The organism is Aquirufa sp. A-Brett2-15D (assembly GCF_054558735.1).
This window is the reverse complement of the sequence record NZ_JBSKFT010000002.1, coordinates 287564-345234: the sequence shown is the minus strand read 5'-3', so window position 1 is coordinate 345234 and position 57671 is coordinate 287564. Positions and strand designations below refer to the sequence as shown.

59 protein-coding genes (2 of these 59 running past the window's edge) are annotated in these 57671 nt (G+C 39.4%); 33 read left to right on the top strand and 26 right to left on the bottom strand.

Annotated elements, in window-relative coordinates; genetic code table 11:
• The 6 genes in view from ACST14_RS06725 to ACST14_RS06700 are tightly spaced (at most 56 nt apart) and all read right to left on the bottom strand, a layout consistent with a single transcriptional unit that may run on beyond the window.
• Positions 1-624 carry the 5' end (the start) of a DUF5686 and carboxypeptidase-like regulatory domain-containing protein gene (locus ACST14_RS06725; RefSeq protein ID WP_459461875.1) on the bottom strand. 1896 nt of this gene lie to the left of the window's left edge, so only the first 624 of its 2520 coding nucleotides appear in the window; it begins with the start codon at positions 622-624; the stop codon falls past the left edge of the window.
• A 56-nt stretch (positions 625-680) separates the two neighbouring features.
• A complete protein-coding gene (rdgB, locus tag ACST14_RS06720; RefSeq protein ID WP_459461872.1) occupies positions 681-1280 on the bottom strand; it encodes an RdgB/HAM1 family non-canonical purine NTP pyrophosphatase in 600 nt (199 codons plus the stop codon).
• The gene (locus ACST14_RS06715; RefSeq protein ID WP_459461870.1) at positions 1280-2158 is read right to left on the bottom strand and encodes an FKBP-type peptidyl-prolyl cis-trans isomerase; all 879 of its coding nucleotides are present in this window, start codon (positions 2156-2158) and stop codon (positions 1280-1282) included. Before ACST14_RS06715 ends, rdgB begins: the two co-directional genes overlap by 1 nt.
• Before the next feature lies 1 nt (position 2159).
• Positions 2160-3005, bottom strand: a complete 846-nt coding sequence (locus ACST14_RS06710; RefSeq protein WP_459461868.1) for an FKBP-type peptidyl-prolyl cis-trans isomerase — start codon at positions 3003-3005, stop codon at positions 2160-2162.
• A gap of 4 nt (positions 3006-3009) precedes the next feature.
• Positions 3010-3849, bottom strand: coding sequence for an FKBP-type peptidyl-prolyl cis-trans isomerase (locus ACST14_RS06705; RefSeq protein ID WP_459461866.1), 840 nt, complete (start codon positions 3847-3849; stop codon positions 3010-3012).
• A gap of 10 nt (positions 3850-3859) precedes the next feature.
• On the bottom strand, positions 3860-4888 hold the full coding sequence (locus ACST14_RS06700) for a DHH family phosphoesterase (RefSeq protein ID WP_459461864.1): 1029 nt from the start codon (positions 4886-4888) through the stop codon (positions 3860-3862).
• A 70-nt stretch (positions 4889-4958) separates the two neighbouring features.
• Here ACST14_RS06700 and ndk point away from each other — a divergent pair, with 70 nt between their 5' ends.
• On the top strand, positions 4959-5369 hold the full coding sequence (gene ndk, locus ACST14_RS06695; RefSeq protein ID WP_459461862.1) for a nucleoside-diphosphate kinase: 411 nt from the start codon (positions 4959-4961) through the stop codon (positions 5367-5369).
• Positions 5370-5373: 4 nt separating this feature from the next.
• Here the strand turns inward: ndk and ACST14_RS06690 are convergent, their stop codons facing one another.
• A complete protein-coding gene (locus ACST14_RS06690; RefSeq protein WP_459461860.1) occupies positions 5374-6987 on the bottom strand; it encodes an ArnT family glycosyltransferase in 1614 nt (537 codons plus the stop codon).
• Positions 6965-7582, bottom strand: coding sequence for a phosphatase PAP2 family protein (locus tag ACST14_RS06685; RefSeq protein WP_459461858.1), 618 nt, complete (start codon positions 7580-7582; stop codon positions 6965-6967). Before ACST14_RS06685 ends, ACST14_RS06690 begins: the two co-directional genes overlap by 23 nt.
• 88 nt (positions 7583-7670) lie before the next feature.
• On the opposite strand from ACST14_RS06685, the gene ACST14_RS06680 reads away from it, so the two are divergent.
• From ACST14_RS06680 to ftsA, 17 genes are all read left to right on the top strand, one after another.
• Complete coding sequence (locus ACST14_RS06680) at positions 7671-8207, top strand: YceD family protein (RefSeq protein WP_459461856.1); 537 nt, start codon at positions 7671-7673, stop codon at positions 8205-8207.
• Positions 8208-8221: 14 nt separating this feature from the next.
• Positions 8222-8413, top strand: coding sequence for a 50S ribosomal protein L32 (gene rpmF / locus ACST14_RS06675; RefSeq protein ID WP_130895023.1), 192 nt, complete (start codon positions 8222-8224; stop codon positions 8411-8413).
• A gap of 126 nt (positions 8414-8539) precedes the next feature.
• Positions 8540-9484 carry a phosphate acyltransferase PlsX gene (plsX, locus tag ACST14_RS06670; RefSeq protein ID WP_459461854.1) on the top strand — a complete coding sequence of 315 codons (945 nt, stop codon included), beginning with the start codon at positions 8540-8542 and terminating at the stop codon, positions 9482-9484.
• A 5-nt stretch (positions 9485-9489) separates the two neighbouring features.
• A complete protein-coding gene (locus ACST14_RS06665; protein WP_459461852.1) occupies positions 9490-10491 on the top strand; it encodes a beta-ketoacyl-ACP synthase III in 1002 nt (333 codons plus the stop codon).
• 6 nt (positions 10492-10497) lie between these two features.
• Positions 10498-11061: an elongation factor P gene (gene efp / locus ACST14_RS06660; protein WP_459461850.1), complete on the top strand. Its 564-nt coding sequence runs from the start codon at positions 10498-10500 to the stop codon at positions 11059-11061.
• A gap of 35 nt (positions 11062-11096) precedes the next feature.
• The gene (gene accB / locus ACST14_RS06655; RefSeq protein WP_459461848.1) at positions 11097-11543 is read left to right on the top strand and encodes an acetyl-CoA carboxylase biotin carboxyl carrier protein; all 447 of its coding nucleotides are present in this window, start codon (positions 11097-11099) and stop codon (positions 11541-11543) included.
• A gap of 3 nt (positions 11544-11546) precedes the next feature.
• The gene (gene accC, locus ACST14_RS06650; protein WP_459461846.1) at positions 11547-12890 is read left to right on the top strand and encodes an acetyl-CoA carboxylase biotin carboxylase subunit; all 1344 of its coding nucleotides are present in this window, start codon (positions 11547-11549) and stop codon (positions 12888-12890) included.
• Positions 12891-13113: 223 nt separating this feature from the next.
• Positions 13114-13557 carry a 50S ribosomal protein L13 gene (gene rplM / locus ACST14_RS06645; protein WP_459461844.1) on the top strand — a complete coding sequence of 148 codons (444 nt, stop codon included), beginning with the start codon at positions 13114-13116 and terminating at the stop codon, positions 13555-13557.
• A gap of 14 nt (positions 13558-13571) precedes the next feature.
• Positions 13572-13961 (top strand): 30S ribosomal protein S9, encoded by a 390-nt coding sequence (rpsI, locus tag ACST14_RS06640; RefSeq protein WP_459461841.1) that lies wholly within the window; start codon positions 13572-13574, stop codon positions 13959-13961.
• Positions 13962-14039: 78 nt separating this feature from the next.
• Positions 14040-14849 carry a 30S ribosomal protein S2 gene (gene rpsB, locus ACST14_RS06635; RefSeq protein WP_459461839.1) on the top strand — a complete coding sequence of 270 codons (810 nt, stop codon included), beginning with the start codon at positions 14040-14042 and terminating at the stop codon, positions 14847-14849.
• An 11-nt stretch (positions 14850-14860) separates the two neighbouring features.
• Positions 14861-15694, top strand: coding sequence for a translation elongation factor Ts (gene tsf / locus ACST14_RS06630; RefSeq protein ID WP_459461837.1), 834 nt, complete (start codon positions 14861-14863; stop codon positions 15692-15694).
• Between the two features lie 149 nt (positions 15695-15843).
• The gene (murD, locus tag ACST14_RS06625) at positions 15844-17172 is read left to right on the top strand and encodes a UDP-N-acetylmuramoyl-L-alanine--D-glutamate ligase (RefSeq protein ID WP_459461835.1); all 1329 of its coding nucleotides are present in this window, start codon (positions 15844-15846) and stop codon (positions 17170-17172) included.
• Positions 17165-18337, top strand: coding sequence for an FtsW/RodA/SpoVE family cell cycle protein (locus ACST14_RS06620; RefSeq protein WP_459461833.1), 1173 nt, complete (start codon positions 17165-17167; stop codon positions 18335-18337). Before murD ends, ACST14_RS06620 begins: the two co-directional genes overlap by 8 nt.
• On the top strand, positions 18337-19419 hold the full coding sequence (murG, locus tag ACST14_RS06615; protein WP_459461831.1) for an undecaprenyldiphospho-muramoylpentapeptide beta-N-acetylglucosaminyltransferase: 1083 nt from the start codon (positions 18337-18339) through the stop codon (positions 19417-19419). The genes ACST14_RS06620 and murG overlap by 1 nt, the downstream gene beginning before the upstream one ends.
• A complete protein-coding gene (gene murC, locus ACST14_RS06610; protein WP_459461829.1) occupies positions 19416-20792 on the top strand; it encodes a UDP-N-acetylmuramate--L-alanine ligase in 1377 nt (458 codons plus the stop codon). The genes murG and murC overlap by 4 nt, the downstream gene beginning before the upstream one ends.
• A gap of 14 nt (positions 20793-20806) precedes the next feature.
• Positions 20807-21580: a cell division protein FtsQ/DivIB gene (locus tag ACST14_RS06605; protein WP_459461827.1), complete on the top strand. Its 774-nt coding sequence runs from the start codon at positions 20807-20809 to the stop codon at positions 21578-21580.
• A 45-nt stretch (positions 21581-21625) separates the two neighbouring features.
• Positions 21626-22972, top strand: coding sequence for a cell division protein FtsA (gene ftsA / locus ACST14_RS06600; RefSeq protein ID WP_459461824.1), 1347 nt, complete (start codon positions 21626-21628; stop codon positions 22970-22972).
• Between the two features lies 1 nt (position 22973).
• On the opposite strand, the gene lpcA is transcribed toward ftsA, so the two are convergent.
• The 5 genes from lpcA to prmC are packed head-to-tail and all read right to left on the bottom strand — an operon-like array spanning position 22974 to position 26239.
• A complete protein-coding gene (gene lpcA, locus ACST14_RS06595) occupies positions 22974-23546 on the bottom strand; it encodes a D-sedoheptulose 7-phosphate isomerase (RefSeq protein ID WP_459461822.1) in 573 nt (190 codons plus the stop codon).
• A 13-nt stretch (positions 23547-23559) separates the two neighbouring features.
• Entirely contained in the window at positions 23560-24306 is a 747-nt protein-coding gene (locus tag ACST14_RS06590; protein ID WP_459461820.1) for a TPM domain-containing protein, read from the bottom strand.
• 9 nt (positions 24307-24315) lie between these two features.
• Positions 24316-24738, bottom strand: coding sequence for a TPM domain-containing protein (locus ACST14_RS06585; RefSeq protein WP_459461818.1), 423 nt, complete (start codon positions 24736-24738; stop codon positions 24316-24318).
• A 2-nt stretch (positions 24739-24740) separates the two neighbouring features.
• The gene (locus ACST14_RS06580; RefSeq protein ID WP_459461816.1) at positions 24741-25343 is read right to left on the bottom strand and encodes a LemA family protein; all 603 of its coding nucleotides are present in this window, start codon (positions 25341-25343) and stop codon (positions 24741-24743) included.
• A 50-nt stretch (positions 25344-25393) separates the two neighbouring features.
• Positions 25394-26239, bottom strand: coding sequence for a peptide chain release factor N(5)-glutamine methyltransferase (gene prmC / locus ACST14_RS06575; protein WP_459461814.1), 846 nt, complete (start codon positions 26237-26239; stop codon positions 25394-25396).
• Positions 26240-26288: 49 nt separating this feature from the next.
• Here prmC and ACST14_RS06570 point away from each other — a divergent pair, with 49 nt between their 5' ends.
• Positions 26289-27296, top strand: a complete 1008-nt coding sequence (locus tag ACST14_RS06570; RefSeq protein ID WP_459461812.1) for an SMP-30/gluconolactonase/LRE family protein — start codon at positions 26289-26291, stop codon at positions 27294-27296.
• Positions 27297-27352: 56 nt separating this feature from the next.
• Here the strand turns inward: ACST14_RS06570 and ACST14_RS06565 are convergent, their stop codons facing one another.
• Positions 27353-28060, bottom strand: a complete 708-nt coding sequence (locus ACST14_RS06565) for a 3-keto-disaccharide hydrolase (RefSeq protein ID WP_459461810.1) — start codon at positions 28058-28060, stop codon at positions 27353-27355.
• Between the two features lie 112 nt (positions 28061-28172).
• On the opposite strand from ACST14_RS06565, the gene rimO reads away from it, so the two are divergent.
• Complete coding sequence (gene rimO / locus ACST14_RS06560; RefSeq protein ID WP_459461808.1) at positions 28173-29495, top strand: 30S ribosomal protein S12 methylthiotransferase RimO; 1323 nt, start codon at positions 28173-28175, stop codon at positions 29493-29495.
• Here rimO and ACST14_RS06555 read toward each other — a convergent pair.
• Together ACST14_RS06555 and rpmB are read right to left on the bottom strand one after the other, a co-directional pair.
• A complete protein-coding gene (locus tag ACST14_RS06555) occupies positions 29485-30195 on the bottom strand; it encodes a HesA/MoeB/ThiF family protein (RefSeq protein ID WP_459461805.1) in 711 nt (236 codons plus the stop codon). The genes rimO and ACST14_RS06555 overlap by 11 nt on opposite strands.
• 70 nt (positions 30196-30265) lie before the next feature.
• The gene (gene rpmB, locus ACST14_RS06550) at positions 30266-30505 is read right to left on the bottom strand and encodes a 50S ribosomal protein L28 (protein WP_459461803.1); all 240 of its coding nucleotides are present in this window, start codon (positions 30503-30505) and stop codon (positions 30266-30268) included.
• A 130-nt stretch (positions 30506-30635) separates the two neighbouring features.
• On the opposite strand from rpmB, the gene ACST14_RS06545 reads away from it, so the two are divergent.
• Together ACST14_RS06545 and ACST14_RS06540 are read left to right on the top strand one after the other, a co-directional pair.
• Positions 30636-31754, top strand: a complete 1119-nt coding sequence (locus ACST14_RS06545; RefSeq protein WP_459461801.1) for an endonuclease/exonuclease/phosphatase family protein — start codon at positions 30636-30638, stop codon at positions 31752-31754.
• Entirely contained in the window at positions 31744-33060 is a 1317-nt protein-coding gene (locus ACST14_RS06540) for an APC family permease (RefSeq protein WP_459461799.1), read from the top strand. Before ACST14_RS06545 ends, ACST14_RS06540 begins: the two co-directional genes overlap by 11 nt.
• Positions 33061-33300: 240 nt before the next feature.
• Here the strand turns inward: ACST14_RS06540 and ACST14_RS06535 are convergent, their stop codons facing one another.
• Both ACST14_RS06535 and ACST14_RS06530 read right to left on the bottom strand, forming a co-directional pair.
• Positions 33301-34548, bottom strand: a complete 1248-nt coding sequence (locus ACST14_RS06535) for a D-alanyl-D-alanine carboxypeptidase (RefSeq protein ID WP_459461797.1) — start codon at positions 34546-34548, stop codon at positions 33301-33303.
• A gap of 29 nt (positions 34549-34577) precedes the next feature.
• The gene (locus tag ACST14_RS06530) at positions 34578-35015 is read right to left on the bottom strand and encodes an NUDIX domain-containing protein (RefSeq protein WP_459461795.1); all 438 of its coding nucleotides are present in this window, start codon (positions 35013-35015) and stop codon (positions 34578-34580) included.
• A gap of 72 nt (positions 35016-35087) precedes the next feature.
• Here ACST14_RS06530 and ACST14_RS06525 point away from each other — a divergent pair, with 72 nt between their 5' ends.
• From ACST14_RS06525 to ACST14_RS06495, 7 genes are all read left to right on the top strand, one after another.
• Entirely contained in the window at positions 35088-36182 is a 1095-nt protein-coding gene (locus ACST14_RS06525) for a Nif3-like dinuclear metal center hexameric protein (protein ID WP_459461793.1), read from the top strand.
• A gap of 40 nt (positions 36183-36222) precedes the next feature.
• Positions 36223-37038: a zinc ribbon domain-containing protein gene (locus ACST14_RS06520; RefSeq protein WP_459461791.1), complete on the top strand. Its 816-nt coding sequence runs from the start codon at positions 36223-36225 to the stop codon at positions 37036-37038.
• A gap of 248 nt (positions 37039-37286) precedes the next feature.
• Positions 37287-37550, top strand: a complete 264-nt coding sequence (locus ACST14_RS06515; RefSeq protein WP_459461789.1) for a hypothetical protein — start codon at positions 37287-37289, stop codon at positions 37548-37550.
• 112 nt (positions 37551-37662) lie between these two features.
• Positions 37663-38373 carry a hypothetical protein gene (locus ACST14_RS06510; protein ID WP_459461787.1) on the top strand — a complete coding sequence of 237 codons (711 nt, stop codon included), beginning with the start codon at positions 37663-37665 and terminating at the stop codon, positions 38371-38373.
• Positions 38373-39029 carry a hypothetical protein gene (locus ACST14_RS06505; RefSeq protein ID WP_459461785.1) on the top strand — a complete coding sequence of 219 codons (657 nt, stop codon included), beginning with the start codon at positions 38373-38375 and terminating at the stop codon, positions 39027-39029. Before ACST14_RS06510 ends, ACST14_RS06505 begins: the two co-directional genes overlap by 1 nt.
• A 57-nt stretch (positions 39030-39086) precedes the next feature.
• Positions 39087-39986 carry an HNH endonuclease gene (locus tag ACST14_RS06500; RefSeq protein ID WP_459461783.1) on the top strand — a complete coding sequence of 300 codons (900 nt, stop codon included), beginning with the start codon at positions 39087-39089 and terminating at the stop codon, positions 39984-39986.
• A 55-nt stretch (positions 39987-40041) separates the two neighbouring features.
• Positions 40042-40809, top strand: a complete 768-nt coding sequence (locus ACST14_RS06495; RefSeq protein ID WP_459461781.1) for a DUF7663 domain-containing protein — start codon at positions 40042-40044, stop codon at positions 40807-40809.
• 266 nt (positions 40810-41075) lie between these two features.
• Here the strand turns inward: ACST14_RS06495 and ACST14_RS06490 are convergent, their stop codons facing one another.
• The 7 genes from ACST14_RS06490 to ACST14_RS06460 form a co-directional block, all read right to left on the bottom strand.
• Positions 41076-44210 (bottom strand): UvrD-helicase domain-containing protein, encoded by a 3135-nt coding sequence (locus ACST14_RS06490; RefSeq protein WP_459461778.1) that lies wholly within the window; start codon positions 44208-44210, stop codon positions 41076-41078.
• On the bottom strand, positions 44203-46950 hold the full coding sequence (locus tag ACST14_RS06485; RefSeq protein ID WP_459461776.1) for a PD-(D/E)XK nuclease family protein: 2748 nt from the start codon (positions 46948-46950) through the stop codon (positions 44203-44205). Before ACST14_RS06485 ends, ACST14_RS06490 begins: the two co-directional genes overlap by 8 nt.
• A 175-nt stretch (positions 46951-47125) precedes the next feature.
• On the bottom strand, positions 47126-47392 hold the full coding sequence (locus ACST14_RS06480; protein WP_459461774.1) for a hypothetical protein: 267 nt from the start codon (positions 47390-47392) through the stop codon (positions 47126-47128).
• An 8-nt stretch (positions 47393-47400) separates the two neighbouring features.
• The gene (locus tag ACST14_RS06475; RefSeq protein WP_459461772.1) at positions 47401-47805 is read right to left on the bottom strand and encodes a hypothetical protein; all 405 of its coding nucleotides are present in this window, start codon (positions 47803-47805) and stop codon (positions 47401-47403) included.
• Between the two features lie 113 nt (positions 47806-47918).
• Complete coding sequence (locus ACST14_RS06470; RefSeq protein ID WP_459461771.1) at positions 47919-49049, bottom strand: hypothetical protein; 1131 nt, start codon at positions 49047-49049, stop codon at positions 47919-47921.
• A gap of 2 nt (positions 49050-49051) precedes the next feature.
• Positions 49052-49504, bottom strand: coding sequence for an NUDIX domain-containing protein (locus ACST14_RS06465; protein ID WP_459461769.1), 453 nt, complete (start codon positions 49502-49504; stop codon positions 49052-49054).
• A complete protein-coding gene (locus tag ACST14_RS06460) occupies positions 49482-50210 on the bottom strand; it encodes a class I SAM-dependent methyltransferase (RefSeq protein ID WP_459461767.1) in 729 nt (242 codons plus the stop codon). The genes ACST14_RS06465 and ACST14_RS06460 overlap by 23 nt, the downstream gene beginning before the upstream one ends.
• Positions 50211-50448: 238 nt before the next feature.
• On the opposite strand from ACST14_RS06460, the gene ACST14_RS06455 reads away from it, so the two are divergent.
• Genes ACST14_RS06455 through ACST14_RS06445 form a run of 3 tightly spaced genes read left to right on the top strand, consistent with a single transcriptional unit; the run spans position 50449 to position 55656 of the window.
• On the top strand, positions 50449-51330 hold the full coding sequence (locus ACST14_RS06455) for a DUF4007 family protein (RefSeq protein WP_459461765.1): 882 nt from the start codon (positions 50449-50451) through the stop codon (positions 51328-51330).
• Positions 51320-54544 carry a hypothetical protein gene (locus tag ACST14_RS06450; protein ID WP_459461764.1) on the top strand — a complete coding sequence of 1075 codons (3225 nt, stop codon included), beginning with the start codon at positions 51320-51322 and terminating at the stop codon, positions 54542-54544. The genes ACST14_RS06455 and ACST14_RS06450 overlap by 11 nt, the downstream gene beginning before the upstream one ends.
• Complete coding sequence (locus ACST14_RS06445; protein WP_459461762.1) at positions 54544-55656, top strand: phosphoadenosine phosphosulfate reductase domain-containing protein; 1113 nt, start codon at positions 54544-54546, stop codon at positions 55654-55656. The genes ACST14_RS06450 and ACST14_RS06445 overlap by 1 nt, the downstream gene beginning before the upstream one ends.
• On the opposite strand, the gene ACST14_RS06440 is transcribed toward ACST14_RS06445, so the two are convergent.
• Positions 55653-56618, bottom strand: a complete 966-nt coding sequence (locus ACST14_RS06440; RefSeq protein WP_459461760.1) for a phospholipase D-like domain-containing protein — start codon at positions 56616-56618, stop codon at positions 55653-55655. The two genes, ACST14_RS06445 and ACST14_RS06440, sit on opposite strands and share 4 nt — an antisense overlap.
• A 32-nt stretch (positions 56619-56650) precedes the next feature.
• Here ACST14_RS06440 and ACST14_RS06435 point away from each other — a divergent pair, with 32 nt between their 5' ends.
• On the top strand, positions 56651-57671 hold the 5' portion of the coding sequence (locus ACST14_RS06435; RefSeq protein WP_459461758.1) for a nuclease-related domain-containing DEAD/DEAH box helicase. It continues 617 nt past the right edge of the window; only the first 1021 of its 1638 coding nucleotides appear in the window; its start codon is at positions 56651-56653; the stop codon falls past the right edge of the window.

Sequence of the window (57671 nt, the reverse complement as noted above, 5' to 3'; positions counted from 1 at the left end):
CTTTTTGCGCTTAGGACTTTCTAAATAGTAAAACTTACCCAATGACTCAGAGATATAGGTCGGAATCACTAATTTGCCATCTTCACCAGCGATTTTTTCAAATTTCTTGATCGCCGCTTCGATATCCTTCATCACTTTTCTCTCCTTAAACTTCTCGGAAATATTATCCACATCGAGCTCCATCTTAGCATAGGAATCGTATTCATAGGCATCCAATTTTGAACGATCATTTGTATCGCGATTACGAATAACGCCACGAAGGATTTTAAAGGCCGGATTTTCACCTGAATAAACAATCACTTCGGCCATTTCTCGGCCAGTAGGATCTAATTGAAAATCAATTTCTTGATTTTTTGACCCGCGCGTTATTTTTTTAACCCGCTTTTTATAGCCTACAAAAGAGGCAAAAAGACTGTCTGCTGAATACTTTGAATTCAATAAAAACTCCCCTTGAAAATTTGTCGTAGCACCTTGACTAATACCGACTAGGCCCACTGAGGCAAATGGAATAGGATCCCCATTTTTAGCATCAGTCACCCGACCTTTGATCACAAATTGACCAAGGACCGGCAATACCGCGAATAATAAGAAAAGAGACAGCAAAATGCTGAATTTCAATTTCATGTAGGGGGTTTTAAAATGCAAGAGTTACAAAAATAGCAGGCTAAATGAATAATTTACTATTCGTCGGCACATTTCTGTATTTCGTCTAAGAAGTTTTTGAATTTCTCCAAAGCACGAGCGCGATGCGCGATATGATTCTTCTCTGCCAAAGTCATTTCAGCAAAAGTCCTGTGTTCATTTTCTGGCTGAAAAATGGGATCGTATCCAAAACCCTGGTTACCCCTAGGAGCCTCCACAATCTCTCCCTGAATCTCTCCCTCAAAAGAATGATAAGTGCCCTCGTAAAAATAAGTTAAGACGGTTACAAAGCGCGCGCGGCGATTAGGCTGTTCAGATAGATTCTTTAAAAGCAATTCGAGGTTTGCTTGATCATTTTTAGGGACTCCTGCATAACGAGCAGAATACACTCCTGGAGCACCCGCTAAAGCCTCCACTTCTAAACCAGAATCATCTGCCAGGCAAGAGACCTGAAATTTTTCGGCAATATAACGAGCCTTCTGTAGGGAGTTCTCCACCAGGGTAATACCTGTCTCAGGAATTTCTTCGGTAATAGGTAACGTGCTTAAATCCCGCACGATAAAATGATCCTGCAACAAAGCACTAATCTCTTCGACTTTATGCTTGTTTTGGGTCGCTAAATAAAGAATGGGACGCATTATTGTGCAGAAACCACTTCGATTTCAAAGTACAGAGGAGAATATCCTGGTATAGATGTGTTTCCTGCCGTACCATAAGCGATTTTATAGGGCAAGATGGCTTTCGCTTTTTCCCCCACTTTCATCTTTAATACGGTTTCCTCGAAACCAGAAATCAATTGACCAGTACCTGCAGTGAAGGTTAAGGTACCTGAACCAAATTTCGAATCGTAAACCACTTTATTGCTGGCATCTGTTTGGATATAACCATATCCTAAACGACCTAAATAATTAATTTTGATGGACTGACCTATAATCACTGCGGCACCTGTAGGATTTTCAAGGATCTTTTGAAACACTAATCCAGAAGCGGTTTTTTCTGGATTTACAAAATTATACGTCTTTTGCATGGAACTGATTTGGGCAGCCTCATTCTTAATAGAAACTACTTCGACCTCTGCCTTTATTACAGAATAAGCAGGAACGTTGCCAAACGTATTTCCTCCAAATGCAAGTGAGGATGGCAGTAAAAACGTCCCTTTGTCCCCCTCCTTCATAAGTGAAACTGGCAAGGCGAACATACTTTGTGAAACCCCATAAACAATCGATTTCGACTGATTTGAAGCTTTAGAAGTGGAATCAACGAAAGTGCCGTCCAATAAAGTCAATTTATATTGCATGGTAACTAAATCTGCCACAGCTGGAGCGACAGAAGCTCCGGCAGAAACGATGGAATAATACATTCCATCTGCCGTTTTTTGATACGTTAAGTTACGCTGCTTCAGGTAATTTTGAATATCTGCATCATTCTTAGAAACCTCTAGTTCTACTGGATTCTCTACAGAACAACTCGTTAAACCCATCGCCAAAGCGAAAAATAAAACAACATACTTTAACATACTATTCAATTTTAGCGAGATAGATTTCAAAACTTAATGGCGTAAATCCAGGAATGCTACTATTTCCATTCACCCCATAACCAAGCGCTGATGGGAAAACAATCACTGCCTTCTCCCCCAAACGCATTTTTTCGATGCCCATTTGAAAACCGGGTACCGTCTGGGTTCCACCGATGGTAACGCTCATACTATCCGTGCGAGACATATTGCCATCGAAAGCTCTAGAACTTAAAAAACGTCCTATGTATTTGATTTTAACTATTTTACCTTGAGCGGGAATATCTCCTGTACCTGCTTTCAAACGGATATAACGAAGACCATCTTTTTGAGTTTCCGTTACAGTGAAGGCATTGCGAACTATATACTCCCGAATCAAATCATCTTGCGTACGAACCACATAAGATTTTAATTTAACTTTCATGGGTGTGTAAGCCGGTAAATCTGGAAAAGCTTGCGCTGTTCCTGGTAATACTAGGGTGGCTTGTTCTCCCTCACGTAAGGCAGACATTAAGGTAGCGAAAACAGGATTAGCATACCCATAGCGGAAAAAATAAGGAGAATTAGTCGCCCGATTCGTACTATCCAGCACCTTTCCTGTTACCAGGTTAGAGAACTCATAATGTACGTAAAGCGAGTCGCCTTTGGTCGCTAATTCCCCTGCTGGATTCGATTTAGTCACAAAATAATAGCCTCCATTCTCTAAAGAGGATGGCGTTTGACTTTGACCAGCAAAATAGGCTAAAATTTGTGTTTGGTTTTCTTTCGCTTTCACATCGTCCTCTAAGGCAATATCAGACAGGCATGAAAACGTAAAAAAGGCAATAAATAGGAATCCGAAAACTTTCATTCAATTATTTCTTAGACAATACTTCTAATTCAAATACTAAAATAGCATTCGAAGGGATACGTGGAGCAGCACCTTGTGGACCATAACCTAAAGCTGATGGAATCACAAATGTACCTTTTCCTCCTTTTTTCAATAACAATAAGGCCTCATTAAAACCTGGAACTAATTGGCCTACTGGAGGTAAAGCAACGGCAGCGCCTTTATCAAATTCTTTACCGTCTAAGAAAGTACCGATATAGTTCACTTCCCATGATTCACCCATTTTAGGACCTTCGCCAGCTCCTGGATTAGTGATAGACGCATAAAGACCTGTCGTAGTTTTAGTGAATTTCTTACCTGAACCAGCTGCATACGCTTCAATTAATTTAGCGTCTTTAGCGTTTTGCTCAGCAGATAATTTAGTCATGTCTTTTTCAAAATCTGCACGAGATTGTGCTTTCTTGATTTTTACAATGAAACGTACATCAGTTCCACGCTTTAAGAACGGAGGAACTTGTTGATTCGCATCTTTAAATAAACTGTCTACTGGAACAAAGATAGTTGCGCTATCCCCTACCGATAATAGACGAAGGCCGTTCTCAAAAGATCCTTTGAATGCTCCTACAGCAGCTGCCGGAGGAACTAAATCTTGTAATGGCTTTCCTTCCTTGCGGGAATCTTTAATAGTAGAATCTGCGGCATTTTTAATCACTAAATCAAACGTAATGATATCACCTTCTTTTAATTTAGCGGCGCTGTCATCATGTTCGTGCTTTTGGATTTTAACTCCGTCTACCACTTCGACATTGTTACACGATGCTAGTGCCATTGCCGCTAATAAAATCACTCCTAGTTGTTTACGCATGATATAAGTTTTATAGATTTTTAACTCGATTAATTTCAGAAAGATACAAAGGTAACACTTCCATTAGTTTTTTCTTTGCATCTGCTAAAGTTCCGCCAGAAAAACGTCCGCCAGATGCATTTTTATGCCCCCCTCCCTCAAAATAGGATGACGCAAATTCGTTTACCGCAAATGGCTCAATAGATCTAAAAGATAGCTTTACGCCATCAGGACGCTCAATCATGAGGATAGACCAGACACAACCCGCTATTTGTAAACCATAATTTACGATACCTTCCGTATCGCCAGCTTGTGAATTAAATTTTGTTAAATCCTCTGCCGTTATCCAAATAAAGGCCAGGTGATACTCGGGTAAGTATTCCATTCTTTGGCCTAATACGTGTCCAATAAATTTCAAGCGATCGATACTAGACGAATCGAAAACCTTGCGATGTACCTCATTTGTATTCACACCCAAACGAATTAAGTCTGCCACTATTGTGTGCACATGAGCCGTCGTATTCGGATGGCGAAATGAGCCCGTATCGGTCATAATACCAGAATATAAACAGGATCCGATGGAGGTATCTAGCAAAGACTCATCACCCCATTCTAGGATTAAATCATAGATTAATTCGCAGGTGGATGCAGCAATTGTACGATGGTAATAATAATCACCAAAGTCCTCCGGATTCAAATGGTGATCAATCACCACCTTTTTTGCCCTCGACTTACGCACCAAAGGCGCCATAGTATGAAGTCTTTGAATGCCGGAAAAATCTAAACAAAAAATAAAATCTGCCTCCTCTAGCAATACATCTATTTGCACTTTATGAAGCAGCTCATCATAAGTCAAAATATCTGCCGCACCTGGCATCCATTGTAGGTTACCCGCTACCGCAGAAGGCACAGCCACCGTAGCCTTAATACCTTTTTTAGCCAAATACCCTTGAAAAGCAAGTGTCGAACCAATTGCATCCGAATCCGGATTGAAATGGGCGGTGATCACGACTTTCGTGCCGGGAATTAGCTGGGATTTTAACTCGGAGATGGAGGTCATAAAATGGTTTTGCCAGAAATAAATTTGGGCGAACGCAAAGTTAGAGATAAATTTGTTGAAAATTATACCCATGTCAACAAATAGAACATTCACAATCATCAAGCCAGATGCGGTTGCAGACGGTTTCACAGGTCCCATTATTCAACAAATTGAAAAAGCGGGATATAAAATTATAGCCATCACAAAACTGAAGATGAGCCCAGCGCAAGCAGGCGAATTTTATGCAGTGCATCAGGCGCGTCCTTTTTTCCAAAGCCTTTGTGACTTTATGTCTTCGGGAGAAATCGTACCGATGATTTTGGAGAAAGAAAATGCCGTAGAAGATTTCCGTGAGTTAATCGGTTCGACGAATCCAGCCAATGCGGCTGAAGGAACACTTCGTCAACTATTTGCCAAATCGATTGAGGCAAATGCCATCCACGGATCCGATTCTGATGAAAATGCGGCCATTGAAGGCGCATTCTTCTTCCCAGGAGTCTAAATAATTAGCGGTGTTTGTAGAAGAGAAATCCATTCTCTTCTTTTAGGAAGATCAGGTTAGGGTGATACTTAAACCGGTCTTCTGCATCTGCTTTCATAATAAAAAAAGCCGGTCTATCCAGTTTCTTGGCCGCTAAAAGTACATCTCCAGCGGGAGTCCCAGCAGGTTTTTGGAAGTATAATAAATGGGCGTAGGATTTGAATCCGACGGGTTCGATGTACACTTTTTGGCCCACTTTCGCGATATAAAAATCAATGACGGTGGCCTGCGTATAGCCCTCAATTTTAGGGACGACAACAGCCATGTACGCCATAATAACGACAATTGAACTGGACATCAGCGCGTGTAATTTCTTCGTGAACAAAAAATAGATCACCGAAACACCGTAAGCCGCCCCGATTAAAAACTCCCACCCTGCCCAATAAACCGGCGCATGCAAATTACCTTGCACAAATACATCTTGAATGTAAGGAATAATGGCGCCTGTGTTTTGGCCTATCAATGGTACAGCAGCTAAAACCACCGCTAATAGTAGCCCCACGAATCCCATAGCGGTCAAATTCTTCCAATTCCAACGGTATCCTTCCCATTGCCATTCCTGCAAAACAAGCGCTGAAAAATAGCTTAAGGGAATCCAGCACATCGACGAATAGTGTACAATTTTAGTCTTCACGATACTAAATAGAATCAAGACCACCCAAAACAACACTTTCATCCAGTTAGAGAAATCTAAATCCTCTCGTTTCCATCGAAACAAGCGCGCCCCAGCCCAAATCGAGATAGGAAAACAACCCAACAACAAAACCACGAAGTGATAGTAGAACGGTTGCCCATGTCCAGCATCGCCAGTGGTCATCAATCGAACTTGATACGTAAAAAACTCCTCGATAATCTGCCAACCAAATTTATAAGCGATCAGTCCATACCAGGCGGCAAAAAACGAAACAGAGATCAATCCAGCGACCACGGCTCCGGTGAATAAGCGCTTCGTAACACGTGAGCGATACAGCACCCCTACAAATAATAGCGTCAAGGACCAGAGTAAAAGTGCAGCGGGACCTTTAGTCAATAAAGCTAAACCAATAGAAATACCGGCCAAAATCACGGGGCGATACCGGCTAGAATCCTTAAAAAACTCAGCGAAAAAATAAACGCCCAGAAAAATCAACAGATTAAAAAGCGGATCGATAATCCCCGAACTCGCATAGACGTGCGGGGTGATCGCCACTAAGTAGGAAAAGGCCCAAAGGTGTCCAAAATTTTCATTCCAAGTCTTCTTTCCGATGGCATACAGCGTGCAAAGCGTCACAATACCAATTACTGCATTAGGGAAACGGGCCGCAAATTCCATCGAAATATCCGATTGCCCTGAAAAGGAATCAAAGGCTATAAAACTCAAAGCCTGCAACCACAAGAATAAAGGTGGCTTCTCCCAGAAGGGCTGAAAATTGATTTGGACGCTGAAGAAATCCCCTGTCACAATCATCTCTCGGGCAGATTCTGCAAAATTCACCTCATCCCAATCGAATAAATGTGTCGATCCCAAAAAGGGAATATAAATCGCTGCACCTACTAGAGCCCAGAAAAGATAGGGTTTATTTTGAAGGGCTTTTAGCATAGATCAGGGTATAAAATAAATAGGATGACGCTGTACCGATGGCTGCACCCACGAGGGTATCCACCGGAAAATGTTGAAATAAATAGACTCTAGAATAGGCCACTCCGACGGCTAAAAAACCCGCGACTAAGCCCCAAGAAAAACGGCGCAGTAAAACGGCTATCCAGAAAAACATAAAAAAAGCGGCCCCCGTGTGTCCGGACGGCATCGAATTATATTCACTGATCAGCAAACCTGGAATGATATGCCATTTAACTCCTGAGTGTGCAAAATAAGCCAAAGGCCGCAAGGAATCCGCAAACACGAAATGCTTCAAGCCTTGAATCAAGGCAGTAGACAAAGCGTAGGAATAGACATAAGGTAATGCGTATTCTTTCCTGAAACGAAAAAGATAAACCAGAAGCAAAACTGGTAAAACCACTTCTGCGATAGAAGTTAGTGCTTGGAAGACTAGGTCAGCCAAAGCAGAATGATTTCCATTGATAAATTGAAGCTGGTCGAGACGCGTAAATGAGCTGACTCCTAGCCAGCCTATCACTTCAAAAATAAAAAAGATCCCTAAAAAAGCTTTAACAGCCGGAGTCCAATGCTTCATAGCCCGAAATTACGAATTTGTTATCTCCATCTATTGCTGTTTTCGAATATTTTCGTAATTTCGCATTCTTTTTTACCCAAGAGTGAAAATGAACGTCCTAGAAGCATACCAGATACCGATACTTTCTTTAGAGGATAAAGTATACCCGTATTCCTTCACTGGGAACGACGCATTTTTCGCTGCTTTCGAGCAGGAATGGGTTCAGAAAGGCGAATTTAACGCAAAAGCGACGTTAGATAAAGGGGCCACCATGATTCAGGTAAGACTGGTGATTGAGGGTCATTTGAAATTAATTTGCGACCGATCGAATGAGGAATTTGAATTCCCTATTCACGTAGATGAGAAGATTATCTATAAATTCTCGGATCACAATGAAGACATGGGAAATAATTTGTTCTTACTAGACAGAAAGTCCCCTAAATTAGATTTATCGCAAGATTTATTTGATTTCATTGCCTTGCAGGTGCCTATGAAAAAATTGCATCCTCGGTTCGTAAAACCTTTAGAAGAGAACGTAGATGGCGAGTTGATTTATACAACAGACCCAGAAGAAAATAAAGCAGATCAGGAGCCAGAAATGGATCCTAGATGGGCAGCATTAAAAAAATTAACAGACAATAATTAATAAATAACAATACCATGGCACATCCTAAAAGAAAAATCTCTACTACTCGTCGTGATACAAGAAGAGCGCATGATTTCGGAACTCCTAAGCATTTAGGAGTAGACCCACAAACAGGCGAAACTCACCTTTACCACCGTGCACACGTACATGAGGGTAACTTGTTCTACAAAGGAAAAATGATCGTAGAAGGATTCACGGTTAAGTAATTCCCTGATAGACTGCAGCTTTTCTCTATTTTTTCAGCGAAACTGAAAAAATCCCGTTAAAATGCTATTTTTTGACTAAATTTAATGCTATTTTTGCCAAAAGCTTTAGTAATTAAACACAATTGAATGAAAATAGCCGTTGATGTGATGGGCGGGGATTATGCCCCGGAAGCAGTAATTAAAGGAATACTTTTAGCGTTATCTAGTCTTTCAAACGACGACACTATATTAGCCGTAGGTCCTAAAGACACCATCGAGCAATTACTAGAAAAACAGGGTTATGCTGGCAAGCAAATTGTTATCATTCCTGCGGATCAAGTAATTGAAATGGGGGAACATCCGACCAAGGCATTATCTCAAAAACCCAATTCCAGTATCGGAGTTGGGTTTCATCTTTTAAAAGAGGGCAAAGCAGACGTCTTTGCTTCTGCAGGAAATACCGGCGCTATGATGGTCGGATCTTTATTTTCCGTAAAAACTATCGAAGGAATTTCTCGCCCAGCAATCGCCGGTTTCGTACCTCAGGAGGACGGGACCTATGCGTTAATGTTGGATATTGGCGCGAATGCAGATTGCAAGCCTGAGATGTTAGATCAATTTGCCCTTTTAGGCTCTGTGTATTTTGAAGCTACGACTGGAAAAAAATCTCCACGCGTGGGCTTGATGAGTATCGGAGAAGAAGAGCAAAAAGGAAATATCCTTACCTTAGCGACGCATGCCCTTTTAAAAGAAAATAAGAAGATTAACTTTATTGGAAATTTAGAGGGAAAAGACTTCTTTAAGAATAAAGCGGATGTTATTGTGACGGACGGATTTACGGGAAACATTATTTTGAAGATGGGAGAATCCCTTTACAAGATCATGAAAGACCAAGGAATCATGAATGAATTTATAGAGAATACGAATTACGAAAAATACGGAGGTAGCCCGATTATCGGGATTAATGGGAATGTAATTATTGCACATGGGTCTTCGAGTCCTTTGGCCATACAAAACATGATCAAATTATGTAAATCCGTCGTAGAATCAGATGTTTGCGGAAAAATTAAAGCCGCTATCGAGAACCAATAATTAATATGAGCCAAAAAATAAGTGCAGCCATTACCGGAGTCGCAGGATATGTACCGGATTATGTGCTGACGAACCAAGAATTAGAAAAAATCATTGACACAAACGACGAGTGGATCACCTCGCGTACCGGTATCAAAGAAAGACGTATTTTGAAAGGCGAAGGCCTAGGGACGTCTTTTATGGGAGCCAAAGCGGTGGAGGATCTCTTGAAGAAAACGAATACCAAGCCAGAAGAAGTAGATATGGTTATCTGCGCGACGGTAACTCCTGATTACTTTTTCCCATCAGCGTCTAACCTTATCTGTAAGGCCGTAGGAATTCGGGAAACGGCGTCCTTCGATTTAGCAGCAGCTTGTTCTGGTTTCTTAAATGCATTAGGAGCTGGAACTGCCTTCATTGAATCAGGTCGTTATAAAAAAATTGTGGTGGTGGGAGCAGATAAAATGTCTTCTATTGTAGATTATACGGATCGTACGACGTGCATTCTTTTTGGGGATGGCGCTGGTGCCGTGATGTTAGAGCCTAATTTCGAAGGTCTAGGGGTGCAAGATTTTATCCTAAAATCAGATGGAGATGGTTGTGAAGCCTTAATGCAAAAAGGGGGCGGAAGCGCCTACCCTCCTACGATTGAAACAGTGGAAGCAAAATGGCATTATATTCGCCAAGAAGGTCAATCCGTATTTAAATTTGCAGTGACTCGTATGGCGGATGTTTCCGAAGAAATTATGAAGCGTAACGACTTAACTGGCGATGATATTAAATACTTAGTGCCTCACCAAGCAAACAAGCGTATCATTGATGCGACGGCAAGCCGAATGGGTGTAAGTGACGATAAAGTGATGTTGAATATCCAAAATTATGGAAATACAACGGCGGCGACGATTCCACTTTGTCTTTGGGATTACGAAAACAAATTAAATAAAGGAGATAATTTGATCTTAGCAGCCTTCGGTGGAGGTTTCACCTGGGGATCAGCTTACGTTAAATGGGCATACGACCCTAAATAAATAGAAATGGCAACTACAGCAGACATTAAAAATGGTTTGGTGATTAAATACAATGACGATTTATATTCAATCATTGAATTCCTTCACGTGAAGCCGGGTAAAGGCCCCGCTTTCGTTCGAACTAAATTACGTTCGTTAAGCTCAGGAAAAGTGTTAGATAACACCTTTAACTCAGGTGTGACAATCTATCCCGTGCGTGTAGAACGTAGAAAATTTCAATTCATCTACAAAGACGAATATGGATTCAATTTTATGGATCAAGAATCCTTTGAGCAAATTCTGTTGAATGAGAATCTTTGCGTCATGGCTGATTTAATGAAGGAAGGCCAAGAAGTAGAGATTTTGATCAACACAGAAAATGATGCGGCTTTATCTTGTGAATTACCTCCATTCGTAGAATTAAAGGTAACTTACACAGAACCAGGCGTTCGTGGGGATACGGCTAACTCGCCTAAGAAACCAGCCACGGTAGAAACGGGAGCAACGATTACGGTCCCTATTTTCATCGAACAAGATGAAATCATAAAAGTAGATACAAGAACCTATTCATACGCTGAGCGTGTAAAATAATTAGCTACCTTTGTAGCGTTTAATTAACAAAAAGAATGGATACTAAAGAAATTCAGCGATTACTCGATTATATCGCAAAGTCTCCGCTAGCTGAGGTTAGCATCGAAACAGAAGGTTTAAAGGTTTCTGTTAAGAAATTTGGAGAAGCAGCACCCGTAGTTAGTGTGGTGGCAGCAGCACCCGTAGCGGCAGCAGCACCAGCGGCTCCAGCAGCAGCGGCGCCAGCTCCGGCAGCAGATAATTTATACACCGTAAAATCACCTATGATCGGTACTTTCTACCGCGCGGCAGGTCCAGATAAAGATAACTTCGTAGAAGTAGGATCGGAAATCGCTCCGGGTAAAACCGTTTGTGTGATCGAAGCGATGAAATTGTTTAACGAAATCGATTCAGAGATCTCTGGAAAGATCGTTAAAATCTTAGTTGATAATGCTAGTCCAGTAGAATTTGATCAACCATTATTCTTGGTTGAAAAAGCGTAATCTATGTTTAAAAAGATATTAATAGCGAATCGCGGGGAAATTGCCTTGCGTATTATTCGTACATGCAAGGAAATGGGCATTAAAACAGTGGCCGTTTTCTCTACTGCTGATCGCGACAGTTTACATGTTCGCTTTGCGGATGAGGCCGTTTGTATCGGACCTCCCCCCAGCAAACTATCCTATTTGAATATCCCGGCGATCATTTCGGCAGCAGAAGTAACTGGAGCAGATGCGATTCACCCAGGATACGGTTTCCTTTCAGAAAACGCGGAATTCTCCCGTATTTGTTCAGAACATGGGATTAAATTCATCGGTGCTTCGGCAGAGATGATTAATTCGATGGGGGACAAAGCGACGGCGAAAGACACGATGAAAAAGGCCGGAGTTCCGGTTATTCCAGGGTCTGATGGCCTAATTGACACCGTAGAGGAAGCGAAGGAATTAGCTAAAACCATTAAATATCCGGTAATCATCAAAGCTACGGCTGGGGGTGGTGGCCGCGGTATGCGTATCATTCGCGAGGAGTCAGAATTTGACAAATTGTGGGAAGATGCGAAGATGGAATCAGCGGCTGCTTTTGGAAACGATGCCATGTACATGGAGAAATTTGTAGAGGAGCCTCGCCACATTGAAATCCAAATCGTGGGAGATAAATTTGGCAAAGCTTGTCACTTATCTGAACGCGATTGCTCGATTCAACGTCGTCATCAAAAATTATGTGAAGAAACTCCTTCCCCTGCCCTTTCTGACGAATTACGTAAGAAAATGGGGGATGCTGCGATTGCAGGTGCGACAGCCATCGGTTACGAAGGTGCCGGAACCGTTGAGTTCTTAGTAGACAAAAATGGGGATTTCTACTTCATGGAGATGAACACACGTATCCAAGTAGAGCACCCGATCACAGAAGAAGTAACGGATTTTGACCTAATTAAGGAGCAAATTAAGGTAGCAGCAGGCATTCCGATTTCGGGCCAAAACTACTTCCCTAAATTATTCGCTTTAGAATGCCGTATTAATGCGGAGGATCCAGCGAATGGTTTCCGTCCATCTCCAGGTAAGATTACAAATCTTCACCTACCGGGCGGTCACGGGGTTCGCATTGACTCTCACGTCTATTCTGGATACACCATTCCACCTAATTACGATTCGATGATCGCTAAGGTGATCGTTTCAGGCCAAAGCCGTGAAGAGGTTTTACTTCGCATGAAACGGGCTTTGCAAGAATTCGTTATCGAAGGTATCAAAACAACGATTCCATTCCACATCAAATTAATGGATGATCCTACGTTCAAATCGGGTCAATTCACGACGGCCTTCATGGACACTTTTGATTTGAGTGACTTATAATTTTGCCCATTCGGGGATTGAAAAAGGAGGCTTTCGGGTCTCCTTTTTTTATTATAAAACATTTTCAATTAGACACTTGCATATCAAATGAAGATTTTATAAATTTGCACTCCCATTTTTCGATTGAATGCCCGTTTGAAAGATAAAATAGGTCATAATCAATTCCTTTAGACAAATTCCGTGGTCTAGGTGGAAACGATTCAAACAGTTAAATTATAAACAAGTGGATACTTTAAGTTACAAAACCATCTCTGCAAACAAAGCTACTGTACAGAAAGCTTGGTTTGTTGTAGATGCTGAAAATCAAATTTTAGGACGTGTTTGTTCTGAAATTGCGAAAATTATTCGTGGAAAACACAAGCCTTCTTTTACTCCACACGTTGATTGTGGCGATCAAGTTATCGTTATCAACGCGGACAAAATTCGCTTAACTGGTAAGAAAATGACTGACAAGGTGTATATCCGTCACACGGGTTACCCAGGTGGTCAACGTTTTGCAACTCCACGTGAGGTCTTAATTAAGAACCCAAGAGGAGTAGTAGAATCAGCAGTTAAAGGTATGTTACCTAAAAACCGTTTAGGTCGTGTTTTATTCAACAACCTATTCGTTTATGCAGGATCAGAGCATCCTCATGCAGCTCAACAACCTAAAGAAATTAAGTTTTAACGGACACTAAGAAAATGGCAGAAATAACAAGTAAAATCGGTAGAAGAAAGACGGCAGTAGCTCGTATTTCTATGACACCAGGTAAAGGCCAGATTAAAATCAACGGCCGTATGTTAACTGATTACTTCCCATCTGAAATTCTTCAGATTGTTGTTAATCAACCATTCGCTTTAACGAACACAGTAGGTTCATTTGATGTAACAGCTAACGTAGATGGCGGTGGTATCAAAGGACAAGCTGAAGCGCTTCGTATGGCGATTTCACGTGCACTTCAAACGCAAGATGCAGAACTACGTTCCCCTTTGAAAAAAGAAGGATTCTTAACTCGTGACCCACGTATGGTGGAGCGTAAGAAACCAGGACGTGCGAAAGCTCGTAAGAGATTCCAGTTCTCTAAGCGTTAAGATTTGTTCGTGGAAAAGGCTTGTCTGTTGCCGATGCCTTTTCCACTTTTATATTATTCACAATTTTAAACAACCAAAATGGCACAATTAAGCTACAACGACTTGCTAGACGCAGGCGTTCACTTCGGTCACTTGACACGTAAGTGGGATCCCAAAATGGCTCCATATATCTTTATGGAGAAGAACGGTATCCACATTATCGATTTAAATAAAACTATCTCTTCTTTAGAAGAAGCTTCAGCAGCTCTTCGTTCGATTGTACGTTCTGGCCGTAAGGTAATGTTCGTTGCAACGAAAAAGCAAGCACAAGAAATTGTGACTACAGAAGCAGATAAATTAAAAATGCCCTATGTTACTGACCGTTGGTTAGGTGGCATGTTGACTAACTTCGCGACTGTACGTAAGTCTATCAAGAAGATGTCTAGCATTGATAAAATGTTAAAAGATGAAGTTCTCGTTAAAACGATCGCTAAGCGTGAGCGTTTAATGTTAACTCGTGAAGAAGAAAAATTAAAGCGTGTGTTAGGTGGTATCACTGAATTAACTCGCCTTCCAGCGGCTTTATTCATTGTAGACGTTAAGCGTGAGCACATCGCGGTTTCTGAGGCTAAGAAATTAGGCATCCCAGTTTTCGCTATGTGTGATACTAACTCTAACCCAGATTTAGTTGACTACCCTATCCCAGCTAATGATGATGCATACAAGTCTATCTCTATCATTATCACAGCTATTTCTAAAGCGATCGAAGAAGGTTTAGCAGAAAGAAAGCAAGACAAGGATGATGCTCGTGAGGCGGAAGAAGTAGAAGCTAAAAAAGCAGCGGACGACGATTCACAAGAGGCAGCTAAGGTAGCGGCTAAATACGAAAAAGAAGCAGAACAAGAATAAATATTCATAACATGTCAATTACAGCAGCAGACGTAAATAAGTTACGCCAAATGACAGGCGCGGGAATGATGGATTGCAAAAAAGCTTTGACAGAAGCTGAAGGTGACTTCGAAGCAGCAGTTGATTTTCTTCGCAAAGCAGGTCAAAAAGTAGCAGCGAAACGTGCGGATAATGAAACCAATGAAGGTGTTGTTTTAGTAGCACTTAATGCGGATCACTCCAATGGTAAAATAATTGCTTTAGCTTGTGAAACTGAACCAGTTTCTAAAGTTCCAGATTTCAATAACTTAGCAAAAACAATCATTGACAAAGCAGCAGCGTCTCACGCTCCTTCGGCGCATGATTTATTAGCTGAACCATTAGCAGATGGACGTTCTTTAGAAGGTCACATCATCGACTTAACTGGTAAAATTGGAGAGAAAATTACCTTAGCAGCCTACGAAAACGTAACAGCTGAGAAAGTGGTTTCTTATATACACTCTAACAACAAAATCGGTGTTTTAGTAGCATTCGAGAACGTTCAAGGAGCAGATGTATCTGAAGTAGGTAAAGATATCGCCATGCAAATCACCGCTATGAAACCTGTCGCTTTAGACAAGGATGGCGTTGATTCTGAAACAATTGAAAGAGAAATCGAAATCGGAAAAGATCAAGCACGTCAAGAAGGTAAGCCGGAGGCAATGTTAGAGAAAATTGCGGTAGGTAAATTAGAGAAGTTCTACAAAGAGCAAACTTTATTGAACCAACAATTCGTAAAAGACTCATCTATCACGATTCGTCAACTATTAGAGCAAACGCAAAAAGGTTTAACGATCTCATCGTTCAAACGTATCTCTTTAGTTTAAAATAGCTCGATTACATAGTAAAGACCCACCCGAAATGGTGGGTCTTTTTTTTGTCATTAATTTTCCTCTCTGCGCTCAAATTCTTTGATAGATTGCGCTACATTTTCTAACTTGTAGTTCAATTCAAATTCTGAAAATTTTAGTCAAGAATGGCATTAATCAGCATCTTAGGTGGAGGAGAAAGTGGTGTTGGAGCCGCTTTATTAGCTAAATCAAAGGGATTTGCGGTGTTTTTGTCCGATGCTGGATTGCTAAAAGAAAACTACCAACAGACATTACGTGAAAATCAAATTGAATTCGAGACGGGCGAACATAGTTTAGGCCGCATTTTGAATTCGGATGAAATCATCATTAGCCCCGGTATTCCAGAAAAAACGGATATCGTAAAGGCCATCAAGGCAAAAGGAATTTCTTTAGTTTCAGAAATAGAATTCGCCTCTCGATATACGAAGGCTAAAATTATCGCCATCACCGGATCGAATGGTAAAACGACGACGACCTTATTGACTTACCATTTCTTGAAATCCGCAGGTTTAAAAGTAGGTTTGGCAGGAAATATCGGACAGAGCTTTGCTAAACAAGTGATGGAAGATCAGCACGACCTATATGTACTAGAGATTTCTAGTTTCCAATTAGACCGTTGCTTTCAATTCCAGCCAGATGTCGCTGTACTTTTAAATATCACCCCTGATCACTTAGATCGCTACGAATATAAATTCGAAAATTACATTGCCTCGAAGTTTCGCATTTTTCAAAACGCAGGAGCTAAAACCAGCTGCGTCTTTTGGGCTGATGACGAGGTGATTAAAGCTCACTCAGTTAAAATGCCATCCAATGCGCGATTAAAAACCGTTAGTTTTAGTCAGCCATCTGCTGATGCCTACATTACGGCAGAAAAAATACAATTGAACGGCGCTGAATTAGTTTTAGCTGATGCTCCATTGAATGGCCCACACAATGCCATCAATATGGCTGTTGCCATCTTAGCGGCACATGAGGCGGGGCTGACTTTCTCACAAATACTGACTTCACTTCCCTTCTTCGAAAATGCCCCACACCGATTAGAATCTTGTGGATCATGGAATGGAGTTGAATTCATCAATGATTCGAAGGCAACGAATGTGGATGCCGTTTATTATGCCCTAAATAGCTATAAACAACCTTTGATTCTACTCATGGGTGGTGTAGACAAAGGGAATGAATATGAAGTCTTAGATGCGTTAGTGAAAGAAAAAGTGAAAGGTTTGATCTGTCTAGGGACGGATAATTCAAAATTGGAGAGCCATTTTAGCGCTATGGTTCCCCAGCTTTTTGCGACAGACTCTTTAGAGGCTGCTATTAAAAAAAGCATGGAATGGGCGACTGATGGAGATGTCGTTTTACTTTCTCCGGCTTGTGCTAGCTTTGATTTATTTAAGAATTATGAAGATCGAGGAGATCAATTTAAGAACACTGTAAAACGTTTGATCCATGGATAGTAAAATCAAGGCTTTTTTTCAAGAGCATCTGAAAGGGGATTACAAGATTTGGTTAATCGTGATTATTTTAAACGCGTTCGGTTTATTGATTCAGTTTTCAGCCAAAGCAAAATTGACGATGGATGGGCCGTTTGAGCCGCTTTCTAGTTTTGTTAAAACTTTAGCCATTTTAGGCATTTCCTTTTATTTAATGTCCTTCTTCTCTAAATCAAATTATAGCAGGGTGGCTAAATTTAGTGATTTAGCCTTAATTCTATCTTGGGGATTAGTCATAATTGCTCTCGTATTTGGGCCAAAAATAGGAGGTGCAAATCGCTGGGTGAACCTAGGGCCTATTTCATTCATGCCATCAGATATGGTTAAATTATGCCTCATCACGAGTCTAGCAAAGGATTTTTCCTCTAAACAGGCCGACCCCGAATCCTATAATTACGTGATGTTCATCCGAATGCTTTTTAAAATCGGCATTTCGTGTTTCCTGATTATGCTTTCAAACTTTTCGACGAGTGTGTTGATTTTTTTCACCAGTTGTATTCTGATGTATTTTGGTCGTGTTCCAGCGAAGCAAATCGTACTAATTGTCGTTGCGGTAGCTACCCTAGCGATTGGTGTTGTGACTTTAGGAATTGGTCAAAGAGCACAAACGGTAAAAACACGAATCGAGAACTTTGTTCAGCGTATAGGCAAGAATGAAACAAAAGTAAATTCGTCTAAAAATGAAGACTACCAAATTACACTTAGCCTATTTGCGATTTCCACTGGAGCTATTCACCCGAAAGGGCCTGGAAAAAGCCAACAACGCTTTATCTTGTCACAGGCCGAATCCGATTTCGTCTATGCCATCATTATTGAAGAATATGGTATCGTGGGTGGCTTAGCCATTCCGCTCCTCTTTCTCATTTTCATGTACCGAGGGGCGAAGGCGATTCAGTATTCTAATAGGCCATTTGGAGGATTACTGTCCGCTGGACTTACCTTCTCTATTGTTTTACAGGCTTTCATTAATATGTTAGTAGCGGTAGATGCAGGTCCGGTAACGGGTCAACCCATGCCGATGATTTCAGCTGGAGGTACCTCCTTGATTTTTACGGCGATTAGTATCGGATTGATTTTAGCCGTTAGTAGGGATAAAGATCCAGAACCAGTTCAAACTGCGCTAGCCTAATGTCCATTAAACGCGTCATTATTTCTGGGGGAGGAACGGGTGGACACATTTACCCCGCTATTTCAATCGCGAATGCGATGAAAGAAATCGACTCTTCTATCGAATTTTTATTTGTGGGTGCAGAAGGCAAGATGGAGATGGAAAAAGTACCTAAAGCAGGCTTTCGCATCATCGGATTACCCATCGTGGGCATCCAAAGAACTCAGGTTTGGAAGAACCTCTTTTTCCCTTTTAAATTATTGAAAAGTCTTTTGTTATCGATTAAAATTTTACGGGATTTCAAACCAGATGTGGCTGTAGGCGTGGGTGGTTATGCCTCTGGACCTTTGTTATTAGCCGCCAAATTTATTGGCATCCCCTATTACATTCAAGAACAAAATTCCTTTGCAGGAATTACTAATAAGGCTTTGGCTGCAAAGGCTGAGCATATTTTCGTCGCTTATCCAGGCATGGAGAAATTCTTTCCGGCTGAAAAAATTACTTTAAGTGGCAATCCAGTCAGAAAAGATTTAATCGAAGCAAAGGGTAAAAAAGCGAAAGCAGCAGCTCATTTCTCCTTAGATGCAGCTAAAAAAACCATCTTAATCATCGGTGGAAGCCAAGGGGCGCGAAGCATAAATCAGGCTGTTTTAGCTGGATTAGATCGATTGGCTGAAGTGGGTATTCAAGTGATTTGGCAGACAGGAATCGCATTCGAATCCACCGCAAAAGAAGCTGTAAGCATCCCAGAAAATACCTATGTCTCCGCCTTCATCTACGAAATGGATTTAGCCTACGCCATGGCTGATTTAGTCATCTCCAGAGCCGGCGCATCGTCGGTTTCTGAAATTTGCCTACTCGGTAAAGCGAGCATTTTAATTCCCTTGCCTGGCGCCGCGGAAGACCATCAAACCGAAAATGCCAAGAGTCTCGTTTCCCAAAATGCCGCCATTTTAGTACGCGACTCTGAAGTCAAGGAATCTTTAATTACCGAAGCGCTGAGGGCGATTCAATCTGACTTGAGTTCCATAGAGAAAAATAGTCTTCGTTTAGCTAAGCCAAACGCCGCACATGAAATAGCCCAATCCATTTTACACGCATGAAAAAAGAGTTAAGCCTTAGTGATTTAAAACAAGTCTATTTTTTAGGGATTGGCGGTATTGGTATGTCTGCCATCGCACGTTGGTTTTTGCACAATGGATTTCCGGTCGCTGGCTATGATAAAACAGAAAGCCCGCTGACGAAAAAATTAGCCGAAGAAGGCATGGTGATTCACTATGAAGATTCCGTCGACTTAATTCCATCAGCTTGCCTGACAGACACAGAACATAGTTTATTCATCTATACTCCTGCGATTCCAAAGGATCACATCGAGAAGAATTATTTACTAACACAAGGCATTCGGCTCTACAAACGTTCCGAGATTTTAGGTTGGATTACCCAACAAATCCCTACACTAGCGGTAGCTGGAACGCACGGAAAGACAACGACATCCTCCCTTTTAACGCATTTATTAATTCATGCAGGTAAAAATGTAACAGCCTTTTTAGGGGGCATTACCGTGAATTATGGTACTAATTTCATCCCAAACCACTCAAAAGAAAACATCGTTTGTGTGGTAGAGGCAGATGAATACGATCGCTCTTTTTTAACCCTTCATCCTCAAGCGGCAGTGGTCACTTCCACTGATGCGGATCACCTAGACATTTATGGCGATGGGGATTCGGTTGTAGAAAGTTTCCAATTATTCGTTAACCAAATCAAATCAGACGGATTCTTCATTCAGAAAAAGGGGTTGAGTTTGAAATCAGCCTTAGGTGGCTCGACTTTTGGGATTGATCAAGGGGATTTTCAGGCACATAATATACGTATCGAAAATCATCGAATGATTTTTGACATGCTGTATCCAGGAGGAGAAGTGAAGGATATTCCCATGCGAATTCCTGGCTTTCATAATATTGAAAATGCCCTGGCGGCGGCGGCTCTAGCGATGCAAGTAGGAGTTTCAGGAGAAGAAATTAAGGCGGGTATTGCCTCTTTCTTAGGGGTGAAACGCCGATTTGAATACCAAGTAGAATCAGACGAGCATGTTATGATCGATGATTATGCGCATCATCCGACGGAGATTGCCGCCTGTCTGAATTCGGTTAAAGCACTTTATCCAGGAGAGAAAATTACAGCTGTATTTCAGCCGCATTTATTTTCGAGAACCCGTGATTTTATCGATGACTTTGCCAAAAGTCTAGCCATCGCCGATGAATTATATTTATTAGACATCTATCCGGCGCGTGAATTGCCCATGGAAGGTGTTACATCAGATTGGCTATTGAGTAAAATCGATCTAAATGAAAAGCAAGTCATCTCGAAAAAGGAGCTGCTACGGGTTATCGATGAGAAAAAACCCCGATTATTAGTGACAATGGGCGCAGGGGATATTGATCTTCTTTTGAATGATTTAAAATTGAGCTTATCTTAGTATAATATTTCAAAATGAAAGCAAATCCGACGTTAATAAAGCAAGTAATCGGGATGGTGATTTTATTCACCCTCGTGCTTTCTGCTGTCGTATTTTCGGAACTAAGTTTTAATCAGGTCGTTTGTAAGGGTATAGAGATAAGTGTGGATTCGGATAATGAAAAGGCACTTTTGAGTAAAAATGATATCAAATTGGTGGTGTCAGAACAAGGCACTGACTATTTCTTAGACAAACCCATCACCCAGATTTCCTTGCGAAAAATTGAAGAACGCGTGAAGCGCATTCCCTTAGTTAAATCGTGCGAGGCGCACCACGATTTCAGTGGTATCATTTCTATTTCAGTTAAAGAATATAAACCGATAGCCCGCATCGTACGTTCGACGATAGGAACATCGCCCTATCCTGATCAATACATTTCAGAAGATGGAAAATTCATTGGGACTAGCCCGCTGTTTACTCCACGTATCATTGTGACTGGCGGCCCCTATTTTGATGGCAAACGCGATATTCAAGATAAACGAGGGAAGACATTGATTCCGTTTTTTCAATATATTGAAAATAATGAATTTTGGAAGGCTCAAATCTCCCAAATCATCGTCGCAAAAGACGGTGGAATCGTGTTGATTCCGACGATAGGAACGACACGCATTGATTTTGGCCTAGCAACGAACATCGAAAATAAGTTCAAGAAATTGTTCATATTCTATCAAAAAGTGATCCCTAATAAAGGATGGAACAAGTATAGCTGGGTTCAGCTAAAATATAAGAATCAGGTTATTTGCGAATAATGGCCAAATGTTTTAATTTAATATCCGTTCTACAAAAAATATATAATGCGTAACGACTTAATTATTGGTTTAGATATTGGTAGCTCACATGTTAGAGCTATTGCAGGAAAGCAAAATGACCGCGGCAGATTAGAAATTTTAGCAACAGGGACCTCTAATAACATCAATAATGTGTTAAATGGGGAAATTGTTAATATCAATAAAACGACGGCGGCGATTTCCGAAGCCATGAGTCAAATTTCTCACGTGTTAGACGGAAAGAATTCAGACCACTTCTTCGCCTCTAATCTTTCAGGCTCACATATTAAAGTGCAGCCTTTTAGCTTATCGAAAATTAGAAAAAACGAAAGAGATGCCGTTTCAAGCAATGAGGTAATGAGCCTTTTTGAGGAAGCTAAGCGTACTTTTGCAGATAAAAATCCTTGCGTTTTACACTCCTTACCTATCGGTTTTAAGGTAGGTAATTTACCTGAAACCTTAGATCCCATCGGTCAAATAGGCCAAAAAATCCAAGCCGATTTCGTTTTCATCTCTGCGAATCCGAGTAAGAATGATTTATTAACACAATGCTTGAAATCAGCAGAAACGAAGCATTTAAAGAAAGGAAATGTGTATTTCAGTTCTTTAGCAACCGCTAGTTCTGTCTTGAATAAGGAAGAAAAGCAGGAAGGCGTTGTATTAGTAGATTTAGGTAGTGGTACCACGGAGATTAGTATTTTCCAAAACAACCGCATAAAGCATGCTACCGTATTAAACTGGGGTGGTGATCTACTGACGGATGATATTCAATCGGGATTAGATATCTCAAGAGATCATGCGGAAACGCTTAAGGTTCGTTTTGGTTCTGCGATACAGAAAGACATTCCGGTGAGTGAGGTCGTGATGATTCCTGGAATTGCGGGTCGTAAGGCTACGCCGGTATCGGTTAAGAACTTAGCGATCATCATTGAAGAGCGTTTGAAAGAATTAGCTGCTATTGTGGTAGCCGAAGTTTCTAAGCACGCTGACATCAAGAATTTGAAAGCTGGTATCGTTTTAACCGGAGGTGGTGCGCAATTGCCTTATATTGATGAATTGTTCCAAAAATTCACCAACCTAGATGCCCGCATTGGGGATCCAAATGCTACCTCAAGTAATTCTGAGATTGCTGCAGAAATTAAAGACCCCTCTTTTGCAACGGTTATAGGTTTAGTTCAAGTATACTACGATCAACAAGAGACAGCTGAAGCAGATGATGCCCAGATGGCTAGTGTGCCTATGAAAGAGATGGCAACAGAATCAGCTTATACTGAGTCGAAATCATCCAAACCCGCGCCGCGTATTGGCGACTTATTCCGCAAAATGGTAGATGTCGTGATGGGTGATGATGAAGGAGGGGACGCCTCTTACTAATTTAGAAAAGCTTCGATTCAATCAACTGAATCAAAATGTGGATCACTTTGATGTGGATTTCTTGAATGCGATCTGCGTAACCAAAGTGGTCCACTCTTATTTCGTGGCAACCATAGGCCGCTAATTGACCACCGTCTTTACCCGTCAATAGAATCACTTCCATTCCTTTAGCCTGAGCCGCTTTTACAGCTTCGATAATGTTCGCCGAATTTCCGGAGGTGGAAATGCCTACTAGCACATCTCCTTTGTTTCCTAAACCCTCTATAAATCGAGAAAAGATATAATTATAACCAAAGTCATTGCTCACACAAGAGATGTGCGAAGGATCCGAGATTGCCATAGCGGCTAAAGCTGGACGATTCTCCCGGTAGCGACCGGATAATTCCTCAGCAAAATGCATCGCATCGCAATGACTCCCACCATTCCCACAAGACAAAATTTTATTCCCTTTCTGTAAAGCTGAAACTAATATATCAGCCGCCTTTTCGATCGATTCGATCTTCGCAGGATTGGCTAAAAAGTCAGCCAGAACTTGCTGAGATTCTTGAAGAGATTGGGTGATCAGATTATTCATAGGACAAAGATAATTAAAAATCGCCTCCTGCGCCGCCTCCACCGAAGTCCCCTCCGCCAAAGCCGCCGAAATCAAATCCCCCGCCTCCACCACCAGATCCGCCTCCACCATAATTTCCGCCTCCTAAGAAAATAGGGGGAAAGAACATGCCACCTCCGCGAGTTCCGGGGCCTCCTTTGCCTCCGCCATTGCGAGCGGCTTTGATAATGGAGATAATCACTAAAATAAGGAAAATGATAATAAAGGGTGGAATCCCCTGCGGTTCTTCTCCGCTATCTTCATTCTTGAATTCTCCACTCGCGCGACGCATCATTTCGGAGGTCGCTTGCTCTAAACCTTGGTAATAAGCTCCAGCTTTGAAGGTAGGCTTTAAAGTTCGGTTGATAATACGTTTGCAGACAGCATCGGGTAAGACATCTTCGATACCACGACCTGTTACAATCCGAAGCTTGCGATCCTGCATGGCTACGAGGATGACGACGCCGTTATTTTTACCTTTTTGGCCTACTCCCCAAATTTTACCAATATCAATCGCGTAATCGTAAGGATCGCGGCCATTCGTGGAATTAACTAGTACGATGGCAAATTGTGTGGAAGTGGAATCTGCATAACCGCGCATTTTTTGTTCTAGCGCATTTTCTTCTTCCGGATTTAATAAACCAGCCTCGTCTAAAATATAACCCGCTGGTTTAGCAGGAATACCTTCTTGGGCAAAAACGGTGGAAAAGGAAAGAAGAAAAACAAAAAGCAGAATCCGCATAAATATAGATTAGATGCCAAAAGAAATTTCGTTCGACAATTCATTGACATCCCCCGCATCATAAGGGAAAAAGTTAGCTAATACCTCTCCGGTGCGCTTTACACCATGAGCGAGACCTGCGCCAAACTCATTTTTTGCTAAATAAGCCCGCATCTCATCTCGAATGGTTTCCCAAAACTCCGCTGGCACTTTCGCGTCGATTCCTTTGTCCCCGATGATACTATACTTACGGTCTTTGATCGCCAAATACACCAAAACCCCATTCTGCAAATCCGTTTTCTGCATGCCTAATTGAAAGAATACTTCTTTTGCCCGATCGATCGGATGTCCAGCGCAATGACTTTCAATGTGCACGCGAATCTCTCCAGATGTGATTAATTCCGCATCGTGAATGGCTTGTAAAATCAGGTTTTGGTGTTCTTCTGACAACATCCTTATTTCTTCTCGTCAAAGTTTACTTCCGGTGCTTTATCTGATCCAGCATCTGCTTGGAAGAATCCTTTCTCTGCAAATCCAGAGAACGACGCGATTAAGCTATTAGGAAAAGTAACGATTAAGGTATTAAAGGCCTGAACCGATGCATTGAAATTATCACGCTCTTCTTTGATACGGTTTTCTGTACCCTCTAGTTGAGCTTGCAATTCAGAGAAGTTCTCCGTTGCTTTCAATTGAGGATAGTTTTCAGCCACCACCATTAAACGAGATAAAGCACCGCCTAAAGTAGATTGAGCCGCCTGGTATTTTTGTAAATTCTCTGGGCTTAAATCCTTCGAGTCTAATTTCATTTGTGTTGCACTAGCACGCGCTTGGATCACCGCTGTTAAAGTGGATTTCTCGAAATTAGCCACGCCTTGAACCGTCTTTACTAAATTTGGAATTAAATCCGCACGACGCTGGTATGCACTTTGAACATTTGCCCATTTAGCTTTTACGTCCTGATCAGAGGTAGCCATGCTGTTGCGTGAACCTACACCCCAAAAAATCACGAGAGCAATAACTCCCAAAACAATTAATACTGTTAATAAGGTCTTATTCATGTTGATAAATTTTAATTGGTTTTATTTGAAACAAAAATAACTATTAAATATTAAAGACCTGATTTTTGTGCAACAATCATCCGGTCATTTTCTTTGAAATCTTTTAAAACTTTAACCTCTTGGAAACCCTTGCTAAACAAGAGTTCAACGGTTTGAGTTCCAAAATGCTGGTTAATTTCTAGACACAAATATCCTCCAGTTGTTAATCGAGCAATAGCAAAATTCGCTAAGGCGTCGTAATATCTTAAGGCATCGTCAGTAGGCACAAATAAGGCCAAATGAGGTTCATAATCTAGCACGTGGCTCGCCATCTCTTTTTTCTCGTCTTCTGTCACGTAAGGTGGGTTCGAAACAATGACATCCCAAGTACCCTCCGAAGAAGGCCAAGTAAAAATATCTTGTTGCTTAAATTCAACCGAGGTGCCTAGCAAAAGTGCATTTTGACGAGCGACATCAAGTGCTCCTATTGAAATATCCCAGGCCTCTACTTTCAAAGAGGGTCGTTCTAATTTCAACGAGATGGGAATACAACCAGAGCCTGTTCCCACATCTAATACGGAGGCATTTTTAGGCGCATGACGTAATAGGAGATCCACCAACTCCTCGGTTTCAGGCCTAGGAATCAGGGTATCCGAATTCACTGAAAATAAATGATCTCGAAAATAGGTCTTCCCCATCACGTATTGTAGGGGTTCTCCCGCTGCCAAGCGCGCCATACGCAACGACCAATCTGCTGGTAAATCCACCTCTTTTTTTAAAACGATGTCCATAGAACTTAGATTCCATCCCAGATCAAGGCAGCGAAAAGCGATTGCACGAGCCTCTGAAGCCTCGTAATGAGCACTAATCGAATCAGTAATTTGTTGGATGAGAATAGGACTAGAAATCGATATCATTTGTGGATTATTTGGGTAAATTTACGAATTATAAACCGATCAAAACGCTATGAAAAAATTAATACTACCGCTCATCACAATACTGGGCTTACAGACCACGGTGAATGCGCAATACAAGACGATAGGCAAAATTCATGTCTACGATGAATCCCTAAAAACCTTGATCGACCCAGCTACTCCCATCGAAATTGTGGCTGAAGGATATACGTGGTCGGAAGGACCTGTTTGGGTAAAGAAAGGAGGCTACCTGTTGTTCTCAGATGTCCCTGAAAATAAGATTTACCAGTGGACCGCAGAGAAGGGGGCCGTTCTTTATCTAACGCCATCCGGTTATTCAGGCTCGGTGTATTATTCTTATGAACCGGGTGCGAATGGTTTGATTATAAACCAAAAAGGGAACCTCGTATCGGCCGAACACGGGAATAGACGAATTGCGGAAATGCCTTTGGGAAAACCCGAATCAAAAAAATCCCTAAGTGGCTTATGGGAAGGGAAAAAACTCAATAGCCCGAACGACGTCATCCAAGCCAAAAACGGGGATTATTATTTCACCGACCCTCCCTATGGTTTACCGGGGCGCGGAAAAGACGAGCCAGCTAAGGAATTAGCCTTTCAGGGGGTCTTCCGCATCACGAAAAAAGGGGAGATGAGTTTGCAATACGCTAAAATGGCAAGGCCGAATGGTTTAGCGATGAACCCTGACGAAAGCATCTTATATGTAGGCTCATCAGAACCGAAGGAATCGCATATTTTAGCTTTTCCCGTGGGCAAAGACGGAAACTTAGGCGAACCTAGCGTTTTCTTCGATGCAGCCGAATTAGCGAAACAAGGAATCCGCGGAGGTTATGATGGAATGAAACTAGATAAAATGGGTAATATCTGGACGACTGGACCAGGGGGAATTTTGATCATCAGCCCAGCTGGTAAATTATTGGGACGTATAGAGACGGGGAACCCGAATTCGAATGTGAATTTTGGGGAAGATGGCTCGACGCTTTTTATTACTTCGAAGATGAATTTGCTTCGAGTGAAGACGATGACGAAAGGGCTAAAATAAATCTAGCCGATACCTAAAAAAAAGGCCTCGATCGCAAAATCGAGGCCTTTCTCTTTTTATAATTCTTTGATTTTAATGTTTCGGTACCAAACCGGATTACCATGATCTTGCAAAGCAATGCGCCCTTGCATATTCACCCCAAATCCTGGCATCGTCTTGAATTTAGAACCGGCAATCATTGCCTTCCAATTCGCATCGTCTGTACGCGTTTCTACGACTTTCGATCCATTTAAATACAATTGCAATAAGCCTTTGTTATTTACGATACGCGCCGTATTCCACTCCCCTACAGGTTTAGTTACCTTTACGGATGATTTAATTAAATCATATAAATCACCTGAATTATGCTTGATAATTTTTCCATCCGGATGTCCGTCATCATCTAATACCTGCATTTCAGGGCCAGTATTATAGGTGCTGCGGTATTTAACGGGATCTTCTGTGACATTGAAAATAATTCCGCTATTTCCATTAGGTGAGATTCTCCAATCCACCGAGAAATCATAATTTACATAGGCTGCATCAGTGATCAAATCGCCACCGTCTTTTTTAGTTAAATCAAATCCAATAATGCCATCTTCGATCGTCCAAGATGCACCTACTTTGCCTGGTTTGCCATAGGTATGCCAGCCAGTGAAAGTTTTACCATCAAATAAAAGTTTAGTACCATTTTTCTTCTCGGCCCTTGAAAGCTCGTTTGCACCCTGACCAAAAGAAGATAACGCTAAGCAAATCGCCGCGCAACTCAAAAGTAATTTGTTCATGTTTTTAAGGTTTATGATTTTTACAATACTACTAAAAGTCTGCAACAATTGTATCCCTTGCGGACAATTTTAGCTTTAAATCTTCGTAAATTGCGGGCTGATATAAAAATCCATGAAGACTAAAGTAGCCCCAAAGCCCTCCATCAACATCATCACCCTCGGTTGTTCGAAGAATCTTGTCGATTCTGAGGTACTCTATACCCAATTAAAAGGGAATGGATTAGAGGTGACGCACGAGGCGAAAAAGGACAAGGCGAATATCGTCGTGATTAATACCTGTGGATTTATAGATAATGCCAAACAAGAGTCCATCGACACTATTTTGCGCTATGCAGATGCAAAACAGGCCGGTAAAATTGATAAATTATATGTGACGGGATGTTTGTCCCATCGTTACAAAGAGGATTTAGAACGGGAGATTCCGATGGTTGACTCCTTCTTTGGGACTAATGAATTACCTCGCTTACTAAAGGCCCTCAAGGCTGATTATAAGCATGAATTAGTGGGCGAGCGTTTATTAACAACGCCTGCGCATTATGCGTATTTAAAGATTGCAGAAGGTTGTGATCGCCCTTGCAGTTTCTGTGCGATTCCATTAATGCGTGGAAAGCACGTATCGACTCCGATGGAGGAATTAGTAAAGGAGGCGAACTCATTAGCGAAGAAAGGTACGAAAGAATTGATTTTAATCGCCCAAGACCTTACTTTTTATGGCTTAGACCTAAAAGGTGAAGGCAAAGGCGGTCGCCAATTAAAAGAATTATTAGAGCGCTTATCCGATGTCAATGGCATCGAGTGGATCCGCTTACAATATGCCTATCCAGCTGGCTTCCCAGTAGAAATACTAGATACCATGGCGGAACGCGATAATATCTGCAATTACCTCGACATGCCACTTCAAAGTGGTTCAGATGCCATGTTAAAGCACATGCGCCGTGGAATCACCCGCGCTAAAACGGAGGAATTAATCAACACCATTCGCGAAAAAGTTCCGGGCATTGCCTTGAGAACAACCCTGATCTCTGGTTATCCGGGAGAAACGGAAGAAGACTTCGAGGAGACCTATTCTTTCGTGGAACGTATGCGTTTCGATCGATTGGGCATCTTTAATTATAGCCACGAGGAAAATACGCATGCTTATTTAGTGAACGATGATGTACCAGAAGAGGTGAAGCAATACCGTTCGGATGAGATTATGGCAGTGCAACAAGGTATTTCTGAAGAGTTGAATCAAGAGAAGGTAGGCCAAACACTAAAAGTCATGGTCGACCGCAAAGAGAGTGGTTTCTTCGTAGGACGTACCGAATTTGATTCTCCGGAGGTGGATAATGAAGTGTTGATTCCGGCGCAACAATATGCACGTTTGGGCGATTTTGTGAACGTGAAGATTAATAAAGCGGAAGAATTCGACTTATACGGCGATATTATAGCGTAAACGAGCTGATTCGCATATCCCGCAAATCAAAAGTTAATAGGCCTTTTTGGGCTGGCGATTCGAAGCCGGCTAGGTAGAAGATGGCTTCTTTAGCCTGAAACAAACCAATAATTCCTGGCAATACACCTAAAACACCTACCTCATCACAGGACGGAATTTCTTCTAGACTCGGTTCTACCGGAAAAAGGGTGCGATAGGATGGCCCCTGAGGATGAAAAACGGCAAACTGCCCTTCCCAGGCGTGAATCGCACCATAGACAAATGGCTTTTTCAAAGCCACACACACATCATTAATCAAATAACGAGTTTGGAAATTATCCGTGCAATCAATGATTAGATCTTGTTTCTCAATGTAATTCGATGCGTTTTCGACTGTTAAATTCTCCGCGACGCCTGTAACCACAATCGCAGGGTTCAAGTCTCGCAAGGCCTCCGCTGCCTTTATGGCTTTAGAAGCACCTACCTCATCTGTCTTATATAAGACTTGCCGTGCCAGGTTCGATAATTCAATTACATCAGCATCCAGTATCGTGATCGATCCCACACCAGCCGCCGCTAGATAAGGCAAGGCACCACAGCCCAAACCACCAGCACCCACCACTAGAATGGACGCCTCTTTCAGGCGCAATTGCTGTGCTTTCCGCCATTCGGGCAGATTTAGTTGTTTGCGGTAGCGTTCGAATTCTAAATCGCTTAACATATACGTAGGTACAAATAAAAAAAGCCTCCCTGAATTTCAGGAAGGCTAATTTCGGTAAATATTTTGAAAACTAAACGCTTAATGTACCCTTACGAGCTGCAGCGATTAAAGTTTTTTCGAAACCATTCTTGTTAATCGTACGAATTGCTTTCGCACAAACCTTCATGCGAACCCAAACACCTTCAGACTCTAAGAAGAACTTCTTAGTCTGTAAGTTCGGGTAGAACTTACGCTTAGTCTTATTATTAGCGTGAGAAACGTGGTTTCCTACTTGAGTTTTGCGTCCTGTAATTTGACAAACCTTTGCCATCGTATTTTTATTTATCTTTTATTTAATATTATTCTTTCCTATAAGGGATTGCAAAATTAGGAAATATTTTGAAATAACCCAAACGTCAGTCGAAAATTTATAAAATGCGAGACAATGTGTATCTTTGGGGATGGCTAAGCGTAATACGAAGGCACCCCTAAAGAAAAAAATCGTTTCTTCCCTGATCTGGTTAGGAACCTTGCCTTTGTGCCTATATACCCTGCTGACCTATCTTTTAAGCTATTCGCTCATCGTAGAGCATTGGGTTGCCGGCTTTATTATGATGACGATGCCTTACGCACAATTATTGTGCTTTATCTCCTTGATTTACTGGATTTTTCAGCGAGCGAAGCGAGCGCTTTTGCCCTTGATCGTGTTAGCGCTGGGATATGGATTTATCGGCAGAACCATTAGCTTTAATCAACCTGTGGCGAGTTTAACGAAGCCGATGACGGTGATGAGCTATAATGTTTTTGGGATGTATTCAAATGAGTATGAGGCCAAAAAAGAGTCATTAGAAGAACTGAAAAAATTCATTCGCGATTACGATGCGGACATCAAATGCTTCCAAGAATTCTATTCTCATTCCGATCGCAAAGCCTTTCATACCGTTTCCTTCATGAAGGAAAAATACCCACATTACGCCTTCATTCCGCTGAAAAAGCAATTATTTGATTCGCACGAGAAGATGGGATTAGTCGTATTCTCTAAATACCCCATCATCCACGAGGAAGGCGAACAATTCGAAAATTCAGCTAACGGATATCTATTAACTGATATTGTGAAGGATCAAGATACGATTCGGGTGATTAATATGCAGCTTTGGTCCATGGGAATTCGGGTAAATAAGATGACCTCTAAGATTCGTTTGCAGGATTATACGGATGCCCAAAAAGAAGGACGCGGCATCATTTCCTCCCTCCGCAAAGGCTTCATAGAGCACAAAAAGGAGATGGACAAGATCAATCGTTTGATCCAAAAAAGCCCTTATCCTATAATTGTCGTGGGGGATTTAAACGAAACTCCTTCCGGCTGGGCGTATGGAACGATTCGCGAACGTTTAAAAAACTCGTTCGAAGAAGCCGGTTCTGGATTCGGCTTCACTTTGAATCGCAGTCCTTATTTAGTCCGCATCGACGATCAATTCTTCTCGAAGGAATGGAAAGCCATCAACTTCCAAACCCTACGCAACATCAAATACTCCGACCACCTCCCTACCGTAGGTCAATACATCTTGCATGGAAAATAAGCTCTGGAAGGTTTTAGGAACTACTTTCGGGGTGGCTGTCACCCTGGGGGGCACCATAGGAACCGGCATTCTGCGTAAACCAGGCCCTATCGCCGCATCCCTTCACGATCCCGGCTTAATCCTAGGCTTGTGGATTCTAGTAGCCATTTATGCCCTTTTAGGCGTTAGCTGTCTTTTAGAATTAAGTTTATCCATTCCCAAAGCCGGCTCTTGGTATGTCTATGCCGAACGCGCTTTTGGCCGCTATATCGGATTCCTCGTAGGCCTCACGAGTTGGTTAGGAACCGTCACTGCATTAGGTTTCGGATCTTATACCTTTAGTGAATACCTCATCATCGTTTTCCCCTCGTTAAGCCCCTATTTAGTCTATTGCGCCATCGGTATTTTAGCGCTTTTATGGTTTTTCCATCAATTAGGCGTGGTCATGGCGGGCAAATCACAAGAATGGCTCAGCGGCATAAAGGCGGTTGCCTTATTGATTTTTATCGCTATTTGTTTCCTTTATGGCGGAGGTGGCGTGTTTAATGAGCAGGCCAAAGCTCCTGCAGGTCTCCCCCTCGCCACCGGCATCATGACCGCACTTTTATCTATTTTTTATGCTTTCGACGGCTGGCACACCGCCAGCTATTTCACGGAAGAAAACAAGGATCCGGTCAAATCCATGCCAAAATCGATGTTCATAGGCGTCATCGTCGTCGCCGTAATCTATCTTTTGATAAACGTAGGCATACTTTATAGCCTCCCTTTGGAAACCCTTTCGAATAGCAAATTAGCCGCAGCAGATGCCATGAAAGCCTTGTTTGGCGCAGATATGGGACGCTGGATAACGGTCTTTTTAATGCTGAGTATTTTAGGGATTCTAAATACCCAAGTGATGTTTGCTCCTCGCGTTATCTATTCGATGAGTCGCGATGGGCTATTTTTCAAACAAGCCGAAAAAGTAAACGCGGCCGGCTCTCCTACCACGGCTACCCATTTAACGGTCTTTTCCGCCTGCATTTTCTTATTAGCAGGTAAGGAAATTAACGAACGTCTGTCAGACATCGCCACCTTCTTTTTTGTAGCCAGTTATTTAGCGGGATTCGCCTCTTTATTAAAGCTACGGGTTAAAGAGCCTGATTTAAAACGTCCTTACCTGGTGTGGGGATATCCAGTATTACCTTGGATACTCGTGATTATCTCGGCCCTGTTCCTGCTCGGAACTTTGGTGACGAATTTAGGAAGTGTGGTGTATGTGGTGGGGTTTATCCTTTTAAGTTTTTTGATTTTCAAAACCGGAGGTCTTGAAAATCAAAAAAAAGCATAAAGCACAAAGAATAAAGCATAAAGTCCGGAGGGAATGAGTCCGAAGGGAAAAATACATTCCTGAATACCTCGCCGACGGCGATACCAACTTTGATCTTTGATCTTTGATCTTTGAAATTTGCTTGATCATCGCCGCCGGCGATACCAACTTTGAACTTTGGTCTTTGCTCTTTGAAATTTGCTTGATCATCGCCGGCGGCGATACCAACTTTGAACTTTGGTCTTTGCTCTTTGCAATTTGCTAGTGTATTGCTCTCAAAAACTGCACCACCGAGTTCTTAATTTCTTTTACCGTCGTGTTGCCGAGATTTGACATGACGGAGAAGGTTAGTGTCTTTCCTTCTTTGGTCAAATAATAACCGGAAAGATTATAGGTATTCCCAAAAGAGCCCGATTTAGCCCAGATACGCACGCCGTCATTCAGATCCTGCACGTTACGCATCGTTCCCGTCTTACTGGCTTCTGGTAAAAGTGCATGCAAACGGTCTGGCGCGACTTCGCGCGACAAAGCCTCCAGGATGTAGATGAAATCCTTTGGCCTAAAAAGATTATAGCGAGACAAACCAGAGCCGTCGACCCAACGAATATCTTGTAGGAATTCATTCCCGGGTTCTTTCTTTAAATTTTCTATCACCTGCGCCGGATCCCAGCCTTTTTCAGCGGCGATCATCACAAGTAATTGCTCCGCAACCGCATTATTGCTCTCATGCAATATGGCAACATATAAACTATCCATTTTGCCCGCATAAAAAATGCGCGCATCCGGGTGAACCGCGAGTGGCATCGATTCCACCGATTTGTGCAGCGTATCCGTTAGTAAGAAGGTCGTCATTTCCGGAGAAGTAATAAAAGGCACATCTTGGTTGCCGTATTTTTCGGTCTTCAACTCCGGTAAAGTGAACTCGTTTTTCAAGCGATTGCGTCTCACTTCCTGCGTAGATCCTGTTTTAGAAACCGCTTCAAAAGCGTCCGGCAAAATCTGCCATTTTTTCGATGCCGCTTTAAAACTAACTACATTACCATATAGTGGCATATCTGATATTTCAGCAGAATACGAGTCATTATAATCATCCCAAGCCCATCCAGCACCAAAGATGGGCTGAGGTTTCAAAGGCGCTCCATACACGAGAACCTTCGATGAAGCGGCTAAAAAATCACGCAAGGCTGTATTTTTAAGATTTGGATGTAGGTTAGAAATATCCCCCGTGCCCCAGAAAAACAGGGTATCCTTGGTTTCGCGGTACTTAAAAGAGGGGATTTGATTTCCTAGGATTCGATTCGCTTGTAAAAAAGTCAAAAGCTTCGTGTTCGAAGCTGGCATAAAATACTGATCTGCATTCTTTTCAAAAAGAACTTTTCCTGTCGCCATTTCCTTAATCATCACACCGCTCGAACGCTGCGCGAGGCTAGATTCGTTGAAGGCGATTTGCAAATGAGAGCTTTGGCAAGATGCTAAAGATAGCAGGAGTAAAAAGGCTAAATTTTTCATGCAATAAAGGTAAAAGGTTTAGCGAATTATTACAGCCAAATCTGTTTAATCGTCCCTAAATATTCTCCCTTCTTTCCGGTATGCACAAAATCAAGAATGGCGTCGTTCATGGAGGGATATATATTTAATTCCGCGATTTTGTCCACAGGCACCCAGACTAATTCGTTCGCCGTGGTTTCTCCGGGTTGTAATTGTGGAATGCCTCCTACAATGTCGCCCTCAAATAATACATGTAAGCAAGCGTCGTAATCAGTGGTAGCATGTACCTGACCCACCGCTATCATTTCCCCCACTTCGACCTCGATGCCTAACTCCTCCTCACATTCACGGGCAATTGTCACCGGAAATGTCTCCCCTGGATCTACATTTCCACCTGGCAAAGTGAATTTACTCGCTCCCGAATAATCATACTGCAACAATAACAAATGATTATTTTCAATGATGAGGGCAGCTGGTCTAATTCGCATTTGGATTGTACATTTTGAAAAGATAAATATACCATTAGATTTCCTAAATTGCAGGCATAATGAACGTATAGCATGCAAATAAGAGAAATTTGTCAGGTGATGGAACTTTGGGCGCCTTTAGCCTGGCAAGAATCATACGATAACGCGGGTTTACTAGTGGGAGACGCTTCCTCGGAGGTAAAAGGCGTATTAATCAGCCTCGATTGTACGGAAGAGGTCGTGGAAGAAGCCATCAAAAAGGGCTGCAACTTGATCATTTCACACCATCCCATCGTTTTCTCCGGTTTAAAGCGAATCACCGGCGCTTCGTATGTCGAACGAACGGTCATCAAAGCTATTCAGAATAATATCGCTCTTTACGCATCACATACGAACCTGGATCATGCGCCCAAGGGGGTCAGCTACCATTTAGCTGCTAAGCTAGGCATCACAGGACAGGTATTAAGACCCCTGCGCGATGCATTAAAAGCATTACAGTATTATGTGCCGGTTTCACATGAGCAAGCCCTGCGAGACGCATTGCACGCGGCTGGGGCAGGAAATATTGGCGAATATTCGAATTGCAGTTTTACTCAGGAAGGTTTAGGTCGTTTTCAACCGTCTTCGGCGTCAAACCCTCACACAGGCACAGCGAATGTTTTATCCGAAGTGCAGGAAGTGAAAGTGGAGATGATTTTTCCTGCACATCTTTCCGCTGCCGTGTTATCTGCCTTAAAAGCAGCTCATCCCTACGAGGAAGTTGCTTATTCGATTCATTCATTGGATAATTCTTGGCAAGACGTGGGTTCTGGATATATCGGAACTTTAGAAAAACCTTTGTCGCCTGAGGAGTTTTTAGTTTTTGTCAAAAACCGTCTAGGCCTTCAAGCCCTCAAACATACGGCTTTACCTGAAGGTCAGATTTCCAAAGTGGCCGTTTGTGGTGGCGCCGGAAGTTTCTTGATTTCAGAGGCTAAAAAGCAAAAAGCGGATGCCTATATCACATCAGATATCAAGTACCACGAGTTTTTTGACGCAGAAAATCAATGTCTACTACTCGATGTAGGTCATTATGAATCTGAAGTAATGATTATTGAGGCGATTCATAATTATTTATCAAAAAAATTTAGTACTTTTGCGGTTCTCCTGAAAAGCGAAACGAATACAAATCCTGTGTCAATCGCTTAATAAAAGGATAGAATTTAGACAATTCAAATAAATTAGAATAATGGCTACAGTTACCGAAACAACAATTGCCCAGCGGCTAGAAGCACTTTTAAAGCTTCAATTAATTGACAGCAACTTAGATTCAATCCGTAAGGTGCGTGGTGATTTACCCGAAGAAGTTCGTGATTTAGAAGATGAGATCATGGGTTTAGAGACTCGTTTGGCTAAATTTCAGCAGGACGTAGCTGATTTCGAAGAGCAAATCACTAACTATAAAATCGCTAAGAAGAATTCTGATAACTTAATCATTAAGTATAAGGAACAACAAATGAATGTGCGTAATAACCGCGAATTCGATGCAATTTCTAAGGAAATTGAATTACAAGGAATCGAAATGGAGATTGCGGACAAACGTATCAAGGAAATTGATTTCAAAGTTTTGAACAAAAACGACGAAATCGCTTCCGTAGAATCAAACTTGTTTGAGCGCAAGAAAGATCTTGAGATCAAGCAAAACGAATTACAAGTAATCATCGCAGAAAGCGAAGAAGACGAGCAAAAATCATTAAAAGATCGTGAGAAAGCTGTGAAAATAGTAGACGAGCGTCTTTTCAAGTCTTACACAAAATTACGCGATAACGCACGTAACGGCTTAGCGGTTGTTTTAGTGAAGCGTGGTGCTTGTGGTGGATGTTTCAGCTCAGTACCTCCACAACGTCAAACAGACATCAAAGACAAGAAGAAAATCTTAGTTTGCGAGCATTGTGGACGTGTATTTGCAGGTGTGGAAGATGTGATTCCAGCTCCAGAAAAAGAAAAGAAATCTCGCGCTAAAGCAACTCCAGCTGCAGCTAAAGAAGCCGTTGCTGCTGAGTAATTTCAATAAGCATATAGATAGAGAAAGCCCGCTAGAGATAGCGGGCTTTTTTTGTGGGTAATATTCTCCTTTTGATTTTTGTCAATCAAAAAAAATATCCTGTATGAACAGGAAGGCTATATTTTGCCCTATAATAAATGATGCAGGCTTCATTTTTGACACTGAAATATTGCTCATTTAAAGCCGCGGTCGATAGGATATAAAATAAAAAAATACCTTTGCATCCTCAACTTAAAAAGACCTGTTCTATGAAGCCAAAAACCTCCCCTTCGAAATCAGTTATTTCTATAGCAGATTTAGACCTTGGAATTAAAAGTAATTCCAAACGACAACGTGTTGTAGCCTTGTTACTTTTCCTTATCCAGCATAAGGGATCCTTTGTTAGTAAGCGTCGGATGTCAGCGTTCTTAGGTGTGACGGATCGTTCGCTATTTCGCTACTTAGGGGAGTTAAAGACGGTAGTGCATTTAGAGACTAAAAGTGGAATGTATGGCTTAGCGAATGCGGCCTAATAAAATAGTGTTTGTGTGTGTTTGTTTTCATAATTGTTGTTTGGTGATTTTAGTGTGAACCTGGAAATTCGGCTGCTTTTAGCGGCCGAATTTTTACAAAAACCTCCTTACTATGGATGCATTTTTTACTAGTTTAGGCATTATTTCTGTCTTAGGGCTGATCATTTCGTTCTTTATGGAGGAACCAAAAGCTATAGATGATATCCATAAAAATCTTCGAAAATTAGGCGTTTCTCCACTGGAAAAGGGTCAGAAAAGTCCCTATAAATTAACAATTACGGATAAAAAAGGAGAAATGGCGACGTACCCATTAGATCAGGAAAACTTCTTTTTTGTTATTTGTCATTTTTCTCCTAATTGTGAGGCTTTTGCGAGCTATATGCTGGAATTATGGTGCTTATCCCCCTTTCACTTAGTCCTGACAGATAATTTAGGGGCTACTAAAAAAACGGAAACATTAGGCTATTGGCAATGGAACGGAAAACAACATACCATCAGCCTGAAAACTAAAGACGTGAAATGTGAGGTGATTGCACTTATCCTCCTTCACGAGATTGCCCACCTGCGGATTCATACGCTTAGCTCCTACGCCTATGTCTATAATTTGAGTGGCAAAAAGATTAAGTCGCCCTATTACGGGATGAGTCTGAAGCCTCATGGCCCACAGTTTGCCGCCGTTTTTTCTGAGATTAGCCGGCCCACTTTAGAGATGAAGAAACTATATTCTTCTAAACAAAAGAGGCACCTGACGTCTTATTTTCAATCGCCCAAAAAAGTGCATTTAACTCCCCTCGCAAAGTGCGGCAGCATTCCGGTTTATTGATGAAACAGATAATTACAAATCGCATTCAGACAACCATCTCCATCACCAATGGGGATAGTCACGTATTCATTCAAACGAATCATGATTCGCCTAGTCTGATTCAGGTCAATACGAACGGGATACATATTCAGATCCAAACGGGTGGCGGAACAAGCATAGAGCCTACGTATGATTCTTACGAGGAAGTAAAACCTATTGCTTTGCCAGGTCCACAACCCATCAAGCCTAGGTTTACTGTTTGGCCTTTCACAAAATCCATTAAATACGTCAGCGACCTTCCGATTCAAACGACAGAATTCGTGCGCTTAGCGCTGAAGTGGTGTGAAGAAAATATCGAAAAGTCGAAACGTCAGTACACCTACGAATTAAAGTATTATAAGCCCAAAAAGACCATGGGTACCTATGGTTATGCAAGTCGAAAGATAACGGTCTATGTTTACCCCTCTTTAGAATTGAAGTCCCTTTGCGAAACTCTCATTCATGAATATGCCCATCACTTAAATCTTAAATCAAAGGCAGATCAGAACGAATATGATCGATTAACGCGGATTCATGGCTATTGGAATAATGCCCATGAAAGGCTCAGCCGAGCTTATGAAGCGAAATTTGGGCCAGAATTATGGGAGTATATGAGGGGGGTGGTTACCGTTAGATAAATATTATCAAATAGTCAGTAATAAATTTTTAATTTTTAACTCTAAAACGAATAAAACATGAAACTAATTAAGAAATTATCAGCGAACGAAATCCGTACTGGATTCATATCTCTTTCCAAAAACCTCTTAGGTACTTTTTATCCCAACTTCACCTTGGCAGACATCGAAAACGCGCCAAATCATAAAATTCGTATTGATCAAACCTTTCATGTTCCGCAACTTGAAGAAGAAATTTTTAACAAAAGATTAGAATTAAGAATTCAAGGAAGAACTGGAGGAATCGTTGTTGAACTGATTTTGAATAATATTATGCAAAGATTAAATCTTTTGGATACCGACTTGCTCATTATTGAACAAATAGATGAAAATGACTATCAGTTAGCTTATATCCGAGAAACTGATCATGTAAATTATGATCCTATTTTTGACTCACTCAACGGCAAGAGGTTTCTTGTTATTCAAGAGAATGAAGGAGCACAACCCATTGCCTATGTGGAGATTGAAAACACTATTGATGAGGATGCCGATGAGGATGATCTTAACAAAGACACTTCTAGCAGACTTGAAGAATTAATAACGAACGTAGCACCTGAAATCAAGGAACGAATATTGAAATTTCGACAAAGAAATAGATCCATTGTCAGTAACCTAAAAGAACTTTATCAAGGTAAATGTCAAATCACAGGAACCGAATTCACATTTTATAAAAAAAATGGAGAATTATATTCAGAGGTACATCATTTAATTCCATTGGGGGAAAATGGATCGGATTCCTATGCAAATGCAATCGTCGTTAGTCCTTTAGTTCATCGGATGTTACACTTTGCAGATGTTTCCGAAATCGACTTAAGTAAAATACACAATCACAAATTGCCATTATCAATCAATGGACAACCTTATGAAATTACTTGGCATCCTGAACATTCAAGTACAATTGAGGAGTCTTTGAATCATTAATTCAGTACGAATGAAATCAAAAAAAGTATTTCCATAAAAACCACATCTTCAAATTATGTCAAAAGAATTACTTTCAAATCTGAACGGAAATAAATCTGGCCAACTCAAAAAATTCATTGACGAATTTGAAGGAGAGCCTAGAATTGCCTGGTATCCATCAGCTGGAACAGATTTTCGTGCATTACTTTATCTGCATCCAAGCTATTCACAATTACATCCGGCAACTGAAAATGAACCCGCACAACCTGACATCTTTTTATTTACAGACTATTTCCCATGGCAAAATTCTACTTTCTTAGATTCGAAGACAATCTATTCAGACTCTAGAACATATGTTACTATTGAACACATGGAAGAATTACCCCAACTTAATTTACCTTTAAACCGGGAAATCGTTCATTTTACGGAGGGCAGTGCCGCAACGGATAAAGTGATATTTTTAAAAGTTAGAATTCACAGCGACAAGTTAGGTAACATTACCTATCCAGTGATTTATGCTTTTGCAGAAAACGAGACATTTTACTGTAAAAAAATGATCCCCAATAAGGCTAGTATTTCTCACATCATTCATGTACGTTATGGCGGTGGATTAGGAGGTGGTGGCTTCTCCTCAGGTATTTGGCTACTTAATGTATTGAAACAATTGAAATGTGAGCTATTGATTTCTGATGGACATTATCATTGGCAACGTGGTGATGAATTTGCATTGAAAGTTTGCCCTTCCATTCCAAGAGATTGTGAGGCGAAACTTACTTCAATTCGCGAAGTTGAAAGTAAAGGCTGGTCAGGCCATGGAAATGTTAAGTGGAATTTGGTATCATAAGGCTAATGGTAAGAAAAGAATTATCAATAAAGGTCAAATACTCCAAACATTTTTAATTGAATTAAATTCAAATTAAAATACCTCGAACATTCGTCGACAAAATAAAAAACGCCTCTAGAGGCTCTAAAGGCACATAAAAAACCCCGGTAAACTTTTTGAATTTTTTATTTAATTAAATATTTAATAATTCAAACACTAAAAATTTGACACACAAAATTAACCCCAGCAAATGTATGGGTTAATTCAATGGGTTGTTTCCAGCTCGTTTACTTACTAATCTCTACTACATTTCCTGTCATAGGAAAATGCAAAAAAGTCTTCAGCACTGGTTTATTAGACAGCTCCGTTAAGGCAAGCTGATAATAGGCTAATTGGGATAAGTAACCCTCATCCGTAATCTTCTTCTCGAAATCTGAACCGTCGTAGGTCTTATGATCGATCAAAATCCAACCCTCGTCTGTTTCAAGGGCTAAGTCAATGATACCATTCAAAAGCTGGTTCTGCTCTGTGGTTAGACGGAATGGTATTTCATGCCATGCTTTAAATGACTGAAACTGAGAGTTCATCCAGCCATTAAAGTTAGCCACAAGGGTGTCCAAATGGGCACTATTGACTACTTCTGTAAAACCATAGGTGGCAATCAAACTAGGGAAGCTAGCTGGCATATCCGATGAAACTAGTACTTGGTGGATCATATCTCCGAAGACACTAAATTCATTGTCTCTGAGATCACGTAATTTAGGCTTCATTTCACCTATTTTGACAGGCGCTTGAATTTGTAAGTCCACCACTCCTTTGTCCTTGGATGGATTCAAAAGTAAGGAGATTGGATTCACTATTTCTTGATAGGTTGCTGATGGAATGTAAAGGTTTTCCTCTGCGGGAATCGACTCCTCTTGTTGATCAGGATCAATTGGGATAGCAATGGATTGTAATCCTAATTCCACTAGAGTACTTAACCATTGATTATCTCCAAAACATTGAGTCATCCAATCCGACTTTAATCCCTCCGTCTTATGCGTTGCAAGTGCGAATACCAAATAATCTCTAGGGCGAGTTAAACCCACATAAAGCAAACGAAGTTTTTCTTTTTTCTCCTCTAGGCTTTCGTTTGCTTCTATTGTTAAAAATGCATCATAGTAGGATGATTTAAGCGTTTTAGCATTAAATGGATCTACAAAAAAGCGAATCCATCTTCCAGCTAATTGCTGAGTCTGTCCCTCATTTTGGACTTTAGCCTGGTAGATGTTTTTCTTCCGGATGGTATTATCCATCCCTGCTGCAATCACCATCGGGTATTCTAGCCCTTTCGAGCGGTGATACGTAAGCACTTTAACACCGATTGGATTCTCCAGCTCAGAGAACTCTTTAGTTTTCGTAATTTTTTCTAGGTAACCTATGAAACCGAAAACAGATTGGATTTTGCCAAAATGCAAGCAATACTGTTGGTATTCCTTTGCTATACCTCGGTAGGTATTTAGATTATGTCTACGAATTTCTGCTCTCCCCCAATTCCCAACGATATTATCTAGGTTGAATTGCAAGATAAGTTGATCGATTAATTCGGTTACACTTAAGCTCTTCGCGATTTTTTGGAATGCCCCTAATTGTTGAATGAAATCGATTTCAGAACCATAATTTGCTTGGAAAATAATCTGCTCTTCCGTTTCTTCCAAATAGATATCAGCCTGTGCATTTTGATTATTTCGGTAATCTATCCGATGTTCGGTCCACTTCTTCGCATCTAAGTGGAAATGTTGATAGTAGGCGATTTTGGAAATAGCAAAGTTATCTACTGGATTAGCGATGAAAGACAAAATTGAATTAAAGAAGATGATTTCATCCTCTTGAACTAAGAATTTACCGAACTGAGCTACGGGAATATTGCGTTTAACCAAAGCGGAAATCACTTCATTCACTTCATCGTTCGTATGCAGTAAAATGGCAATATCGCTCGGCTTAAGATCTCTGGTCTGGTGGGTATCTTTAATATGTACAGACCAATGCTCTGCTTGATTTAACATTTTTTCAATAGACTTAGCAATCGGCTCTGCCTTGCCACCATCAATCAGTCGAATTGCCTCGCCATATTGATCCTCCTCCTCAGCTCTTGCCACTAATAAATCTGCAGGATAATCCCCATCAGGCCCAAATTGAGGCTGAAAAAGTGTATTCGTCAGGTCTACAATTGATTTACGCGAGCGAAAGGATGTATCTAAAGATTCACTCGGGATGCCAGCGGTAATGGAACGAATGAAGTTTAAATCAGCCCCTCTAAATCGGTAGATTGACTGTTTGTTATCCCCTACCCAAAACGAGTTGCCTGCAAACTCATGCCACTTTGAAAAGATTTGTGCTTGTACCGGATTTGTATCTTGGAATTCATCCACTAACACGAACCGAATGGTATTAGAAAACTCTTCTTGGAATGTCTTATTTTCTAACAAATCCAACATATAGGATTCCATGTCATTGAAATCCATCAACCCTAAGGCTGTTTTCTTCTCATCATATTTGGCAAATACATTGGCAGCAGCTTCATACACCATCTTCGTGTAATGTAGCATATCAGATTGAAAATAGGACCACTTATTTATGGACAATAAGTCTTCTGGGTATTCAAGCGTATCATAAACACCTTTGACATATGCTGTATCAATAATATAATTCAAGGCGCTGTTTACTGTAGACCATTTAAATTTAGGCGCTCCATCCTCGGTTTCAAAATCTGTTAAAACGGATTCTAGATCACCGATAAATTTCATGTGTGCCTGCGTTGTCTTTAACGGCTTGACTTGCACATATAACTGCTGGAGTTTATCTTTTATATTACTCCATTCATACCCATTTGCTACCCCTTGGGATTGCTGAAACGTATCAATGGTTCTCTGTAATGAATGGGATCCTAAACTCTCTGCAGAAATTCGATTCGCTTTCGCTAAGTCGATGATGCTAGAAATGTCTCCAGGGTATGTCGCGTGCTTAGTTTTGTAGTCGATTTTATCCAATCGCTCACAAAGCTCAGTGAATTCATCAGCATCCACCTCTTCCATAATTAGATCTGTTAACATCAGATTCCTCTCTTCTTGAGAGATCACATCTAAATTAGGGGAGAGATTAATGAGGTAGCCGTATTGCTTCAAAAAGTCCGCACAAATACTGTGAACTGTTCCAATTTTAGCATCGGATAAATTAGACAGTTCCTCATACATATTCGTTTCAAGCAACTTCGCAGAAATACGTTCTTTCAGTTCCTGAGCCGCTTTTTCCGTAAAGGTCGTCACGATACAATTTTGAATATGCACGTTTGAGGCAGGATCACTGAGCGTACGCACAATTTCCTGCATGATGGTATAGGTTTTGCCGGATCCGGCACCCGCTTTAATGTATTTTCTAGACATATCGGTAAGCGTCTGGTAGAATGAAAGTAAAATTATCGTATTTGAAAGGCTCCGTTTCTAACTCAAAATCGGTATCTGCATCGGTTAAACGATTAAATGGATTATCGTCTGCGTCATCTAGCGATTTATTGTACTTTGCATTAATTCTAAAATCCACTGTTCCGCTCACGATCTGATCTAATCGAATGGCGATAGCTCTCTTATAATGGTCTAACAATTGGGTAGGGTTAAGCTGAAGCGCAGTGCCTTTCTGTGGAACTAATTCCTCATTAAAGAGACCTAGCGTAGATCCTAACAGGAATTTACCTGAATTAGTCATAAAATAAGCGGATTCCGCTACGTTATTTCCAGGGTGACCAAAATGCGAATAAATCATCAATTGCCATGCTTTGTTTTCTGAAAGCTCCTCTTTCAAATCCGTTTTAGATCCCGTCTTCAGATCAACAATCAGGTACTCATTTGCTGCATTTTTCCAAACCATATCTGCCTTACCTGTTAGAGTAATGACCTGAATGAAATTAGGAACATTCATTTCTCGTTCAATGTCAATTAACTCCCAACCTGCCCCGGTTAATTCAGTGAACAAGTTAACAAGCTTGAATTTCAAGGTACGCTTTAGGCGCTTTCGCTGAATGGCATATTTAGATTCAAAGAGAAAGCTCGCTTGCTTCTTGACAAACTCATCAAAGTGCTGATCAACTAAAGCCTTCCAGCTTTGAGGAGAATAATTATTCCAGATAGCAGAACGATCGTAGGTATTTGTACCAGGACTCGCGTAAATTTCCACGAACAAATGGAGTAATGTGCCAAAATGCTGGGACTTGAATTCTAAGGTGTAGTTCGTACTTGCATCCAATTTCAGTAAGCGTTCGTACAAGTAGATATGCGGATAATAGATCAGGTATTTATTCGCAGAATAGGATGTTCTCTCGGGAAAAAGGCTCGCTAGTCTCTGAAGTTCAAAAGTGGGAGTTTCCCAAGCCGTATCACCATCCCAATTTTTATGAACAATCTTATTGTCCACTTGATTAGGAGTCCAAGTTATATCAGCATAAATGGATTTCAACTCTTGTTGGATGAGTTGCCAAATCAAATGTGGAGTTTGCTCTTGGTTGCTTGAGTTTTTCGTGAAAGATAATTTCAGCTGTTGTTTTACGGAACATATCTTCCGGATTTGGGCATACACAAGCAAACGATCAGCCTCTTTTTTCTTAAACCATATTTTGCCGTACTTATTCTCAAATTCGTCAAATTCAATTTTTTGAAATTTATCAGAACCTAGTGACCCAGCCCACTCTTTGGAAAAATTCAACCAAATCAATTGATTCGTCGGCGTTGTTCCTATGAAATGATTCGTCCAGGAATACTGGCTCGTCGTAAAAAATCCTACATCCTGTTGCTTATTGCCCAGCCACTGAACTACTAATTTAGTTAATTGATCAAAAGTTAAGGTATCTGAAGTGTCCGCTTGTTGATTCAATAACAAGGAGAATTCAGCACACACACTACCTAGTTCAGACAGGGATGCATAAATCTCCTCCTGCGGATTAGGCAAACTAGCCATATACCCCTGAGCCCAAGCATTTAGGTAATTCAGCTTTTGCTGGATGTATTCAATAGACAATTGCCCAGCCTGCTCTTCCTGTGGATGGGAGAGCCATTCCTCGTATTGAGCTTTAGCCTTGTCGCAAGTTGCTTCCCCGTATTTTTCGGTGATTTTAGCATAGGCTTTCTCCATTTGTTCGACGACCTCATCACTCTCCAGGCTTGGATTCTTTTGTAAACCACGAATAATATGGTTCGCTAAAATGGCATTGAAAGGCTTAAGTGGCAAACTCAAAAAGTCATAGACATTTTCAAGAGGCGCCGGACTCTTCAAAAGAGAAATACGGGATTGAAATATTTGTGCCGCTAGCTGCGAATACGCGTTCACTTTGGATTTGATTAAGGATTGCTTCGTCGCTGCTAACGCTTTTGCTGTAAAAGCATTTTCCTTTAAAAAAAGACACTCAAAATGATTCTCTTCTTTCATCCACTCACTAAGTTCTGCTGCAGCGAGTAGATCGTTTGCTGGATGGTGTAACAAAAGCGAACCATCAGCGGTTTCTGGCGGGGCAACGGTTGTTTCATTTTTATTATACAAGCCTGTTAATCGACTTTGAACAAAATGTAGGTTAGATCCTACCGCTGCCTGAGGTTCTAAGGCAGTTGGATCGAGTATCTCAACCCCCTTTTCTCTCAATAATTGAAAGAAAGTTTGAAAATAAGCGGGATACAGTTCTACAGGCTCTTCGCATTGAATGGTCATGGGCAAAGCGCCTACTTGCGGCAATTGAGCAATAATCTCCTGCATTAAATCTGGAAAGCCTCTCCAATCAGCCGCTTTCGATTCTAGTTTAGCAAAATCTTTAAGTCGCTGTGTGGAAGTCAATAGGGCCAAATCTTCAAAATGCCATTTCAATTCATCCCGGTAAGCTAATAGGAATTTGGCCGTTTCTAAGGGTTCATTCTCGTAGAAGTTTTCATAGAAAGCCCCCCTTTTAATACCCTCTAGCGCTACTTGGTACGCTAAAATGCGCTGTTGTGCTGATAATAAAACAGGCGCTACTCCTACGCGAATAGCTAGAAATGAAAGCAATTCATCCCAGCTTTGTTGACTGTAGCCTAACACGCCTACGTTAGCGGCGGATGGGCTCAGATTACGCTGGAAATAGCTAAATGATATGTGGTATTTTTCCATGGGTAGGTAGGATTTGGCTTAACATGTGAATGTAGTATTTTAGCCGGATTATCTCAAGTTTTTAGCGGAGTATTCAGGGTTAGAAATGAGCGATTTTGTGACAAAAAATGAGGCTTACCGTTAAGTAAATCAATCCACTACCTATGGAAATTTCCATCGGGAGTAATATAATTTTCTAAGCGGCCAGCGAATAACGGCGCAAATGAACAAAGCCATTTTCTTTTTCCAAAATCGTCTCATTTTCCTCACAATATCTATACACCGATTTAGTACAGATGCCTAACTCTCTGGCTAGGCGACTGATTGAATAAGGTTTGCCCTCATTCAACAATAATAGGGAAAACAACTGAGTCAAGTTGTCATATTTCGTATCCGAGACTAACCCTAATTTCGTTTTAATAATCTCACTTCCTTTAGTTGTTTTTTTAGCTTTCTTATTCATTTTTATAATTATTTAGGTTGAATTCCACTAAGTATTGCCTTATCAGGATCTGGGATAAAGCAGACATCAATTCTAGAGATCAGGTCATTAAGCAATTCAATGACTATCAAAACGGAAACATCCTCCTCGATCGTCGTTTGAGATAGCACTAAACATTCTCTACCTGATGACAAAGACGGATGAATCGCAAGCTCTGCCGTAACTTGCATTTTACTGTCTTGAATCGCACTTTTAATGACCTTGAATTTTGAATTTAGATAAGGCAAGAAATTTGCTTTACCTTGGATGGGAGTGAAAACCCATTGTGACTCGTAGGTAATATCTTCTGCTAAATGTTTTTCAATGAAACTAACATCTAAGTTGTTCCAACATTTAGCTAATTGAACTAATAGATGTGATTCTGTATAATGCATAAAAGCGTCCTAATTTTGTCGGGGTTGTGATAACCGCGATACAAAATTGGGACGCTTTTTTTGCAATTGGAATGAAGGCAAGCTCTATCTAAAAAAAGCAACCTTGCGAAAGGCTAATTACGAATATCAAGCAGGTTTCTTGGAACTTTCACGGAATATTTCATATAGGTATGATCGGGGTTATCATCTCCACTAATGATATAATATTTGGCTAATTGAGGATCACCTATTGCTTCTAAAACAGCATCGTTAATTTTCTTTTTTAAAGGGTTAAATCCATCCCCATCTAATTCCAAAATTCCTTTCATACTGGCAAAAGCTCTGTCTTCAGCAATATTAGGCCTAACTTTCCGATAGATAGATACAAGCGAATTGATATCTTCATTTTTCCTTATATCGCGGATTGACATTGATTTTTCTTGCTGAAGGAAATAGATAAAAACTGCTTTCTGCAGATAAGGAAGCTTTATTTCTGCATTTTGTAGACCAGGTATTGAAATTCGATACTTACTATTAATTACAACAGCCGTTGGCTTTACAGGCGCTTCCTCAATCTTAATATCGTATTCATCTCTAATGCGCTTAAAAATGGCAACTACCTGCTTTAGAAGATTAGCATCAATATTTTCATCCTTGATTTTTTGATGACAATCAGCGCAAATATTTGCGGTCATTAACTTAATTAACGTATCTTTTTTCTTTATACAAAGATCATTCATACATCCTCTAAGATGCTTGTGTACGAAGTCGTTAGGTATATTTACCAAATCTAACTTCATTAAGGTTTGCAGCACATTCGCCACTACCTCATAAGCTATATTGTAAATAGGATTAATAGGTGTGATTAATCCCCAATCAGATGTCTGGACAAAAATATTGCGAGAATAATTTATCTCGAATGCAGATAGCCAATTTAAAGAATTCATCCGATCTGTTAATACGACTACGAAATCTTCAGCTGGAATATCAAAATTCTTCCTGTAATATTTACAAAGAGAAAAGAGCTCCTTCCAACTTAACGGAATTTCTCTAGCCGGATCTAAATCAATTTTTCTATCTGGTGAGGGTATATCGAACGGATGATCAGGGTACAATTCATATCTCAGAAAATAAAAATCCTCCACTGGAAATTTGAATTTAGACCCCTCAAATTGCATCGGTCCCTGGATTTTCTTTAAAAAATCACAGACTTCAATAAATTTACTTTCGTCGAATTCTGGGGATTTTATGAGATAAACTTTCATAATTACTTAAAATAGTTAAATATCCTTGCTACCCATATTTCATAATGAATCAGTAGATGTGTCTTAGAGGGCAAATGTTTTATGTTATACCAATGTATATCATCTATCTCAGATTTTTGTCTTTCAAACACTAGAGGAACATTTGAAACATCAACAAAATAAGCATCCCAGCGAATGAAATAAACATTAAATCCAACCCTTTTTCCCGGAGTCATATTTTCAGTCGGTATCAAATTAAAAAGGAATCGATTATAATTAAAAAACTCTTCGCGAGCTTCTCTTATTGCGCAATCAAAATAACTCTTATCGGTTGGATCAAGATTACCACCTGCATAACTCCAAAAACCTGCTTGGTGACCACCTCTACGTAAACCTAATGCAACTAAAATCTGGGTATTTTCTTTTTTGTAAAATATAATCCCAGCGCCTTGACTAAATTTCTTTTTTACAAACATAATAATTAGCCCCCGTACCTTCTAGTCCTCTCACTTGAGTTATTTTACCAAATCCACAAGATTCAAATAAATTAGTGATCTCATCCAATTTCCAACATCTAATTTGAAAAAATTCCGTTATTGTATGATTTGGCTGAAATTCTGGCAGATTAACAATAACAGTTTCAGAATAATTTGCAATTGGTTCACCAGGTACAACAAATTGAATATCAATCTTCCAATTTAATCCATTTCTTTCCATTGTTTCATGATGCTGAAACATTCCAGGCAATGGTAAATCAAAAAGAAAAGAACCTCCAACTTTTAAGTGCCTATAAATATCCTCAAATAATAACTTCAAACCAACCTCATCCAAAGTGTAGGCAAATACAGTGAATACAGCCAATGCTAAATCACAATTTTGATTTTCTAGTTTGTATTGATTTGTTGAAGTCAAAACTTGCAAATCCAACCTAAGCGCTTTTAGTTTTAATTCATCAATCATGACTTCACTAAGGTCTATTCCTACAACATCATAATTTTTCTGTGCCAATGGAATAGCTAATCTTCCAGTGCCGCATCCTACGTCTATGATTTTCCCAGACGTTAAAATGGTTGTAATTGCAGAAATAGATTTATTTGTAAAGTCATTATACATAAACCCAAATCTTGATTCATATAGTAGATCATAAATCTTACCATTTTCGCTATGTGGCAAATTTGACATAATCGTTTATTAAAAGGTTTTGAAGTCGTTTAAACGTAAAAGCATAATCTTCTCTTTCCTAAGTATTTACGAAAGAAAAAGCACTTAATGTTAGTAACAAAACTTTTGTTAACATAATTTTTTACCCTTTAAAACTATATATATTTCAATGACAAAAAATACAAATTGAATTTATCAGTTTACTGATGGAGAAACTCCTCCATTTTTGTAAATTGCATAACTAAATATTAAGACAATAATGATGTATAGATTCTCAGGGCACGAAACCTTTCAATGCAAAGAACAGTGGTTAACTAAAGGCATTCAACTATCTGAAAAACAGGACTATACAGAAGAATTAGAAATCCAAGAGCTTGGAGTAGGTAGAAATATGGTTAAGTCCATAAAGCATTGGTTGCGAGCATTCGGCTGGATTAATAATGACCAAAAAATAACTGAGTTAGCAAAAATAATTTTAAAATATGATCCGTTTTTAGAAAATGAAGCAACGGCATGGTTGCTGCAATATTCACTGTGCAAAGAACAATATGCTTCAATTTTCAATCTAATTTTTTATGACTATTTCTCAGAAAAGGTAACGAATGAGTTTTCCGAAACCTCAATAATCCAATACATCACTCGTAAACTGAAGTCAAAAGAAAGTAATAATGATAGTGTCAATAAGAGGACTAAAGCAGTAGCAGAAAATACATTAAAATCAGATATTAAGGTTTTTATTAAAACATACGTACCCCCTAAGAAAAATATTAAAACAATAGAGGAGGATTTCAATGCTCCTCTATTACATCTAGGGCTTATTGTGGACACCCATAGAAAAAATGGCAATAGTGAACCTATATATAGAATAAATAAAGCCACTCATTCATCTATTCCTGCCAATTTATTTAAGTATTTTTTACTAGACTATTTCGAATCAGAAACTACAATTAGCTTGGATGAAATTAGAAAAAAATTAGGCTCTATACTATGCTTATCATTAGACGGAATTGAAAATTTGATCGCCCTAATTTGTGAGGGAAATTCTGAATTTGTATTTAAAGATGACGCTGGAATTAAACAACTGCAGATTAAATATACTGACTCAAAGCTTGAATTATTAAAAAAAAATTATGAAAACTAATAACATCTCCACTAATATAATTCGAGATAGTAATAAAAAGCTTGAGTATATAGTAACTCCTAATTCCAAGGAAATATTTGATAGAATATTCTCCTATAAAGGTAGTTCAGTAAAGTCATTCAATTTAATTGGCAACTATGGTACAGGAAAGTCAACTTTTCTTTGGGCATTAGAACGAAATTTAAATAAAAAGGAGTTATTCTTTTCGCAAATTGAAACAATTAGAGGAGTTGAATCATTTGAATTTATCAAAATCATTGGCGATAACAATGCATTTTCAACTAGCTTATCTAGGGATTTATCGATAAATGAAAATTCAACAAATGAAGAGATTTTAATTTCACTTGAAAAGCATCGAATTAAGGCAGAAAAGAAGAAAAGCGGACTTGTCTTACTAGTAGACGAATTTGGGAAATTTCTAGAGTTTGCAGCGAAAAACAACAAACTTGACGAACTATTTTTACTTCAAAAGATAGCAGAATGGGTAAATAATGATGAGACTAATGTCTACTTTATTTTAACACTACATCAAAATTTTAATTCTTACGGTAAAGGATTAAATGAGCAAGATAAGCTTGAATGGGAAAAAATAAAGGGGAGATTTGCCGACCTATTATTTAATGAGCCTGTTGAGCAGTTATTATTTTTTGCGAGCAACAAATTACAAGAGTTCGAAATAGAAGAATCTTCCAATACAAATTATCAACTATTGTTAGGGCACATAAAAGGTTCAAATTTAATAAGTTACAATAACTTAATAACAGATAGTTTATCCGAATCACTTTATCCCCTAGATTGGATTTCAGCTACGGTGCTTGTAAACTCATTGCAACGATATGGCCAAAATGAGCGTTCCTTATTTTCATTTCTTAATGATAATTCTGAAGTATCAATAAGAAAAAGAAAAAACCCATTCTATAGTGTCGCTAATGTTTTTGACTATTTGGTTTACACTCTTCCTAGCGAAATTACTGGAATTGACAACCCACATAAACCACAATGGAATTCAACCTTCAAAGCAATTGAAAGGGCTGAACTAGTATTTGAAGACGACTATGAAATCGCAACTGAAGTAATTAAAACTATAGGTCTATCAAATATTTTCACGAAAGCGGGTGGGCTTTTTGACAACCATTTTTTAATTGCCTATTTCCAGTGTACTAGAAACTTTGACATAAATAAAATCCTTACAAAACTTGAAAAAGCTGGAATCACTAGGTTTTACAAGCATAGCAATAAAATAAACTTTTTAGAAGGGACTGATTTAGATTTAGAACAGGAGTTAATTCTAGTTTCAAAAGAAATCAATGCTAATTTTTCCATTACGAATGAAATAATTAGCTTAATTGATTTTCCGATTATTTTGGCAAAAAAATACTCTGCTGAAAAAGGGACATCCCGATTCTTCGAGTTCAGGGTTTGTGATTCTTTAGAAAACTTAGAGGATGCAATTGGTGTAATTGATGGCTACATTAATTTAATTTTTGAGGATATTAATGTAGAGGAGATAAAATCAATTTCAAAGGATATCAATTCGAATATATTTGTTCTTTATAAAAATACACTTGAGATAAAAAAGACAGTTTTTACCATATTAAAACTAGATAAAATAAGTAAAAAGCATGCTGATGACACAAATGCAATCAAATTATTAGATGATGAAAAAGAGTTTCATTACAATATTTTAAAAGAACTTGTCCATAACGACTTATACTCAGATAAAAGTAATGTCTGGATACATGACGGAGAGATTATTACAATTAATAATAAAGCGAGTTTAAATGAGTTTATTACAAAAGTGTGTAACCATATTTATCATAAAACTCCAACTTTTTTCAATGAGTTAATTAACAAAGAGTTTTTAAGCACCCCTATCAACTCAGCAAGAAAATCATTAATAAGGAAAATTATAGATTTCGAAAATCAGGAATATTTAGGATTTGAAATAGATAAGTTTCCTCCTGAAAAAGCAATATTTCTTAGCTTACTAAAAAAATCAAATATCCACAGACAAATAGCTAATTCAAACCAATTCGAAATAGCACCTCCAAACGAGAATTCTTCAAACCAGTTTGAGAGAACTTTGTATCCTATATGGAGAGAATGTGATATTTTTTTAGGATCATGTAACATAAAGTCGAAACCTATTGACGAATTATACTCCACTTTAACTAATGCACCTTTTAAACTAAAAAAAGGATTTTTAGATTTTTGGATCCCTATATATCTCTTAGCCAACAGAGAGAACTTTGCATTATTCCATAAAACGGGTGGATTTATTAAAAATCTAACTGACACAACATTTGATCTTATCCATAAAAAGCCAAGTGATTTTTACATAAAAAGTTACGATGTAAGCGGATTTAAAATTAATATTCTAGAGGGATATAAGGAGTTAACTCAAATTAATTTCAATAAAGGTCTAAATACTACTTTTTTATCTATTTATGGGAATTTTTTAAGGTTCCACCAACAACTAACTCCCTACGCTTTAAGAACGGCGAATCTTACTAGGCAGGCAATAAATTTAAGGGATGCTATTAAGCGCGCTACAGATCCCGAAGATGCATTATTTGAAAAATTCCCAGCAGCTCTCGGGTTTCACAATATAAATTCAGAAACAGAAATTGAAAAGTTGACTTCTTATGTGAATCAATTACAAGTATGCATTAGAGAGATAAGAGAAGTGTACGCTGATCTATTAGAAGATATAGAAAAAAAGGTTTCTTCTGCTTTTGGATGTTCAAATATTAGTTTTCCTGAATACAAATTAGATATAATAAAAAAACTAGATGGCATAGATATAAATAAGCTAAACAAAACTCAAAGAATCTTTTATGAGAGACTTATCTCCCCCTTGGATGACCAAAATAGTTACGTTAAATCATTAGCGGATGTAGCAATAAATAAGCGAATTGAAGATATATTTGATGAAGAAATACCTCTCCTATACTCAAATATCGAAGAGTATTCAACGGGACTAATTAATGCAATAGAAATACATAAGTTTAATTCTACTTCAAGTAATTCAAAAATGGTTTCTTTCAGTATTACAAATGAAAGAGGTCGAGTTATTAATACTAAAGTAATATTAAAAAGTGAGTCCAATAATCAAATGTCTTCGATCAAAAACAGCATTAAAACTCTCGCACCAGAAGTGCAGAAAAATTTGTTGATTGAGCTATTAAACGATTTAATTCAAGATAACGAATAATGACAAAAATAAACCACGTATTAGGAATTTCTGGAGGCAAAGACAGCGCTGCGCTTGCTATTTATATGAGCAAGAATTATCCTTCTTTAGATATTAACTATTACACTTGTGATACAGGTAAAGAGTTGACAGAAACTTATGAATTAATTGATCGGTTGAATTCCGTTCTTGGAAAAAAAATTACAATATACAACTCTCTTGATTTAGAAAACTCGCCATTAAACAATCCATTTGATCATTTTCTAGCAGTGTATGGAGGCTACCTGCCATCTCCAAACTCAAGATGGTGTACCAATAAATTAAAGCTTCAACCTTTTGAAAAAAATATAGGAAATGAACCTACTATATCATACGTGGGTATTAGAGGAGACGAAAATCGTGAGGGTTATATTTCAAAAAAAGAAAATATTCAGACAATTTTCCCCTTTCGCAAAAATATATGGAGCGAAGATGTAATCAAAAAGTTTTTATCAAATGAAAATTTAGAATCAAACTTTTTAATCTTTAAAAAGAATACAGATGATATTAAAATATTAGAATATGCTTCATTACCAATTTCTTTCAAATTCAGCCAGCTACAGAAATTAAATGCATTGCTTGATTTGAATTTAAAAGTCTTTAATAAGGTTGTTTTTGAATTTCTAAAATCAACAGATTACCCTGTCGGAAAGTTGGATGAATTTCCTCTAATAGAGAACGAAGATGTCATTAATATAGATGATGTATTTGCTATTTTGGATAATTCAGGGGTTGGTATTCCAGCTTATTATAAACCCATAAATTATTCAGTTGAAATTAACGGAGAGGAAAAGATAGGCACTTACGCCAGAAGTAGATCCGGCTGCTACTTCTGTTTTTATCAACAAAAAATAGAATGGGTTTGGCTACTTGAGCAACATCCTGATTTATTTGAAATCGCTACTTCTTATGAAAAAGAAGGCTATACCTGGATGGAAGAAACACTAACAGCACTAAAAAAACCTGAGCGCGTAGCCACCATAAAAAAAGACCATTATCTCAAAACAATAAGACAACAAAATAATGCGAAAAATAACTGGAAAGAAGATATTTTAAATGCAGAGGGAGAAGGTTGTGCGAGTTGTTTTATTTAATTTTCATTGTAAAAAATTACTTCTGCATGTGCGCCAGGAACTCTAACGCTAAAACGGCTATCAAAATGACAAATCCATGTAAATAAGATATTCACAATTTCCTGCTTTTTAATTTCCCAATTTCTTGGGGTGGGAACTGTAGTTGTATTGTTTCTTATCCAGTCAACTATTCGACCATAACTTAGTGAATTGTTATTCTCAATATGCAATTTTAATGCAACAATGAATGGCTGATTTTCAAATTCGTGCTTTAAGAATTCCAAAAAATCTTTATGGCTCATAACAATTGAAGTTATTTTGAAATTAGTAATGTCATGAAAAAAACATGCTAATTCGATTTCACTATAATTTTCAACAATCCGATTTGAACAAAAATTCGCTAACTCAATTGGTGTATAAGACATTGGTAAACTTGATAACAAAAAAGGATCTTTAGCTTTTATTTTAATTTCTCTTATCGTAGGAAGTTGTCCGATTTCGTTTTTTAGATTATCAATTTCCAGTTTTAATTGATTAAAATAAGCTTTATTTACAAAATCACTCGTTGCAATTAAATTGTTGATATACTGAATATCCTCAAATGTGCTTAGTTGACTTGGCCCGGATAATTCATAATTCATAAAATTGCCTTCTCCGAGACCTTTATTGGTGAAATTGGCTGATCCAAAAATTAATTCATTATTTTGATTAATCACAGCTTTTAGATGAATTCTGACATTTCGATAGAGGTGAATATTGTTTTCCTGGCAGTAATTAAATAATTCTTCAAAATCAGTAACCCCATCAGATAATAAATCAGATGCTTTCCATCTTACTATGATTAATTCACATATATTATCAATACCAAATTCCTTAAGTTTATTTACCTTGATAAATGGAGAAATTATTTTTACCTTATCTGAATTATCAATAAATCTCTTGAATTCAGAGAATAGGTTTAACCCACTTTTGTAAAGTTCCATATCAGATTAAAATTTAGACAAATAAATATATCATGATTTATCCAGAATTTTTCCCTGAAGAGAGAAAAAATGAATTATCAGAATTGAAAATGTTTGAAAAGCTAAAAAGCCTTTCAAACCAATACGACATTTTTTATTCAAAAAAATTCGTTACCGACGGAGTTGGGAAAAAATCTGAAATTGAGATTGATTTCATAGTTACTATTCCTAATTATATACTGATTTGTTTGGAAGTAAAAGGTGGCATAATTCAATATAATGGTGAATTAAATACTTGGAGTCAGAATGGGAGAATTATGTCAAAAAATCCTGATAATCAAGCCTCTTCTGCCGCACATTTTATAATAAAAAACTATTCGGAAGAATTAAGTGGTATGGCAATTGGATGGGGGCTATGCTTTACTGATTGTCAGGTGAGCGATAAATCGAAATTGCCAATAAATATTAAAGAAGAGCAGATTATAGATGAATTATCAATTATTTACTTAGATGCAGCACTCAAAAATTTAATAAATTTTATTAAAATACAAAATCCAACAAGGTTAGGTATAAAGTATTGGCAATACGAAAAATTTAAAAATGATTTGTTGCGAAATTTGGGATTCGCCCAACTATTAGGAACGAGAATTAAAGGCCAAGAAAAAGAATTTATTCAGTTAACTCAATATCAATTAGAACTATTCAACAGAACTATATCTAATTCTAATTTAATAACAACTGGCCCTGCAGGTTCCGGTAAAACTATTGCGGCAAAAATATTAGCAAAAGACTTGTTAAAAAATGGAGAAAAAGTCTTGTTTCTTTGTTTTAATAGGACTTTAGCAAATAAGATAAGATATGAATTTGACAAAACTGAAAATGGTATAACTATAAGTACCTTTCATTCATTTAGTAAACGATTGATTGATATGTATGATCCACAATGGTGGGATGAATCGAAATCTAAATCAGATGATTTTTGGTCAATTGAAGTTCCGATAAAATTGTCTGAACATATTGATGATTGTGCTGAAATATATGACACACTTATTATTGATGAAGGGCAAGATTTTA

Coding starts and splice junctions, on each gene's coding strand:
- ACST14_RS06585 (WP_459461818.1), bottom strand. CDS start 24,738: ATGTTGTCAGAAGAACACCAAAACCTGATTTTACAAGCCATTCACGAT.
- accC (WP_459461846.1), top strand. CDS start 11,547: ATGTTTAAAAAGATATTAATAGCGAATCGCGGGGAAATTGCCTTGCGT.
- rpsI (WP_459461841.1), top strand. CDS start 13,572: ATGGCAGAAATAACAAGTAAAATCGGTAGAAGAAAGACGGCAGTAGCT.
- murD (WP_459461835.1), top strand. CDS start 15,844: ATGGCATTAATCAGCATCTTAGGTGGAGGAGAAAGTGGTGTTGGAGCC.
- ACST14_RS06710 (WP_459461868.1), bottom strand. CDS start 3,005: ATGAAAGTTTTCGGATTCCTATTTATTGCCTTTTTTACGTTTTCATGC.
- ACST14_RS06495 (WP_459461781.1), top strand. CDS start 40,042: ATGTCAAAAGAATTACTTTCAAATCTGAACGGAAATAAATCTGGCCAA.
- rpmF (WP_130895023.1), top strand. CDS start 8,222: ATGGCACATCCTAAAAGAAAAATCTCTACTACTCGTCGTGATACAAGA.
- ACST14_RS06535 (WP_459461797.1), bottom strand. CDS start 34,548: ATGAAAAATTTAGCCTTTTTACTCCTGCTATCTTTAGCATCTTGCCAA.
- ACST14_RS06485 (WP_459461776.1), bottom strand. CDS start 46,950: ATGGAAAAATACCACATATCATTTAGCTATTTCCAGCGTAATCTGAGC.
- ACST14_RS06705 (WP_459461866.1), bottom strand. CDS start 3,849: ATGCGTAAACAACTAGGAGTGATTTTATTAGCGGCAATGGCACTAGCA.
- ACST14_RS06590 (WP_459461820.1), bottom strand. CDS start 24,306: ATGCGGATTCTGCTTTTTGTTTTTCTTCTTTCCTTTTCCACCGTTTTT.
- ACST14_RS06470 (WP_459461771.1), bottom strand. CDS start 49,049: ATGAAAGTTTATCTCATAAAATCCCCAGAATTCGACGAAAGTAAATTT.
- tsf (WP_459461837.1), top strand. CDS start 14,861: ATGTCAATTACAGCAGCAGACGTAAATAAGTTACGCCAAATGACAGGC.
- ACST14_RS06520 (WP_459461791.1), top strand. CDS start 36,223: ATGGCTACAGTTACCGAAACAACAATTGCCCAGCGGCTAGAAGCACTT.
- rpsB (WP_459461839.1), top strand. CDS start 14,040: ATGGCACAATTAAGCTACAACGACTTGCTAGACGCAGGCGTTCACTTC.
- ACST14_RS06445 (WP_459461762.1), top strand. CDS start 54,544: ATGACAAAAATAAACCACGTATTAGGAATTTCTGGAGGCAAAGACAGC.
- ftsA (WP_459461824.1), top strand. CDS start 21,626: ATGCGTAACGACTTAATTATTGGTTTAGATATTGGTAGCTCACATGTT.
- efp (WP_459461850.1), top strand. CDS start 10,498: ATGGCAACTACAGCAGACATTAAAAATGGTTTGGTGATTAAATACAAT.
- ACST14_RS06715 (WP_459461870.1), bottom strand. CDS start 2,158: ATGTTAAAGTATGTTGTTTTATTTTTCGCTTTGGCGATGGGTTTAACG.
- ACST14_RS06475 (WP_459461772.1), bottom strand. CDS start 47,805: ATGCATTATACAGAATCACATCTATTAGTTCAATTAGCTAAATGTTGG.
- murC (WP_459461829.1), top strand. CDS start 19,416: ATGAAAAAAGAGTTAAGCCTTAGTGATTTAAAACAAGTCTATTTTTTA.
- ACST14_RS06480 (WP_459461774.1), bottom strand. CDS start 47,392: ATGAATAAGAAAGCTAAAAAAACAACTAAAGGAAGTGAGATTATTAAA.
- ndk (WP_459461862.1), top strand. CDS start 4,959: ATGTCAACAAATAGAACATTCACAATCATCAAGCCAGATGCGGTTGCA.
- ACST14_RS06545 (WP_459461801.1), top strand. CDS start 30,636: ATGGCTAAGCGTAATACGAAGGCACCCCTAAAGAAAAAAATCGTTTCT.
- ACST14_RS06530 (WP_459461795.1), bottom strand. CDS start 35,015: ATGCGAATTAGACCAGCTGCCCTCATCATTGAAAATAATCATTTGTTA.
- ACST14_RS06540 (WP_459461799.1), top strand. CDS start 31,744: ATGGAAAATAAGCTCTGGAAGGTTTTAGGAACTACTTTCGGGGTGGCT.
- ACST14_RS06570 (WP_459461812.1), top strand. CDS start 26,289: ATGAAAAAATTAATACTACCGCTCATCACAATACTGGGCTTACAGACC.
- ACST14_RS06525 (WP_459461793.1), top strand. CDS start 35,088: ATGCAAATAAGAGAAATTTGTCAGGTGATGGAACTTTGGGCGCCTTTA.
- ACST14_RS06580 (WP_459461816.1), bottom strand. CDS start 25,343: ATGAATAAGACCTTATTAACAGTATTAATTGTTTTGGGAGTTATTGCT.
- ACST14_RS06685 (WP_459461858.1), bottom strand. CDS start 7,582: ATGAAGCATTGGACTCCGGCTGTTAAAGCTTTTTTAGGGATCTTTTTT.
- ACST14_RS06565 (WP_459461810.1), bottom strand. CDS start 28,060: ATGAACAAATTACTTTTGAGTTGCGCGGCGATTTGCTTAGCGTTATCT.
- plsX (WP_459461854.1), top strand. CDS start 8,540: ATGAAAATAGCCGTTGATGTGATGGGCGGGGATTATGCCCCGGAAGCA.
- ACST14_RS06515 (WP_459461789.1), top strand. CDS start 37,287: ATGAAGCCAAAAACCTCCCCTTCGAAATCAGTTATTTCTATAGCAGAT.
- rpmB (WP_459461803.1), bottom strand. CDS start 30,505: ATGGCAAAGGTTTGTCAAATTACAGGACGCAAAACTCAAGTAGGAAAC.
- ACST14_RS06510 (WP_459461787.1), top strand. CDS start 37,663: ATGGATGCATTTTTTACTAGTTTAGGCATTATTTCTGTCTTAGGGCTG.
- ACST14_RS06665 (WP_459461852.1), top strand. CDS start 9,490: ATGAGCCAAAAAATAAGTGCAGCCATTACCGGAGTCGCAGGATATGTA.
- rdgB (WP_459461872.1), bottom strand. CDS start 1,280: ATGCGTCCCATTCTTTATTTAGCGACCCAAAACAAGCATAAAGTCGAA.
- murG (WP_459461831.1), top strand. CDS start 18,337: ATGTCCATTAAACGCGTCATTATTTCTGGGGGAGGAACGGGTGGACAC.
- ACST14_RS06620 (WP_459461833.1), top strand. CDS start 17,165: ATGGATAGTAAAATCAAGGCTTTTTTTCAAGAGCATCTGAAAGGGGAT.
- ACST14_RS06605 (WP_459461827.1), top strand. CDS start 20,807: ATGAAAGCAAATCCGACGTTAATAAAGCAAGTAATCGGGATGGTGATT.
- ACST14_RS06490 (WP_459461778.1), bottom strand. CDS start 44,210: ATGTCTAGAAAATACATTAAAGCGGGTGCCGGATCCGGCAAAACCTAT.
- ACST14_RS06700 (WP_459461864.1), bottom strand. CDS start 4,888: ATGACCTCCATCTCCGAGTTAAAATCCCAGCTAATTCCCGGCACGAAA.
- accB (WP_459461848.1), top strand. CDS start 11,097: ATGGATACTAAAGAAATTCAGCGATTACTCGATTATATCGCAAAGTCT.
- lpcA (WP_459461822.1), bottom strand. CDS start 23,546: ATGAATAATCTGATCACCCAATCTCTTCAAGAATCTCAGCAAGTTCTG.
- prmC (WP_459461814.1), bottom strand. CDS start 26,239: ATGATATCGATTTCTAGTCCTATTCTCATCCAACAAATTACTGATTCG.
- ACST14_RS06500 (WP_459461783.1), top strand. CDS start 39,087: ATGAAACTAATTAAGAAATTATCAGCGAACGAAATCCGTACTGGATTC.
- ACST14_RS06690 (WP_459461860.1), bottom strand. CDS start 6,987: ATGCTAAAAGCCCTTCAAAATAAACCCTATCTTTTCTGGGCTCTAGTA.
- ACST14_RS06455 (WP_459461765.1), top strand. CDS start 50,449: ATGATGTATAGATTCTCAGGGCACGAAACCTTTCAATGCAAAGAACAG.
- ACST14_RS06440 (WP_459461760.1), bottom strand. CDS start 56,618: ATGGAACTTTACAAAAGTGGGTTAAACCTATTCTCTGAATTCAAGAGA.
- ACST14_RS06505 (WP_459461785.1), top strand. CDS start 38,373: ATGAAACAGATAATTACAAATCGCATTCAGACAACCATCTCCATCACC.
- ACST14_RS06465 (WP_459461769.1), bottom strand. CDS start 49,504: ATGTTTGTAAAAAAGAAATTTAGTCAAGGCGCTGGGATTATATTTTAC.
- ACST14_RS06680 (WP_459461856.1), top strand. CDS start 7,671: ATGAACGTCCTAGAAGCATACCAGATACCGATACTTTCTTTAGAGGAT.
- ACST14_RS06555 (WP_459461805.1), bottom strand. CDS start 30,195: ATGTTAAGCGATTTAGAATTCGAACGCTACCGCAAACAACTAAATCTG.
- rimO (WP_459461808.1), top strand. CDS start 28,173: ATGAAGACTAAAGTAGCCCCAAAGCCCTCCATCAACATCATCACCCTC.
- ACST14_RS06460 (WP_459461767.1), bottom strand. CDS start 50,210: ATGTCAAATTTGCCACATAGCGAAAATGGTAAGATTTATGATCTACTA.
- ACST14_RS06450 (WP_459461764.1), top strand. CDS start 51,320: ATGAAAACTAATAACATCTCCACTAATATAATTCGAGATAGTAATAAA.